This is a genomic window from Ruminococcus flavefaciens MA2007 (assembly GCF_000621845.1).
Lineage (GTDB): Bacteria > Bacillota > Clostridia > Oscillospirales > Ruminococcaceae > Ruminococcus > Ruminococcus flavefaciens_E.
Window position 1 is genome coordinate 1 of sequence record NZ_KK211354.1, and the last position, 57,671, is coordinate 57,671.

Sequence of the window (57,671 nt, forward strand, 5' to 3'; positions counted from 1 at the left end):
CATACTTGGAGGTTATTTTTAAGCTTTTGCTAAAGCATTTTTATTCCCCCAGTAGAACTGGGGGTTTAGTTTCGCTAAAGCGCCAACAAAAAGGGCGCGATAAATTCTTATCGCGCCTGTTTTTTATCTGTGTTTTTCTGTTCCGAAGAATACTTTATCGAAAAACTCCTTGGTTTTCTCCTCACCGAGCTGTTTTTTGAACACGTTGGTAGAAACTCCGCCCTTTTCAACGAGATCGTCGGAATATTTCTGAGTGATCTCAAGCTTTACAGCCTTTTCCTCGTCGGAAAGCTCATTAAGCTCGTTAGCCTTTTCCATGTAGCAGCTTATAGCGTCGCAGAACATTTCCTCTATCTTTTCGTCGTCAGCACGCTTGCCTGCCTTGTGGAGCGCAACTGTCATCAGTTCGTCGTACCATACAGGATCGGTGGCTATGTCCTCAAAGCTGCTGTACTTGTTTTCAAATTCCTTTATTGCGCTTAAAACGTCATCGTATTCGGCGGAATCCTTTTCGGAGACAAGGTCGTAGAATTCCACGTAGGATTTGCGGTTTCCGAGGATATACATGAAATCCATTGACATAAGCGGCATATTCTTGTCATAAGGCGTGATAACGTAGGATACCATCTGCATAAAGCCCATATTTACGGTCATTACGGAGAGATTTCCGATATCCTTGACGTCATACTGTGAAACGTTGAACTTCATTAGCCCATACATCTTTATCTGCGAAAACTCGCCTGCGTCAACAGGTGTGACTTCGGCGTGTTCCGAGAGAGTTTTCATACCCGAATCGAGAGTTCTGTTCATTACTTCCATGTTTTTTGAAGCATTGAACGCGATAAAGCCAACGAGAGCTCCGATAAGCAGAACGATCACCAGCAGCACCTTTGGCAGTTTCTTTTTCTTCTTGACACTTTGTTCCTTCATTTGATTTCTCCTTTTTGTCTTGTGAAATGTCCATATATCAGGCTTTTATTATATCATTGAAATGACGGAATGTCAAGGAAAACCATTTGTTTATATGAAAAACTGACCTACAGCATTGTTTTTTCAAAAGAGTAATAAGAGCAATAATAGATTAGACAAAATGTCATCTGAATGGTATAATTAACAGGTAAAACAGCTTTATTTTAGTAAAGGAGAGAAAATATGCTGAAAAACATTCTTAAAAAGCTTTCCGCAGTTACGGCTATGGTATGCATGATGAGTTTCACGGCGGCTTGCAGCGACAGCAGCAAGCCCGAGGCTGACAGCTCCGCCGCACCGAGCGCCGAGCCGCAGGTGTTTACCGAGAATATCACGGGTACTGCCGACGGCTATGACTATGAGCTGTGGAAGGACGAGGGAGACACCACATTTACTGTTGACGCAAAGGGCGGTACATTCTCCTGCGAGTGGAGCAACATCAACAATGCTCTTTTCCGCCGCGGAAAGAAGTACGACTGCACACAGACCTACGACCAGCTTGGTAATATCTCCGTTGATTACGGCGTGGAATACGAGCCTGTAGGCAACTCCTATATGTGCGTTTACGGCTGGACAAGAGATCCTCTTATCGAGTTCTACATCGTTGAATCATGGGGCTCATGGAGACCGCCCGGAGCTCCCGTATCGCTGGGTACAGTGACAGTTGACGGCGGCACATACGATATCTACAAGACCACCAGATACGAACAGCCCTCTATCGACGGCACACAGACCTTCGACCAGTACTGGAGCGTAAGACAGTCCAAGCCACAGGGCGAGGGCAAGAAGATAGAAGGTACTATCTCAGTGTCCAAGCACTTCGATGCGTGGAAAAAGTGCGGTCTGGAGCTTGGTAAAATGTATGAAGTAGCTCTTACTATCGAGGGCTATCAGTCCAGCGGCAAGGCGACAGTCTACAAGAATGAACTCAATGCAGGCGGCACTTACGCCGAGGCTACAGACATAGAGGTAACTGTTGACAACGACGCTATAAAAAAGCTTGAGGGAGCTGTTGAAACAGGAACTCCCGAGGCAGTGGGCTTCTTCGATATCAGCTTCGAGGAGGGCGCACAGGGCTGGATACCCAGAGGCGGCTCGCTTGTCACTGTTGACAAGGAGAACGCTTCCGACGGTGCACAGAGCCTTTTCGTCAGTGGCAGAACGGACAACTGGAACGGCGCGGCGATAATGCTCAGCAGCGATACCTACAAGGCAGGGGAGGCATACAGCTTCAAGGCTAAGGTAATGCAGAAGAGCGGCAGCGACGTCACCATGAAGATGACCATGCAGTACAATCTTGACGGCGAGAAATACGACGAGGTAGCTCTTGCAACTGCTAAAAACGGCGAATGGCTGACTCTTGAAAATCCTGCATACACTATCCCCGAGGGTGCTGAAAAACTCCAGCTTTATCTGGAGTCCCCCGACAGCCTGACGGATTTCTACATTGACGAGGTGTCGGGCGCTGAAAAAAGTGCTTGACAAATCGTAAAATACCATGTATAATATGCTCATATCAACTGAAAGGAAGGTGAACTCAATGAAAAACACAATATTTACATCAAATCACAACAAGATAACACTAAGCATGGAGTTTGCCTGCACAGCCGTATAACAGCTTTCTGAGCATATATTAACGGTAGATATTCTGCGCTCCTGCGTTCTGCGGGAGCGCTTTTTTGTTGCAGGCTTTAGACGGATATTATCTGTCGGAAAGGGATAACATGAGCAAAAAAATCTTATTTATAGGCGGTTCACCGTGCAGCGGAAAGAGTACTGCTGCTGAGCTTATCTCAAAAGAATACGGCGCATATTACTTCAAGGTCGACGATCATCTTGGGGAGCTTATCGCAGCGGCGGCAGCGCAGGGAAAGGCTGCCTGTGCAGGTATCAGCGGCTTATCGGCAGACGGCAACTGGCTGAGAGAGCCCCATATCCAGTGCGAGGAGGAGTTCAGGATATACGGCGAGACAGCTCCCTTTGTCTTTGACAAAATAGATCAGATATCCGCAGAGCTTATCATTACTGAGGGAGCTGCATATACTCCGCAGGTCATGAAAGCATACGGAGCAGAAAACTATATCGCCATTATACCCTCGCCCGAGTTTCAGATATCACATTACAGGCAGAGGGAATGGGTAAAGTATGTGCTGGCGGAATGTTCCGACAAGGAGAAAGCCTTTGATAACTGGATGCAAAGGGATATACTCTTTGCGCAGCATGTCAAAGCCGAATGTGAAAAAACGGGTATACCCTGTATGGTAAACGACGGAACAAAAACGATAGAGGAGCTTTACCAATGGGTAAAAACGGCATTCGGACTGTAAAACGTACATGGAACGGCGTTCCAAAAGGAGAAAAATGGAAATAATAACACTTACAAGTACATACGAAAAATGGGATACAGTTGCGGCATTTGCCGAAAACTGCTCATGGAGAGCAGGAAAAGAGCTTGCAAGGCTCATGGGTGAAAACGAGTTCAGGGACTGGGAGCGTGTTTTCGCAGCCTTTGAGGGCGGTGAGCCTGTGGGCTTCTGCACACTTACGGAAAAGGACGGGCTGCACCCGAAATATCCTTATACTCCGCTGATAGGCTTTGTTTTTGTGGACGAAGCTCACAGAGGAAAGAGAATTTCGGAGAAAATGATAGGAAAAGCCCTTGAATACGCAAAAAGTATCGGATACGCCAAGGTATATATCATGAGCGGCGAAAGTGGACTGTACGAGAAGTATGGCTTCGTCTGTATGGGCGATTTTGAGTCAGTATACGGCGGCACCGAGCAGCTGTTCGTGATATCGGTATGAACGGAGGGATATTATGGATAAATTCGTGCCTTATGATAAAATGAGCAAAAAGGAGCAGAAGAAGATAGACTCCGCAAAGCGCGGCAGCTGGAATGGCGTCGATCCTGCCACAAAGGTGGTGGAAAGCGACAAAAAGCGCTATAAGCGCAAGCCAAAGCACAAGAATGAAGAGTGGGAATAATGAGAAAGGCTGTATAACAGTGAGTTATGCAGCCTTGATTATTATCTGAAGTTTTCTTTCATATTCTCTAAAGCAGTTATAACCTTGTCGCACCAAATATCAAACTCCTCGTCGTCGTTCTGGTATTCGGGGTGGGCGAGAATATGCTCCACAGTGCGGCGTATGCCCTCCCTTGCGGAGACCTCCGCCTTGAAATCGGGCACAAGGGACTTGACCTTGGAATTGTCGAACACTACGGAATTAGCCTTGTCGCCGATTAGACTTCCGAGAAAGTCGTAATCGCTCATATCCGCAAGAGTCTGTGACGAAACATAATACGGCTTCAGCTCAACGCCGAGAGCGTCTGCGATAGCCTTGTATATCTCGTTCCAGCTGACGCTTTCGTCGGAGGTTATGTGGAAAGTTTCGCCGATAGCCTTGGAATTGCCGATAAGTCCCACGTAAGCCTTTGCGAAGTCGCTGTTGTGGGTGATAGTCCAAAGGGAACTTCCGTCGCCGTGGATAATGACGGGCTTGCCCTCCTTTATACGCTTTACCACCTGCCAGCTTCCGCCTTTGCCGTGAACTCCTAAAGGTACGCTTCGCTCGTCGTAGGTATGACTGGGACGGACGATAGTCACAGGAAAGCCGTCCTCTTTATATCGCTCCATGAGGTATTCCTCGCAGGCTTTTTTGTTCCGTGAGTATTCCCAGTAGGGATTCTCAAGGGGAGTCTCCTCTGTGATAACATAGCCTTTAGGCGGCTTCTGATATGCAGAAGCGGAGCTGATATATATGAACTGCTTTGTCTTATCCTTGAATAATCGGTAGTCGCGCTCCAGCTGTGAGGGAACGAAGCCGATGAACTCGCCAACGCAGTCAAAGGACATACCTTCCAGCTTTTTTGCAGTATCCTCCTCGTCGGAGATATCCGCTATGATAGTTTTTACATTATCCGGCAGGTGTTCGTTCCTGTTTCCGCGGTTAAGCAGATAAAGCTCATGTCCCTGTTTGGCAAGAAGCCTTGTTATCGCCATGCTGATAGTGCCTGTGCCGCCTATGAACAGTATCTTCATAGTATTCACCTCAGAGGCTTGCCTTTGCGGCTATTTTGTATATTTCAGTGATATCATCTGCGGAAAGTGCCACAAAACCGCCTGTTCTGCGTCTGCCGATACCGAACTTCTCCACAAGAGCAGGGATATCCTCTTCCTTAGCGCCCAGCTCTGCGAAGTTTATAGGCATACCTATACTGTGGAGGAAGCTTCTGAAACGGCGTATGCCCTCAAGAGCGGTAGACTCGGGGTTCTCGAAATTCATCTGACAGCCGAAAACTCTTGTTGCCATCTGGCAGAAGCGCATAACGTTGTGCTTGTAAACGAACTCCATCCATGATGGCATGATAACTGCCAGTCCTGCACCGTGAGCGCAGTCGTAGAGCGCCGAAAGCTCATGCTCTATGCCGTGGCTGTTCCAGTCCTGAGAGCGTCCCACGCCTACTAAGCCATTGTGAGCCACCATTCCTGCCCACATGATATTGGCTCTTGCATCGTAATTGTCAGGATCTGCGATAACACGGGGAGTTTCCTTGACCATTGTTATGAGTACAGCCTCGCAGAGACGGTCTGTTATCTCGACCTCTGTAGTATTTGTGAAGTATCTTTCAAAAACGTGAGCCATGATATCGGTAGCTCCGCAGGCTGTCTGATATGCAGGCAGAGTCTGTGTGAGAGCAGGGTTCAGTATAGAGAATTTTGACCTGAGCACGTCTGAGCCTGCCCCTCTTTTCAGCATACCGTCCTCCTTTGTGATAACGGAGTCGCCCGAGCCCTCGCTGCCTGCGGCTGCGATAGTGAGAACAACGCCGATAGGCAGAGCCTTTTCGATGCTCTTGCCGCTGTAGAAGTCCCAGAAATCACCGTCGTAGGGGACGCCTGCGGCGATAGCCTTTGCGGAGTCGATAGACGAGCCGCCGCCTACAGCAAGTATGAAGTCCACGCCCTCGCTGCGGCATAGGTCAATGCCCTTGTATACCAGAGTATCTCTTGGATTCGGCTTAACGCCGCCCAGTTCAACGAAGCTTATGCCGTTTTTGTTCAGTGATTCTCTTACTCTGCCGAGAAGTCCCGACCTTTCGGCAGAACCGCCGCCGTAGTGGATAAGCACCTTGCTTCCGCCGTATTTCTTAACGTATTCACCGCATTCTGATTCTCTGTCCTTTCCGAAAACGAACTCGGTAGGACTGTAAAAGTTAAAGTTGTCCATTGTTTACCTCCCTGATAGATGATTAGTTAATAGAATTATTAAGAAACGATTTGATGTCGTTATAATTGTATCATAAATAGGAACCATATACAAGTATAAAATTGCTGAAATATATGTCCTTTTTATGAAAAAAGGCGTGACAGTGGAAAGCTGTCACGCCGTATCCTATCTTCTTTTTCCCGACTTTATGTAATACTGTTCTTTTTCAGCATACAGCATTTTGTCGGCTTTCTGATACAGCTCGTCTATGGAGCAGTTATCAGTTTTCATTGCGTAGCCTATGGAGCAGGAATACTCCGTCTTTGCCACATTTTCCCTCATGCGTGTTATAAGCTCATTTACCTCTTTTTCGGGAGTGCTCATGCAGATGATAACGTACTCGTCACCGCCGATACGGTATACGCGCTGTTCATGCTTAGCGGCTTTATGGAAGCAGTCCGCAAGAGTTTTCAGAGCCGTATCGCCTGCCACATGACCGTGGGTGTCGTTGACTTCTTTGAGACCGTCCATATCCATAGCCACAACTGCGGATATCTCGTTCATATACTTCTCGATATCCGAATAATAGCTCTGTCGGTTCAGCAGTTTTGTCAGGGGATCGCGCTTGGTGAACTGCTGTAGGAGAAATACATAGTACAGAAGCACATCAGTCGCAATGGTGATATTGAACCAGTGGCTGGAGTTCTCGACGAATAACGGCATTACCAGACACAGCACCGACGTTATGGAGAGGAATACCATAAGGTTGTAATCCTCTTTCTCGGCTCTTGTGCTTCTGAAAAGGCTGTATATGAGGTACAGCATATACAGAGCCGCAATGAAGTATGAAAGATATCCCAGAGTTCCGCGTCCGAAGTGGTTATCCTTTGATATGGTGAAAACTATACCCGTAGGGATAGATATGAAGCACAGCACGGCGTTTAGAAACGCAGGAAAAAGGAGATACCTCTTCTGCGTTGGATACATTATCATTATGGCGCTTACAAGTATAAATACGATAAGACTGTAATTTACAGCGCACAGTATCGGTCTTAATATGGAATATTCGGTTTGATTTCCAAGGTATGTTTCCACATAGCAAGTGACCGAATACAGGAAAATCAGAGCATTGGTAAAGGCTATTTTACAGATTATCCTGCGTTCCAGATGAACGTCCGAATGTATTGTTATGGCAATTCCGATGAGAATAATTATAAGTCCCCAGTGTTCTGATAAATAACCTGAAATAGTCATAGTGCTGACCACCTCTTTTCGGTGTGTGATTTGAGTTTTTTGCCGCAGAAGGCAACAATATGTAATAAAGTTAAATTACTTGTAAAAGAATCATATGCTTTATATAATTATATCACATTAATGCTTTGGTTTCAATAGCTTTTTTATTAAAAACAGATATAGCAGTAAGGCGAAGAGTTTGACTGTGCTTATTGCTATTTTCTGAAAACTGTGCTATAATCAATGTTAATGATATCATGCTGCGTACAAAAAAAGAAAGGAGAGACCAATGTCCGAGCAGAATACAAACGAGCTGAGAGAGTTCAGCCTGCTTGCTCCCCATAAGGACGGCAGCTATTCAAGACTCAGCAGCGATACGGAAAACGACCTGTCTGTGGACTTCCTCGTTGAGAGCATTTCCAGAAACTCCGGCGAGCGGAAGGTAATAAAGGATATACTGCTTGATATGCCCATTGATGAGAAGATAATCAGCTACCGCAGGGCAGTCTACACGGAGCTGCGAGAGTCTCCCGAGCTCTGCGAGAAGCTCTACGATATATTCGATGGTATGCGCTTTTTTACCAAGGACGGTCAGAAGCGCATAGAAAAGGGCTCTACTATCTGGGAACTGCTCTCAAAGCTGAAATATCTCGAAAACTACATAAGCTCCGTTATCGAGCTCAATAATGCCATAGAGGGGCGTGAGTTCGTATCGGAGGGCATGAAGCGTTTTGCTGCATATATAAAGGATATCTGCGGCAACAGCGGCTTCGGCGAGCTTTTAAAGGATATAGAAATAATCAGCGATGACATTCGTTACGTCAGGAGCATAACTATCGGCGTAAATCTTGATGAGAACTTCTATCCTATGGAGACAGGCATAATCGCTCTTAACAAATTCTGGTTCGAGGAGCAGAGTATGCTGAAGCGCTTTTTGAAGTATCACAGGAAAGACCAGCTCAATGACGAGGACCTTATGGCTTTTTCAATGGAAATACCCGATGACAATATGGCTGAAAGTCTCAATAAATATGAGAGGAAATACCGCGGCGTCGCAAGGCAGCCCTCCGCCAATCCTCTTATGAACAATCTCAATAGCATCATAGAGCGTATGCTGCCCTCGACTACCGCAAAGCTAAGGCGTGTTCTTCACAAGTATGTTGATGTGAGCGGATACGTCCTTGCAGACCTTGCGGACGAGCTGCTGTTCTATCTCCGCTTTATCGAGCTTGAAAAGCAGCTTACAGCCTCGGGAGTGCCCTGCTGTATTGGCGAGTCCTCCGACGGCGACACGGTGTTCAGGGATTTCTACAATGTAAAGCTGGCTATATGTCATGGAAAGGGCACTGTTGAAGAGGAGATAGTCTGCAACGACCTTGAATTTACCCGTGAGAAGACGGTGAATATACTTACAGGTCCAAACCGCGGCGGAAAGACCATATTCACTCAGGGCGTTGGACTGGCGTTCCTGCTGTATCAGAGCGGAGTTTTCGTGCCTGCTTCTTCTGCGCGGGTTCGGCTGTGCGACGGCATATACACTCATTTCCCCGTTGAGGAGGAGCGCACTGTGTCTCTTGGACGTCTCGGCGAGGAGGCGGAGCGCTTCAACGAGATATGCAAAAAGGCAACAGGCAGCAGCCTGCTGCTGTTCAACGAGTCCTTTGCCACTACCAGTCATACCGAGTCGGTGTATATCGCCGAGGACGTTCTGCGGTATCTTTGCTGCATAGGAGCGAGGACATTCTTCAATACTCATATGCATGAGCTTGCTGAGGATACGGATAAATTCAACAAGGCTGAGGGCGCGATGTGCAAGGCGGTCAGCGTAGTCATGGAAAACGAGGGCGGCAAGCGTTCCTACAAGATAAGCTATAAGGCTCCCGACGGAAAGAGCTACGCCCATGAGATAGCCTATAAATACGGCATTACCTTTGAACAGCTCATGGAACAGAGATGAAAAAAAGGAATACAGAAGCTTTGCTTCTGTATTCCTTTTTTAGTTTAGAGTTTAGAGTGGAGAGTTGAGAGTTTATGTGTTCGCTTCGCTCATGATTTCAAAATAATGCCGCTACAGGAAGCGTTATAACTCTTAACTCAAAATTCTCAACTCTAAACTTGCGCTAATGCGCAGCTTATTCTCTTATCTTGTCCATAAACAGGTCGTATGCGCTTTTGCCCTCGTCCTTTGAGTCAAGGTCAACGTCCTTGGCACTGCTTTTCCAGTCGGAGCTGTCAGGCAGCAGGTAATATGCCTGATTGTGATTTTTCCACTCATACGCCATATCCTCGGCAGTCCGCCAGCCTGCCATATCTGCGCTGTGAACGGGGTTCACTGCGATAAGTGCCTGACATATGATGACAAGGTCGGCTTCGTCATCAATAAGGTACGAATCTGTGATATGCCAGTTATCAGGCTCATAGAGCGCCGAGAAGCTCCTGCCGTCATAGGTGAACTCATAATTCTGTCCATTTCCGTCCACATCGCGGAGAGCTATATCCTCGGGAGCTTTCAGCAGAGACTTCGAGACGGTAGTGGGCTCTGTGACCGCTTCTGTTGTGGTAGCTGCTGTGGTTTCGGCAGTTGTTGTAACAACAGTTGTCACAATTGTTGTTGCCTCGGCAGGTATGACCTCGGAGCTGTTATTGTCCGAGCAGCCCGAAACTACAGCCGCAAGAAGCGCTGCCGTTAATAATATGCCTGTTTTCATTTGCTGTTCTTAAAGCAGGCAGAGCAGTCACCGCAGCAGCCTCCGCAGCCCTTGCCCTGCTTCTTGTTTCGTATGCACACAGCCACAGCAGCGATAAAAGCGGCTGCTATAGCTGCAATAAGGATAATATCGATAGTATTCATCAAACCACTCCTAACGCCATGCAGATAAGTCTGACTATCAGTGCGGCAGCCCATGCCACAACGCACTGCCATACGACTACTGTTACTGCCCATTTCTTGCCAAGCTCTCTCTTGACTGCTGCAATTGCCGCCACACAGGGAGTATACAGCAGTGAGAATACCAGCAGGGAAGCTGCCGACAGTGACGACATTGAAGCTGATACGCCGCTGCTGTAGAGTATCTCAAGAGTTGACACAACGCTTTCCTTAGCCATGAAGCCGCTTACCAGCGAAACGATAATGCGCCAGTCGCCAAGACCTACAGGCTTCATAACAGGGGCAAACAGGCTTGCTATCTTAGCGAGTATGCTGTTCTCGGCGTCGCTGACGATGTTCAGCTTCAGGTCGAAGTTTTGCAGGAACCATACACAGATAGTTGCGATAAGTATCACCGTAAAGGCTCTCTGTAGGAAGTCCTTAGCCTTTTCCCACAGGAGCTGAGCCACGTTTCTTGCTCCGGGGAGACGGTAATTGGGGAGCTCCATAACAAAGGGGACTGCCTCGCCTCTGAACAGGAACGTCTTGTAGAAATAGGCTGCAAGTATGCCGATGATTATACCGAGGAGGTACAGTCCAACCATGATGAGACCGCCTTTTTTCGGGAAGAATGCGTTTACGAAGAATGCATATATAGGCAGCTTTGCAGTACAGCTCATAAAGGGTGTGAGCAGTATGGTCATCTTTCTGTCTCTCTCGCTGGGGAGAGTTCTTGTAGCCATTACCGCAGGAACAGAACAGCCGAAGCCTATGAGCATAGGCACTATGCTTCGTCCCGAAAGACCTATCTTACGCAGGAGCTTGTCCATGAAGAACGCCACTCTTGCGATGTAGCCGCTGTCCTCCAGCATTGACAGGAAGAAGAACAGGGTAACGATTATGGGCAGGAAGCTGAGAACGCTTCCCACACCTGCGAATATGCCGTCTATGATAAGGCTGTGGATAGTGTCGTTTACGTGGGCGTGTATCAGAGCTTTGTCCGTTATCTCGGTGAGCTTGTCTATGCCCGTTTCCATGAGCCCCTGCATCCATGCGCCGATGACGTTGAAGGTCAGCCAGAAAACCAGAGCCATGATACCAACAAAAGCAGGTATGGCCGTGTATTTTCCCGTGAGAACACTGTCTATCCTGCGGCTGCGGATATGTTCCTTACTTTCCGTAGGCTTTGTGACGGCTTCTTCGACAAGCTTCTGTATGAACGAGAACCTCATATCGGCAATAGCTGCGCTTCTGTCCAGTCCGCGCTCCTTTTCGAGCTGCATAACGATGTGGTCTATCATTTCCTCCTCGTTCTTGTCCAGAGCAAGCTGAGAAATGATAAGGCTGTCGTTTTCGATGACCTTGCAGGCAGCAAAGCGTATAGGCAGTCCTGCGGTCTCAACGTGGTCCTCGATAAGGTGACATATGCCGTGGATACAGCGGTGAACTGCGCCGCCGTTTTTGCTCTTGCCGCAGAAGTCTGTCTCCAATGGGCGCTCCTGATACTTTGCAACATGAACGGCGTGTTCCACAAGCTCCTCGATACCTTCGTTTTTAGCGGCTGATATAGGAACAACAGGCACACCGAGGAGGTGCTCCATGCGGTTTACGTCGATACCGCCGCCGTTTGAGGAGAGCTCGTCCATCATGTTAAGTGCAACGACCATAGGGATATTCATTTCTATGAGCTGCATGGTGAGGTAGAGGTTTCGCTCGATATTTGTAACATCAACGATATTGATTATGGCGTGGGGCTTTTCTTCGAGGACGAAATTTCTCGAAACTATCTCCTCGCTGGTGTAGGGCGACATGGAGTAGATACCAGGCAGGTCGGTTATTACGGTGTCAGGGTGCTCCTTTATGGCGCCGTCCTTTCTGTCCACGGTAACTCCGGGGAAGTTTCCGACGTGCTGTTTTGAGCCTGTGAGCCTGTTGAACAGGGTGGTCTTTCCGCAGTTCTGATTGCCTACCAGAGCGAATTTCAGCTTCGTGTCCTCTGGCAGGGGATCACCGTCGCCCTTGGCATGGAACTTTCCGCCCTCACCCAGTCCGGGGTGGGCTATCTTTTTCTTTTCGCTTTTCTTGGAGCTGATATCGTTTTTGTTGTCCACGGGAGTTACCTCTATCTGCTCTGCGTCGGCAAGGCGCAGGGTAAGCTCATAGCCGTGGAGCCTCAGCTCCACAGGATCGCCCATAGGAGCGTATTTCACAAGGGTTATCTCTGTTTCGGGGATAATACCCATATCCAGAAAGTGCTGACGGAGAGCGCCGTCGCCTCCCAGCTTTACGACCTTGACGGTCTGACCTATCTTAGCATCTTTTAATGTTGACATTATCTCACCTTTATCCGTGATGTTAGTTTATCCAAATCAATTCTATCATATCCTTGAATGGACTGTCAATAATAATGCCGAGAAAAAGCTAAGTTCTGCATTTTGAACAAAAAAAGCTCCGTATAGGCGGAGCTTTTAAAGGTTATTTTTTGATGTTTGTCTCGCACTTGCTCTTGGGGTACTTTGTCTCCATAGCCTTGTTGAGGTCGTCGAGAGTCTCAAAGCCCTCGAAGAGAACGTTGCCTTTAACGAATGCGTCGCCTGAAACTCCGAAGAAGTTTATGTATTCGGGCTTCTGAACGTTGCTTGCAGGGTACTCCTTATCCTTGTTTGTGTCAGGAGTGAGAACGTTTACGAACGATGTGAAGTAGTAATATGTGTAGCTGTCCTTGTCAGACTTCTTGTCGTCCTTTTTATCGTCAGCCTTGGCTGTAGTTGTAGTAGTTTCTGACTTTTTGTCGTCCTTTGCGGTAGTAGTTGTTGTCTTTTCGTCCTCAGCCTTGGTTGCTTCCTCAGCCTTAGCTGTAGTTGTTTCAGCCTCGGTCTTAGCCTCAGTTGCTGCCTCTGTAGGAGCCTCGGTTGTCTTTTCCTCTTCCTTGTCGTCCTTGAAGCCCTCGGGCTTGTTTGTAGTTACCTTATATACGAAGCACAGAGCATTCTTGCCCCAGTAAGCGGTTTCGTCCTTTGGAGTGTATAAATTAACGCCGATAAGCTCGATGTCCTTGAGCTTTTTCTTCTCCCATGAATCAGCAAGCTTGTCGAATTCCTTGCGAGCGTACTTATCCATTCTGTCGTAAGAAGCCTTTTCTACCTCGTCTATCTTCTTGACATAGGACTGAACGCCCTCTACCTTGAATTCCTTTTCAAATAAAGTCGGCAGATAGCCCTGTCTGAAGCAGTCCTCCTTGATGTATTCCTCGTCGCTCTTGCTGCTGCCGAAAGTAACAGTTACCTTGTCTCCGTTGCTGAGACCTGATGAAGGAGTTACCTTGAAGTAATCATAGCTTACAGGCAGGTTGCTGTCTACCTTTACCTTAGCGTATGCGTCGGGACCAACGCCTGTATATTCAAGGGTTATGTAGTCGAATGGGTTGAATTCCTTTGCTTCTTCGAGGTCAGTGACCTTTATTTCCTTGTCGGTGACCTTGAGCTTTATCTTGTACTTCTTTTCAAGCTTCTCGACCTTGTCATCGTCCCACTCAAAGATGATAGTATCGCCGTTTGAGAGCTGAGATGTCTTGTCCAGCTCACCGCCGAGGTACTTTTTGAGCTTTGAAACAGCTCTGTCGATATCGTGGTCGTCGTCCTCGTCCTTGATGCCGAATGCCTTGAGATTGTCCATGACCATCTGCTTATAGTCAACAGTTGCGTTTGCTCTTGCGACTGTGTCGAGACCGTCGTACTTGACTTCGAGATAGTCGTTAGGATCGATAGCGGCTCTTCCGCAGCTTACAAGAACAGCAGCAAGGGGAAGAACAGTCAGTGCTTTCAGAAAATTAGTCTTCATTTCTCATACCTCCATAACACGGATAGAACATCCGAAATTCCAAATATCATTATATCAAATTATAATATGTTCGTCAATCGTCAATATATATTAATTTTTCGACATTATCCCATGATTTATTGAGAAGCTGTTTTGACTGCTGAGCTGACAGTTCTGACCGTAAATGTAAAAATTCTGTTAATATAAGAGCCTGTATAGCTGATAAATGTGCCGATATAGCTGATTTGCCCGAAAAATTTGCCGATTTTTCAGAGAATACTCAAGAGTGTATAATGAATAAATTATATTGACAGAAGCTTGATAAATATGTTATAATATAACAGAAGATTTGGCAAAGGGGGATATTGTTTTGGATTTTGAAGCATTATTGAAGGACTATAAGGCTAAGAGCTGTATCATTTCTGTTGAAAAGCTATCGGATTCGACCTATGGCAATATCCGTATAGTTGCAGGAAACAAGGCGCACTGCGACGAAGTAAGGCTTATAACACATCACGACTTTGTGCCTGATACTCCCTATGAGATGTGTTTCCCGAAGGATATGAACTTTGAGGATTTCTGCTACAGGTGCGCTGTCAAGGGCGAGCCTCTGCACACTTATGTAAGTCTTTATCAGATGGGTTTGTGGCTGAATATGTTTCTTCTGCCGCTCAGCTCCGACAAGGAGAACGTGGGCTACTGCATATACACATACGAAGCTGCTCCTCTTGTAAACGCAGACAAAATGTCAGATGTTTCGGCTGAAAACGCCGCAAACGTGCTGAAGACCTGTATAAAGCTCAGAAGCTCAGCGAATATAAAGGATACCTTTAAGGACGTCATCAAGGATATCGGCGAGATATGCGGCTCTGACCACTGCTGTATCCTGCTGACCGACAGCGAAAAGCGCAGCTGCTCGGTACTCTGCGAAAACATAAGAGAGGGCAGCGGAATGCTTCCTATGGAGCACTACCTTGACAACAGCTTTTATGGCATAACCGAAACATGGCAGAAAACTCTCAGCGGAAGCACCTGCATAATCGTAAAGGACGAGCGTGACATGGAATGGCTCAAAGGCGTGAATCCTGTCTGGCATGATTCCCTCAAAGGAGCAGGCGCAAAAAGCGTCGTGCTGTTCCCATTAAGTCACGGCGGCGAGCTGCTGGGCTATATGTGGGCGATAAACTTCAAGGTCGAGGACACTGTAAAAATAAAGGAAACTCTTGAGCTTACCACATTTTTCGTAGCGGCTGAGATATCCAACTTCCAGCTTGTAAATAAGCTTGAAGTTCTCAGCTCCATAGATATGCTTACGGGCATAAAGAACCGCAATACCATGAATAACCGTATTGACCGAATAGTCGCAGGCAAGGAGACGCTGAAAGCTCCTTTTGCCGTGGTATTTGCCGACCTTAACGGTCTGAAGCGCGTAAACGACGAACAGGGACACAGCGAGGGAGACAATCTCCTGAGAGCGGCAGCAGCCATGTTAAAGGGAGTTTTCTTCGACAGCGAGGTCTACCGCGCAGGCGGCGACGAGTTCATGGTGATAGTATCGGGTACCGCCGAGGAGGAGGTAAACAGCCGTATCGAAAAGCTCCGTCAGCAGTCGGCGTCGGTCAAAGATCTGCACTTTGCCATAGGCGTCAGCTTCGGCAGTACAGGCGAGGATATACTGAAAGCCATGAGGCTTGCCGACGAGGGAATGTACAGCAATAAGAAGCAGTATTATGATACGAATCCCGAGCTAAAATACAGATAAAATGTTACATCAGCCGAAAGCAGAGCAGTCTGCTTTCGGCTTTTTGCATGATATGAGATACTTAGCCTAAGGACTGCCGCCCATATTTGCATAAAATGTTATATAACAAGTGCAAAATGTTATTGCATACTTTGATATGTTCTGATAAAATATAGTTGTAAAAACCTAAACACTTAGCCGAATCGCATAGTATCGCATTGAATGATGTTCCGACAGCGGCATATGAATGCCGTATCTGCACTGTGAGGGTATTTATTCTGAGCACATTATGTTATTCGGCGCCAACACAAAATGAGAGGGAATCATATCATGAAGAAAAATTCTATCAAGCGCTGTGCAGCTGTTCTTGCAGCCTGCACCCTAATGGCAGCATCAGCACCTGCTGTCAGCGCACCTGTAATGGCTGCGAAGAATCTTATCAGCAACTCCACATTCGAGTCGGGCGTTTCAGGCTGGGGAACCTACAAGGAGAGCGGCGGAAAGTGCTCTCTCGGCACAAAGGACGGACAGCTTGCCCTTACAGTATCAAATGTGGGCGAGGTAAACTATGCTGTACAGGTGTTCTATGACATCGTACCCCTGTACAAGAACGGCGTTTACCGTCTGAAGTACGATATCTCAAGCTCTGTTGACCGCTATGTAGAGGGAATGATCCAGATGAACGGCGGCGACTACAGAGCCTACACATGGAAGGGACTTCAGCTCACCTCCAAGCCCCAGACCATTGATTACGAGTTCACCATGGAAGACGAAACAGATATCATGGCTAAGCTGGTATTCAACTGCGGTATCCAGAAGAAGCACGAGGGCGAGCTCCCCGAGCATACTATCTACATCGACAACGTATCATTGGAGCTTGTTGACGACAGTCAGGTTGACTACGCTTCAAGCCGTCCCTATGCTCCGTCAATCAATCTCAATCAGGTAGGCTACAGACCTGACAGCCGCAAGGTCGCAGTATTCCGCGACGTTACTAACCAGACCGAATTCAAGGTAGTTAACGCCGACACAAAGCAGGCTGTTTTCACAGGCAAGCTCGAAAACAAGACTGCAAACTCCAGCGCAGACGAGACAAACTGGACAGGCGATTTCAGCTCCGTAAAGGAAGCAGGCAAGTACTACATCACCTGCGAGGGACTTGATAATTCATACACATTCGAGATAGGCGACAAGGTCTACTCAAATCTTATAGACGACAGCGTAAGAATGCTCTATTTACAGCGCTGCGGCGTCAAGGTAGAGGACAAGGACTTCGGTCACGAGCCCTGCCACACCTCAATGGCTACAGTTTACGGCACAAGCAATAAGATAGACGTAAGCGGCGGCTGGCACGACGCAGGCGACTACGGCAGATATGTAGTTCCTGCTGCAAAGGCTGTTGCAGACCTTATCTACGCATATGACACAGCTCCCGAGCTCTACGGCGACAACATCGGTATCCCCGAGAGCGGAAACGGAACTCCCGATATCCTTGACGAGGCTCGTTTCGAGCTTGAGTGGATGATGAAGATGCAGGCTCCAGACGGCGGCGCATACCACAAGGTATCCTGCAAGACCTTCCCGGGATATGTAGCTCCTACAAAGGAGACAGGCGAGTTATTCGTAACTCCCGTAAGCTCAACAGCTACAGCTGATTTCTGTGCTTCAATGGCACTTGCAGCCGAGTTCTATGAGAAGTTCGACAAGGACTTCGCAAAGAAGTGCATGGACGCTGCCGAGAAGTCATGGGCATGGCTCGAAAAGAACAAGGGCTATGTTCTCGTAAATCCCGAGGACATCGTTACAGGCGACTATGCTGACTTTACCAAGGACGATTCCGACGAGCGCTACTGGGCAGCTGCTCAGATGTACCGCGCTACAGGCAATGAGAAGTACCTCAGCGCTATGGGCACAGTAAAGACAGGTCTTGACTGGTCTGTTGTAGGTGACTACGGCAATATCGCTATCCTCACCATGAAGAACGCAGACAAGAGCTCCTCTGCATATCAGAAGGCTGCTGACGCTGTAACATCACAGGCTAAGTCACTTCTCAGCACATCTAAGTCCTCACCATACGGCGTGGCTATCACAAAGTACGACTGGGGCAGCAATATGACTATCGCTAACAAGGGCATTATCCTTGCACTTGCAAGTCAGCTCTCAGGCGAAAAGAGCTACACAGACGCTGCAAACGCACAGCTGGACTACCTCCTCGGTACAAACCCTGTTGCTACCTGCTTCTTCACAGGCTATGGCACAGTATCTCCCGAGCATCCTCACCACCGTCCTTCAATGGCGGCAGGCAAGGCTATGAAGGGTATGCTGGTCGGCGGTGTTGACCAGAGCTTAGAGGACAGCGCTGCCAAGGCTTACTGTCAGGACCAGCCTAACGCAAAGCGTTACGTTGACAACTCCGAGAGCTATTCCACAAACGAGATCACTATCTACTGGAATTCACCTCTTACATATCTGCTTTCTATCACAGACAAGACAGAGAGCACACAGCCCGATGTAACAACTACAACTACAACTACAACAACCTCCACGACCACAACTACTTCAACAACCACAACAACAAGTACAACAACTACTTCTTCAACAACAACTACTTCTTCAACATTAACTACTTCCGAGACTACAACGACTTCAACAGTCAAGCCTGATACAAAGGTAAATCTTGAGGGCGACGCAAACTGCGACGGCGCAGTTGATATGTCTGACGTAGTTCTCATCATGCAGGCTCTTGCGAACCCCAACAAGTTCGATATCAACGGCTCTGACGAGCACCACCTTACAGAGCAGGGCGCTGTAAACGCAGATGTAAGCGAAAGAGGCAACGGCATGACAACAGCAGACGCTCTTGAGATACAGAGATATCTGCTCCACATCATCAGCAAGCTTTCCTAATTTATCATAAAAGATCCCTTGAAGGACAGACAGCTCAATGGCTGTCTGTTTTTCATTTCAGTGACAAATGTCATTGAAAAAGTGATAAATGTCATCTTGAAATTAGCCGGAAAATGTCATATAATAGTATCAAGGAAAAAATTTAGGGGAGTGATATGCATGCTGGTACATTTTTTTGAGGTGAGAAACTGCACATTTGAAAGCTATAAAGGTGAACCCGTGCTCTTTGCGCCTTACGACATTGACGACGATACCCTTATGAAGCGCGGCTTCAGAAGAAGCAAGGAGGAACGCTGGTACCGTCCTGTAAATATGAAGGAGTACAGCTACATAGTGTATTGGGCGCAGTACGGAGATGTAGATATAAACGACGCTGCTTCGCAGAATATCAACAATTTCAATATGCCCATGCCCTATGTTCAGCGTCAGCAGAATGACAATACCGCCAATATCCTGTGTTATGTCTCCGTGGGACTCATGGCGCTGGGATTCCCTATGTCCATTTTGGGAACGATACTTGTAGGCGGACTGTTCTTCATAGCCGCACTGGTGCTTATGATAATCGTCAGGGTAAAATATCCCCAGAATCAGTTCGGCAAGGTACTCTGCATAGTTTATATAGTCCTTGCGGCGATAGCTATTATCCTTACCATAGCGGCGATGATAATAATTGCCATAGTCTGCAATCAGTTCATACAGGACTGCGAATCCTGCTGTCACAATATACCCGGCTGATATAAGGAGCTGAAAAGCCATGACAATACACATTGATACGACCTATAAGCTGATACCGCCCTATGTGGTCATGATAGTTCTTGCCTGCGCTATTGGGATAGCAATGCAGTACATCATGAACAGAAAGCGCGGCATAGACAAGAAAATAGCAGGCTTTGTGGCGCTTTTATCGCCGTTTATGAGCTTTTTCTTCGGATTTTTGCTGACTTATGTCTCATCGGGCGGAAAGTCCTTCGGCTTATCCTCTATCGGCGGACTTGTCGGTATGTACGGCAGTGTCCTGACGCTTGCACTTATAGTCGGCGACAAAGAGCAGTCAAGGGTAATGTTTGAAAACTGCACCCTTGCTCTTCCTCTGATGTACAGCGTGTCGAAGTTAGGCTGCCTCTTTGCAGGCTGCTGTCACGGCAGACCTTACAGCGGACCTTTTTCTATCGAGTACACAGGCAAGGTAACGGAAACAGGCAGAGTATTTCCCGTACAGCTTTCCGAAACAGTGGTGTTCTTCCTGATATTTGCGGCAGGTGTTATAATGTTCGCAAAGGGCAGCAGAGCGGTAGTCTATATGGTTTTCATAGCTTCTGCGGCAGCAAAGGGGCTTCTTGATTTCACAAGAGAGTCCCATATCGGCAAGGTAGTGTCGCTGAACCAGATACTTTGCTTTATAATGATGATAGTCTGCATAGTGTATCTCGTGATAAAAAGCAAAAAGTATGCATATACAGGCATAAGAAAAGCGGAGCGATAAGCTCCGCTTTTTTCTATATTCAAGCCTCTACATCGTAGTCGCCGCTTTTAAGCCGCTTTTCAAAGTCTGCAAGGGGCAGGGGCTTGTCGAACAGGAATCCCTGAGCATACAGACAGTTATTGTCCCTGAGTATCTTGACCTGATTCTGCGTTTCAACGCCCTCTGCGATACATTCAAGACCGAGCTCCTTTGCCATAGCCACAACATACTTGAACATGACAGTTCTGCTGCTGGTGCTGTCGTCGCTGTCTACGGGCAGGAAGCACCTGTCAACTTTAAGCACGTTCCACGGTATCTCGCGGAGAAGGTTAAGGGACGAATAGCCCATACCGAAGTCATCAACAGAAGTATAGATACCCTGCTGCTGAAGTCCGCTAACGACGCGCTTGAGGTCGCGAAACTCAACGTCTGTGGTAGTCTCGGTAAGCTCTATCTCGATGTATTCATGGGGAACATTGTGCTTGTCCACGATATTCATTATGTGCTCCAATAAGTCAACGTCCATCATGTGCTTACGGGAGAGATTTACCGATATGCGGACCACATTGCCGCCCTCGTCAAGCCAGCGGCGGATATCAGCGCATACGCTGTCCAGCATATAGAAGTCAAGCTGGCATATGTCCGTATTCTGCTCTAGAACAGGTATGAACTCCATAGGCGGAACTATCCTGCCGTCTCTTATCCAGCGGCAGAGAGCCTCTGCGCCTACAAGCTTTCCTGTTGTTATGTCTATTTTCGGCTGATAGAATACCTTGAACTCTTTGTTTTCCAGTGCCTTGGGGAACAGCTTCTGTATCTCCATACGCTTTTCTCTGCTGACTTCCATGGAGTTGTCGTAGAATACAATGTTGTCCTTGCCGCCCATTTTTGCAGCCTGCAATGCGGGAAGGATCCTGTCCATAACGTCGCCTGGAGCGTCAAAGGTAAAGTCCTGAGTCATGCGGAAAACGCCTGTATTTGCTGAGAGCATTATACGCTTGCCGCTGTTGGGCTCGTAGATAACAGGAGTTCCGTTGAGCATGCCGAGAACGTCATTGAGGAGGGAATCGTCGAAAACTCCCACGAAATTATCTCCGCCTACTCTGCAAAGGATACCCTTTTCGCCGATAATATCCTTTATCATATTGAAATAGTTGTGTATAGCGATATCTGCTGCGCCTCTGCCGATATCGCGGTTGATAAGGGTGAGGTGGCGCAGATTGAAATACACCGCAGTACAGCCTGCAAGAGCGTTTTCCTTTTTGAGTATTTCAAGATAGCGCAGGAACGAGCGGACATTCGGATAGCCCGTATCGTCGAAGAAAACGAATTTCTCGACTACGCCCTCGAGTCTGTGACGGCTTATAAAGCTGAGAACAGAGTTCATGGCGATATTGAGCTTGTCCTTTTCTACATCGTCCATAGGCACCTCGTCGGGAGCCCTGTAGGCATTGCATTTTACCACAGCCATTGACTTTGTGACAACGCGCTTACTCATGAACAGCTCGCCGTGCTTTCCGTTGTCATAGCCGACCTTTATTTCGCCCCTGCCTGCTTTTTCGTCAGCGACAGTGCGATAAAACTCAGAGGTAGCCTTTGTGAGCCTGAAAAAAACTGCAAGCTTTTCGACGTTTGCAAGTATTTCGGCCTCGTCGTAGGTGCTTCCCCGAGTCATAGAGCGTATAAGCTCTTCAAACAATTTATAGAATTCAAAAGTTCTCTCATTAGTCATAACTATCTCTCCATTTACGATATGGATACCCCTATTATTAAATACATTATAACATATTTTTTTACATACTTCAAGAAGATTTTGAAGTTTTGCACAGAAAAGAATGAAAATTCTTTATATATTGAAGCATATATTTAACGAGAAGTGCGGTTTGAGGAAACTTAATATTTATACATTGATTTCTGATGTGTTATATGATAAAATATTAAGATACAACAGGAAAAGAGGTACAATATGATACAGGATATCGGAGAAAACATATTCAGAAACGAATTTGCCCTGCACAGAGCTCCAGCGGCTTCTGACCGCGTTATAGTCTACAGAGCAGGCGAAATGGCTTGTGCAGCTGAAAATAATACCATTGCATTTCCGCAGGTCTGTGAGCTGTCCGAGAAATACGCAGACAAGCTCATATACCTGTTTGAAGTGGAGGGAGAGGGCTTCTTCCTGCTGCTTACAGGCGAGGAAACTGCCCCTGAGCTCCCCGAAAAGTACAGCTTTGGCAGTATAAGAAAGATACGCAGCACCGATCCTGTGCCGCAGAAGTATCTTTTCGCAGGCTTCACGGCTCATCACCTTGCCGAGTGGTATCTGAGCAGCCGATTCTGCGGACACTGCGGCGGTGAGAATGTTCGGGACGAAAACGAGAGAGCCATGCTGTGCCCGAAATGCGGCAAAAAGGTCTACCCGAGGATAGATCCTGCGGTGATAGTTGGCGTGGTCAGCGGTGATAAGCTCCTCATAACCCGCTACAGGACGGGATTTGCCCACAATGCCCTTGTGGCAGGCTTTACGGAGATAGGTGAGTCCCTTGAAGCTACTGTTTCCCGTGAGGTAATGGAGGAGACAGGCATAAAGGTGAAGAGTATCCGCTATTACAAGTCTCAGCCGTGGGGCATAGCGGCAAATATCCTTGCAGGCTTTTTCTGCGAGGCAGAGGGCGAGAGCGCCATACATATGGACGAAAACGAGCTGAAATACGCGGAATGGCTGGGCAGGGAAGAGATAGTTCTCCAGCCCTATGACCATAGTCTCACCAATGAGATGATGAAGCTTTTCAAGAATATCGGCAGGGGAGTGCTGGACAGATAAGATTCTACATTATTAACATATTATTCACTGGACATTTGATAAAATATGTGATATAATATGAAATATAAGAGAAATACTATCCTCAGCATTGGAGGCGCTCATATGAATTATCAGGAAATAGTTGATGGTTTTGTACTTACTACCTGTATATTGTCCATTGAAAAGCTGCCCGACGGCGGCTACGGAAATATACGCATAGTTGCAGGAAACAAGCCTTATATAGACTCTATCGAAAACCCTGCAAACGGAGCTTCGGCTCATATGCTCAACAATAAATTCATACCTGATTCACCCTATGAAAAATATATCCCAAAGGATCTTAATTTCGAGCAGGCGGTGTACAAGAGCGCTATTTTAAAGACTCCTATACACACCTATTTAAAGCCTGAGAGGTTCTTCTGCTGGCTGAATCAGTATATCCTGCCTATTGAGTCCGACGATCCCAATAAGGGCTACTGCTCATACTCCATGCAGATAACCATGGAGGCAAATTCCGAGATGATGTCCAATGTTTCGGCTTCGGCTTCGTCGGCAGTTCTTGAGACCTGCATAAAGCTCCGCGGAAGCACGGATTTCAAAAAGACTCTCCATGAGATAATATGTGATATCTGCGAGCTTTGCGGCGCAAACAGGTGCAGTCTCCTGCAAACGGATTTCAAGGCTAAGAGCTGTTCATTGCTTGCCAAGGTGGTAATTGACAAATCAAAGGATACCGCTGTAGTTTCTGAGGAGACTAAGCCTGATTTCGAGCTTGTAAGCACATGGAACGAGACTATTGCAGGCAGCAATTGCCTGATACTGGAGAACGAAAAGGACATGGAGGTGCTCAGAGAGCGGAATCCGCGCTGGTATGACTCACTGAAGGCTGCCAATTTGCAGAGCCTTGTGCTGTTCCCGCTGAATTATAATAACGAGACGCTGGGCTATATATGGGCTGTGAACTTCAATACCGAGAACACTCTCCGTATCAAGGAGACTCTTTCCCTTACCACCTATTTCATAGCCTCTGAGCTGTCAAACTATCAGCTTCTTAACCGCCTTGAGGTAATGAGCTCCGTAGACCTGCTTACGGGCATATATAACCGCAATGCCATGAATAACCGCATTGACCGCTATATTTCGGGAGCAGAGCCTACTCCTGAGAACTACGGCATAGTTTTTGCCGACCTTAACGGACTTAAACAGGTAAACGACAGCGGCGGACATATCGCAGGCGATAAGCTGCTTAAAAACGCAGCCGCAGTTCTGAGAGAGCTTTTCTACGACAGTGACATATACCGCGCAGGCGGCGACGAATACATGATAATCGCCGTGAACGTTCCCGAGGAGGAGCTTGAAAAGCGCATGGAAAAGCTCCGCAAAGACTCTGAGGATACAAATAATATCAGCTTTGCCGTAGGCGGCTATTACGAGGCAAATGGCGGAGATATCCGCTATGCAATGCGAACTGCCGACGAGAGAATGTACGCCGACAAGGACAGATATTACAGGAAATTCCCCGAACGCAAGAGAAAATAATATACAAAAGAGCTCCGCACAGTCGGAGCTCTTGACGTTATTCACATAAATTTAACTGGACATATAAAAAAATATGTGATATAATATTAATTGAAGATAAAACCGCCTTTTCAGGCTGAAAGGAGAAATTATGGATTTTCAGGAATTTGTTAATAACATCGAACCGATGACGTGTGTTATATCCGTGGAAAAATTCTCTGACGGCAGCTATGGCAATATCCGCCTTGTTGCAGGAAATAAGGCGTATGTGGATTCTATAGAAAATCCTGAGAATGTTTCTTCAAATCAGATGCTCAAAAATAAGTTCATTCCCGATTCGCCCTATGAGAATTATATCCCGAAGGACTTGAATTTTGAGGCTGCCTGTTATCAGTGCGCCATAATGAAGAAGCCCTTCCATACCTACATACACCCCGAGAGATACAGCTTCTGGATAGATATGTATATGATGCCCCTTGCTTCATCTGAGCCCAATAAGGACTACTGCACCTATACTCAGGAGTTCACACTGGAAAAGAACAGCGAGAGAATGTCCAATCTTTCGGCGGATATCTCGTCAGCGGTGCTTAAAACCAGCTTCAAGCTCAAGGGCACAAAGGACTTCAAGAAGTCTATGGACGAGGTGCTTGCCGATATACGTGAGATATGCAAGGCTGACCGCTGCTGTATCCTGCTGACGGACTATAAGGAGCGAAAATGCGAGGTGCTTTGTCAGAGTATAGTGCCTGACCTTGATATTATTCCTATGGAGGCACATATCAAAAATGATTTTGATGATTTCTTTGATGTTGTCGATACATGGCAGAGCTCCATTGCAGGAAGCACCTGTCTTATCATAAAGAATGAAAGCGACATGGAGGTGCTCAAAGCACGTAATCCGCTGTGGCACGCTTCTCTCATGAAGGCTGCTGTCGACAGTCTTGTGCTGTTCCCGCTGGAGTATAACGACGAGATACTCGGATATATCTGGGCGGTCAATTTTGATACGGATAACGCCATGAGAATAAAGGAGGTACTGGAGCTCACCACACATCTCATAGCCTCTGAGATAGCCAACTATCAGCTCATGAATCAGCTGAGGATAATGGGTACGGTGGATATGCTTACAGGCGTAATGAACCGCAATGCCATGAATCACAGGGTTGACTGGTTCATCAGGAGCAGCGACAAAAAGCCCGAGACCTTCGGCGTTATCTTTGCCGACCTTAACGGCTTGAAGCAGAAAAACGACAAGGAAGGTCACGGCGCAGGGGACAGGCTTCTTAAAGGCGCCGCGGAGATACTTAACGATGTGTTCTACGACGGCGAGATATACCGTGCAGGCGGCGACGAGTTCATGATAATCGACTGTGAGATAGATGAAGCCGAGCTGAAAAAACGTGTCGAGAAGCTTCGCAGGGATTCAGAGGATCCTAAGAATATCAGCTTTGCGCTGGGATACTATTTCGACGGCGGAGAGGGCGATATACGCAAGGCAATGAGAACTGCCGACGAGCGGATGTACGAGGACAAGGAACGCTATTACGCATTGTATCCCGAGAGAAAACGAAAATAATAAAAAGGCGCGAGGAGGGGAGCCCCCTCGGGCAGTTTCGTGGGCTACCGAATACGTAACGCAAGATTACGGCTCGGCAGCCCGCTTTTTCCATTAAGGGAAGCGCACAGATTGCGCCTTTTTTGTTTCTGTAGTGGCGGATATTATCTGCCCGTGACAAAGCGGCATATATCCTTACTTTCCTTTGTGCAAAACAGCCAAGAGAATATGTCGAAATTCGGTATATTTACGGCTTGAACCATGGGCTTACTTGTGATAAAATTAAATTAGCGTTAATTTTGAAAAATATTTTCAGTAAAGGAGGGATACCTATGTCAGCTACCTTTATAGTCGCTCTCATCGCAGTTTGTATTGTTATCACAGCACTTGTTTTTGTTATTACGAAGAAGAAAAAAGAGTCCGACGAAGTTTATTACAGCGAGCAGATAAGACGCTCAGAGGAGAGACAGGCTCAGCTTGCCGAGCAGGAGCGACAGAGACGCATGATGCAGCGTGAACGCGCAAGCCGCAGCTAATCAGCTTTCAGAACTAAGAATCAAGACCTAAGCAGGGAACGCCGTCCTCGGCGTTCCTTTTTGTCTGTAAATGCGAAAAAGGCGCTCGATGAGCGCCTTTACTGCTTTTTTATACACAAACGGCTGTCATTGCGGCTTTGAGCACACAACAGTCACCTTCATAAGACCGCCGTCAATTTGCGCGAAGATATCGCCGCCCATGCCGTTCATAAGCTGTCGGCAGATGTAAAGACCAAGACCGCTGCCCGGCTGAGAGCCCGTATTTGAGCCGCGCCAGAAGCTGTCAAAGATGTGGTTCAGCTCAGTATCCGCAAGGGTGCAGCCGCTGTTGGAAACAGTGATAAGGCGGCAGTTTTCCTCGTCGGAGAAGTCAATGTAGATATTTCCGCCGTCGCCGTACTTTATGGCATTTTCGATGATGTTCTGTAGCACCTCCTCCAGACGGTCGGGATCTCCAGAAATAAGGCAGTTCCCGAACTCTGCAACGGTGAAGTCTATCTTCAGCACCGACAGCTTGTCCCTGTAGTAGTCGGATATCCTGCTGATAACGTCTGCAAGGTAGAACTCGGTATTGTTGAAGTCAAAGGTGAGAACATCGCTGTTGAGCTCGCCTATCATCTCGGCAACATAGCCCTCTATCTCGTCAGCCTTGGAGTTTATGCTCTCGGCGGCTTCACGCTGTTTTTCGGCGTCGGGATAGAGCCCCTTTGACAGCGCCTTTGAGTAGAGCTTTACTGCGGAAAGGGGAGTTTTTATATCGTGGGAAAGGGAAAGAAGTAAGGTCTTTTCCTTTTTTGCACGGTCAAGGTCACGCTGTCTGGACTGTTCAAGCTCCTGACGAAGCATATCAAGTCCCCATGTGAGCTTTCCGAAATATTTGCCCTTGTTTTCCTTTATGGGAGTAGTTAACGTACCCTTTGCCAGTTCATAGGGCAGGTCGCTGACCTTTCCGAAGGGCTTGACGATATTCTTGCGGATATACAGGAGAACTGCCAGCATGAAAAGGCAAAGCCCGCCCATGCAGGAGTTTACTGTAACAGGCAGAGTGGAGTTTTTTACCACAGCCTTGTCCGTGTATTCTATACGGTATGTATTGCCATTGACGCTGCGTATAACGTATTCGTTATCGCTGCTGTAGAAGTCCTCGCTGCCGTCATATTCATATATGCCGATGATATTGGGGTAGCTGTCAGCAGTGACGGTCTGACCGTTTTTCAGTTCCTGCTCTATGCGGTTCAGCTCGACCTTATAAAGGGGCTGGGTATGCTGCGGAGCTTTCAGCATTATGATGTTCACAGCGGCAATGGCAGCAGCCATTATCACTATTATCCCGATGATAAGCTTGTCGAATCTCTGCATATCAGCTCTCCCAGCGGTAGCCCTTGCCCCATACGGTCATTATTCTTACAGGAGCCTTGGGATCGTCCTCTATTTTCTGTCTCAGCCATTTGATATGCACGGTGAGAGTCTGCTGTTCTGATTCGCTGTCAGAGCCCCATATCCTGTTGAAAATGAAGTCCTTGCCCAGCGTCTGTCCCTTGTTTTCGATGAGCAGACGGAGAAGCTCGAACTCCTTGGCTGTCATAGCCAAAGGCTCGCCGTTCTTTAGAACGGTCTGGTCAGCTGTATTCAGTGTGATATCGCCCTCTGTGATAACGTCAAGAGCCAGCCTGCGCCTGAATATGCCCTTTATTTTGGCAATAAGGATATCAATGTCATAGGGCTTTTCGATGTAGTCGTCAGCGCCGAGGAGTATGCCGTTGAGCTTGTCTTCCTTGTCAACTCTTGCGGTGAGGATAATGATAGGGATATTATCCTGCTCGCGTATCTTTTTGCACACCGCAAATCCGTCAAGTCCCGGTAAGTTTATATCAAGCAGGACAAGCCTTGCCCCGTATTTTTCATACAGGGACAAGGCTTTTTCCGCAGTTTCGGCAGTGCTTACGGTATAATTCTCAGCTCGGAGAAAATCGCAGAGGAGTCCGCAGAGCTCAGCGTTATCCTCAACGATAAGTATATCAGTCATATTACCAACCCATTTCCAGAAGCCAGTTATTCAGTCCGCGCTCACGGTCACGGAGGGGAAGCTTTCTGTTAATATTATACTCTCCATTTATGTTTCCGTCAACTATAAAGAGCACACGGGAGCACTTTGCGGCTACTTTTGCATCATGAGTTACCAGCATAACTGTTGTGCCCTCATTGTTGAGCTTTGTGAGCTCCTCCATTACCTCGTCTGAGGAGTTGCGGTTGAGAGCTCCTGTGGGCTCGTCGGCAAATATCATACGGGGCTTGTTTATCATGCTTCTGCAAATGCAGGCACGCTGGAGCTGTCCGCCGGATACCTCGTTGATGTCGTTGTCGGAGATGTCGATGATGCCAAGCTTGCGCATGAGGTCCTGTCCGCGCTTCATGGTCTCACTGCGTGACTCCTTTACCTTGTCGGACTTTACCGCAGGGAGTATGATATTGTCCAGTACGGACAGATTCTTCATCATGTACATCTGCTGGAATATGAAGCCCATATCGTCAAGACGCATTTTCGCAAGGTCGTTTTCCTTGAGCTTTGAGAGCTCCCTGCCGCAGAACTTCACATCGCCTGCGGTCATCTTGTCCATTCCCGAAACGGTGTACAGCAGAGTGGACTTGCCTGAGCCCGAAGGTCCCATGATTGCTACCATTTCGCCCTCGTTGACCTTGAAATTCACGTTGCGGAGAACGTTGTTCTGTCTTTTGTTTATGATGTATGTCTTACAGAGGTCTTTTACCTCAAGTATCGCTGTATTATTCATAACTCATATCTCCTTTTATATATCGGCTGTATCCGAAGCCTTTATTGATCTCATGTAGAGCGCTGTGAAGTAAGCGCCTGCAACTGCCACTGCAATGATTATTGCAGGGTAGATAACGCATACCTCAACAGGTCTTATGTTATAGTCTACGCCGTTTATAGCTCCCATAATGCCGAATATGGGGTTTATGCAGAGCTTTGTGACAGGTGAGCACAGTGCGATTGATATCACAGAAGACACTGCCGCAACTATTGCAAAGCGCAGGGTGTGCTGTGCCACTACGGAGCGTGACTTGAAGCCCATAGCCTTCATGAGTGCTATCTCGGGCTTTTCCTTTGAGATAAAGGAGCGCTCCATAAGCACGGATATCAGTATAATGATTATGGCTGTGATAATTATCACCATGAGCTTTACGCCGTTAATGGTATCCTTTACGTTCTTGCCTATGACGGTCATTACGAAGCCGTCTGTGTCGTCGATGTATTTTGTGCCGAAGATGTCCTTCATCTTTTCTATGCGGCTTTCTACTGTTTTTTGGTCGGGTGAATCGTCAAAGTCTATCTGGAAGCCCAGTACCTGACTGATCAATTCGTCTGGCAACTCAAAGCTTTCGTGAAAACGACCTGTTTCGCCCATCTGCACCATGCTCTGGAAAAGGGCTGAGACGATGTAGTCATCGGTCTTGCCGTTGAATGTGATCTTTACCTTGTCGCCTATGCCTACGTCAAGCTTTTCCGCTACCTGTGTGGTAAGGGCTATCTCGTTTGCGTATTTGGGAGCATAGCCATCTGAATAGGTGTAATTGGAAGCCTTTGTATTCTTGTTGTACATGAATATTGGCGAAGCCTTTTTCCCGTTTGCTTCAAGGGACGGGGTGAACAGAGCCTCAGATGATACCTTGCCGGGAATACCGTTGTCCGCAAGCTTCTTTTCTATATCTTCGCATACTTCCTTGTAGGCTTTTTCGCCTGTCATTACCTTTGCTAAAATGTCGGTATCGGTGATGTAGGCGTCGCTTTCCTGTGTACACATAAGTGGCAGGAGCTTTCCGCTTGAAAGGGTATTGGCTGTATTGGCAAGGCTCATTATCAGAAGCAGGCATACTGTGAAAATAACTGTCATTACGCAGAACTGCTTAGGACTGCTGAATATGTCATTGAATGCAAGGAAACCTGTAGCGCCCAGCTTGCTCTTTCCAAGGTGCATGAGTCCCTTTTTCTTGAAGCGTTCGCCTGTCTGACCGCTTCTTACAGCGTCGATAGGGGAGAGCTTCTTTATCCTGCGGGTACATCTCCAGCAGAAAAGCATGATGATGAGAACTACAAAGATACTGCAAGCTATGCTTATCAGTACGGTATGGTCGTTTCCAAGCACCATATAGTCGCTTACAGACCTGATAAGAGCATTTCCGAAGGGAATGCTGAGAAGAAGTCCGATAAATGCGCCTATTATTGAGATACCGAAGTATTTCACAAGGTAAAGACCGCGGACTGAGCTGTTTTTCAGTCCCAGAGCCTTCATAACGCCTATCTCGCAGAATTCCTCGTTGACGGTAAAGCTGATAGTGAATCTCAGCACTACAAATGATACAAGTATGAGACATACGCCGACTATGAGAAGAAGTCCTGCTACGATGATATACATTATGTAGCTTGTTCTTACAATGGATATGCCCTTGCTGAAGGTGACATTCTGGATATCCGAAAGGTCTGATTCGAGAGTTTTTGAGTTATATCCGCTTACGTAGAAAATGCTGCTTCTGTTGTTTTCTCTTACCTTTTCGTCGGCTATGAGGGTATCGTAGTCCGCATTATTGACTATAAGACGGGGACTATTGAACATTTCCGAGCCCATGAATGCGTCCTTTGCAAGTCCTGCATATTTCAGGGTTATCTCGGTATCGCCGAGATTGAGCTGGAATTTCTCGCCGTATTCAAGGTTTGCATTTTTGACCAGGCTGCCAGTAAAGTAAGCGTAGCCCTCGGGGACTTTTTTCAATATCTCGTTGTCCTTGTCGAAGTAATTGAGCTTTCCGTTATCAATGGGAAGAAGCAGAGCGGTGCTTCCGATGTCTGCAAGTTTTTTACCGTTCTTTGTAAGAGCGGTATCGTTGAAGAAAAGCTGGTCCTCACGGCGGAAGTCCTTGACATTTTGAACTCCCGAAAGGAAATCCTCTATCTCGTCGCCGTTATCAGCCAGAGTTATGATGAAATGGTCGCTTAGATCTGCTTTCTCGAAGTAATAATCGAGACCGTTCAGCACGGTGGTGATGTTGTTTACGCTGCTTGCCGCGAACATGGTGGCAAGTATCACGAACAACAGGAGTATGATATTCATGGCCTTTTTACGTTTCAGGTCTTTTTTAAGTATTCTGAAATACATAACTTATCCCTCGCTTTCTGTGATTCTATAATAGCACGGGAATTATTAAATAATCCTTAAATGGGTTCAAAGTATAGTATATCGCTGAATACGGCTTTTGTCAAGGCACAGGAAAGCCGCCCTCCGAGGGGAGGGCGGCAGGTGAGTTATTCACTTAATATTTTTTCAATCTCGCTGTATGCGTTTTCGTCATCGCAGACGTAAAGCCTGTTCAGGCAGTCAAATATGCTCTTGGTCTGCTTATCTGCGGCTAATCTTCCTTCATTGTATTCATATTGAACATTTGCAAAGCATATCATCGTCTTTTCGTCCCAATCCTTGCCAATACGAAGTTCTGTTATGCTGTCCTCATTGCCGTCTGTTGTGCCTGTTATGCCTATATCGAATCCGAAGTAGCTGAAATTATCTGTCATTTTCCATTCGTATCTGCCGAGGCATTCTTTCAGCTTCTGCATTTTATCATTTGTGATGTCAAACTGCTTGGTATCGATGCTTGAACACAGCCAGTTAATGCGGTCAATGACAGAAAGGTCAAGAGGAACTTCTCTGTTTGCGTAGGCAAGGTATTCCTTTATTCTGTTTACTATATCGGTATCCTTGCAGGTGTAAGTAAATATTTCCTCTGTATAACTGTTTTCATTGATATTACTTAAACAGGTGTGATATTTTGCAACTGTTTTGTCGGCTTGCACTTCAAGGCTGATTATATAGTTGTATCCATACATACTGCCATTGAGAACTGCGTAATTGCTGCTTTCCGGAGGCGGAGTATTCCTGAACAGTTCTCTTTCTTCTTCTTCGGAGATCTTTTTGTTGTCTTGGGATTCAAGTTCCCAGCTGTAATTTACAAGTATATCGTAAACAGCCTGTGTACCCCCGTCTGTAAGAGACTTGGGCTCACTGCTTTCGTCAGTTCCAATGCTCCATTCCTTACCGAAAAAGCCCCATTTGTCAAGCTCAGGCTTGCGGAAGTCATCGCCGAGTATCTCTTTTATATTGTTTTTGATGAAGTCATAGTCTATCTTGTAGCACTTTGTAATTTCATTGATGTCTATAGTGTCATCGACAGCAACGTATTGTATCATTCTGTTCATAGCAAAAGTATCTGACGGATCATAGTTTTCGTCTGTGTTATCGCTTTCAAGCCTTATCTTGCAGCTTGTAAGCGTCATAGTACTCTGGTCGTCGTCAAAATTAAGTATAATGAAATCATCGTCAGATAAGCTGTAGAAACAGAATCGTTCATAGGTATTCAGGAACTCGGGGCGCCTGTTATGTACATCGGTTTCTTCCCATTCTAAGCTGTTGAAGAAGTCGGCAAGCTCCTGACGCTTTTCAAGGGGGATAACATTGCCGCCCTGTAAGCTGAATCCCGTTCTGCCGTCGCCGCCTTCTTCTTCAGATTTGCCAAAGTTGACAAAGATAGCTGTTTTGCTGTCGGGATCAGGTCTGCTGAATTCATGAGCCGCAAAATCGAACGGACAGCTGTTGTTAAGCGGCTCAGTGGTCGGCTGTTCCGTGGTTGTCTGCTCGGTAGTAGGCTCCTCTGTAATATTCTCCTTATCGGATATAGTGGGCGTATTTGCGAAATGCTTATATGCCTTGAATCCGCCTGCTGCGCCGCCTATGAGTATAGCTGCGGCAGCCGCCATGCTCAGGCACTTTTTCCACAGGGGACGCTTGCGGACGACCTCAACGCCGCTGACGGTCTGTTCGTCGGTCTCCGTGAATTTTGATGTATTGTTTGCTTTATTGAATTTTTCCTGACTCATTCTGAACACCTTCTCTTTTTCTTCTGCGTCATCGGGCGGAAATTCCTCAGAAAGCCTGTCAATGACGCTCTGCTCGGTGTTTTCGAGAATATCAAATATGTTTTTCTCTTCCATGACATCACCTTCCCTCGCCGATATCCGTAAGTATCCTTCTCAGCTTATCCATTGCACGGCTGAGCCTTTTCCTTACTGCTTCGGGCTTCAGGCCTACTTTATCGGCGATATCTGCGGAATTCCTTCCGTAATAGTATTTCTGCATTATTATGGAGCTGTCGGGCTCTCCGAGAGCCTTTACCGCGTCAAGGAGAGCGCGGCAGGTCTCGGCTTTCTCGGCAAGCTCGTCAACTTTATCGGCAGAGGGCAGCTGCAAGGCTTCCTCGCCGTCAACAGGGACTGTATTCACCGACCTTACACGAAGCTTACGGAACATATCAACAGACCTGTTACGTGCTATAGCCGCTATAAATCCCTTGATATCGCCGCTGTAGCCGTTATCTGTGCTGTAGTGCAGGAATACGTCGCTGAAAACATCGCTGACGCATTCGTCAATATCCTCCCGTGAAGCATAGCTTCTCAGGCGATTGAAAACTATTGTGTAGACGTAGTTGTAGTATTCGTCGAAAATAAGCCTGTGAGCTTTTTGCGGAGAGCTTTTCAGAAGCTCCCTTGCCTGCTGGTCGGTCATTTTATCCCTCCGTAGTATAAGCTTTCAAATGCATTTGTCACGCTCTGTAATGTATACTCGCAGAAGAAAAGCAAACTGTGACTATGATATCATATTTTTACGGAAAACGCAATTCTGTGTTTCTGTATTGTTAATATTGACCAATGTCTAAATACACAAAACAACTTCATTTTGTACACCTGCAAGGTCAAAAAATGATGAAGTTGATTTTGAAAATGCCGTTTTTATGAATAAAAAATGTCATTCTCGATATTTTATATCAAAATAGTGCAAAAAATGTTCTAAAAATGCTTGTAAATTCCAAAAAGCTGTGATATAATGTAGAAAAGGTAACCAAATTAGAGGGTTACAGGAGGATATTAAAATGAAAATTGGATTTATAGGTGCAGGGAAAGTAGGTTTTTCCCTCGGCAGGTACTTTGCTGAGAACGGTATCTTTATCACGGGATACTACAGCAAAGCGCTTCAGTCTGCAACTGAAGCATCAAGATTTACCAAGAGCCGCGCATATGACAATATGGCGGAACTTGTGGGCGACAGCGACGTGATTTTTTTAACTGTCCCCGACAGCGCTATCAAAGAAGTGTACGATCAGGTCAAGGCTGTGGGTATCGGCGGTAAGCAGATTTGCCACTGCAGCGGAGCTATGTCCGTAGCTGAGGCGTTCCCCGATATCGCAAGATTCGGTGCAAGCGGCTTCTCTATACACCCGCTTTTCCCGATTACCAGCAAGTATGACTCATTCAAGGAGCTGGGCAAGGCGTTTTTCTGTATCGAGGGCAGTGACGAGTTCATCGGCGTTTGGGACGAGCTTCTGCGCAAAATGGGCAACGGCACCAAGGTCATCTCCAGCGAGAATAAGGCTCAGTACAACGCAGCCTGCTCGATTTCGAGCAATCTGGTCTGCGCACTTGCGGCAGAGAGTCTCGCTCTTATGGAGAAGTGCGGCTTCTCGCAGACAGAGGCGCTGAAGGCTTTTCAGCCTCTTATCATGAACAATATCAAGCGTATCCTTGCGTTAGGTCCTGTAGAGGCTCTCTCAGGTCCCGTGGAGCGCAACGACATCGGTATGGTTAGAAAGCACCTTGAATGTATGGAAAACGATACCGACAGGAGTATGTACAAGGCTGTTTCCATGAAGCTTGTTGACGTGGCTCAGCAGAAGAACAATGAGGCGGATTTTTCCGAACTCAGAAGAATACTCAGATAATATGCACAGACGAGAAAAGCTCCGCAATTGCGGAGCTTTTTTTAGTTTATTATATCAGGCGAAGCATAAACGATGTCGCTTTCCTTTATTTCTCCTTTGGTTTTGAGCCATATCCGAACCCATACGGTGTCCGGCGGCTCTTTGAGATCGGAATTGTATATGGTCTTGTCAGCCGCTATTTCTTTGACCTTGGTGTAATAATTCCCCACCCAGTTGCTCCATGCCAGCTTGTACACCACCGCAGGAGTGTCCTCGGTATAGCTGTGTACGCTTTCCTTGTCGGTGTCAATATAGACCGTATCGCCGACCTTTACGCTGTCCTTGTTTATGAGCATTACTGTTATCCTGTAGCCGAAAAGCGTTTTTTTGCACTCCGAGATTATCTGCCAGAGGGAATAGCGTATTTCTTCCAGCCGCATTATCAGTTCATTATATAGCCTGATCGGGAACTATGATAGCTCCGTTGAGGCTTAGATTGCGCAGGAATATAAGACGAGCCTTGTCGATGCATTCGGGCTTTACCATGTAGTAGAGGTAGTGCTCCATAAGATTGAACATATCAAAGGTGCGTCCCTCTATCTTGAACTGATTGAAGCCCATAGGCACGTACTTGTTCCAGATATCGTCGGGCGTGATGTGGTTGCTGAGTCCCTTTACGTCGAAAAGGCTCCTGTGCTCGCAGTTGCACTCGAATATAGCCTTTGCCTCGGGGTGAGAAGCGGCAAACTTCGCAGAATCAAAGGGTACGTTGGGGTACTTCCTTACGTGATTTGCGTAGGCTATCTGTTCAAGTCCTATCATCTCATAGTGGAGAGAGCGGTTTGCACAGCCCGGATTACAGCAGGCATTCACCAGTATCTCGCACTTGCTCTTATCGGGTATCTTTTCGAGAATATCAAATTTGTTATTGAGGTCATAGTCAAGAACTACGATGTGATAGTCCTTACAGACCTCGCTGTAGAGAGCTTCGGGCTCGGTGATACGCTTGCAGGTAGAGCTTGTCAGCTTGTAGTTGGGATAGGTCTTTCTTATGTAGTCCTCAAGGATAGGGGACATGACTATGCACTCGTTCATGCCGTTGTCTGCGATATGCATTACCATGTTGCAGAATTCGTCGCTGAGGTGCTTTTTCTCTATCATGGGATTGGTGAAGGTAAAGCGGAGCGGTATGCCTTTCTTGTTGAAGTAGTTGGTAACGCCCTTAACGAAGTCCTTCTGGCACATACCGTGTACTACACGTCCTCCGTTCCATAATGAGGGCGGGAACACGCCGTATATCGAAGCTATCTCGACGCCCTCGCGGAAGAGCTCGGGGCTGTTTTCGAGCATAGTGAGAAATACAACATTGAATTTGAACATTCTTGCGAAATCGGGCAGGTGAAATCTTACCTTCATGGTTATCCTCCTAAATGCGTCATACGCGGAAATTATACTGTTATTATAGCATACAATCCTATGAATATCAAGATTCGCGGAGAAAAATTCCCGTATTATCATTTTTATGCCGCGAAAACAGGCGTGCAGCCTCTGCGCTTATAGCATATTTCGTGCAGGAAATCAATAATAGAGGAAAAAAACAGCAAGATATGGCAAAAAAAGAGCGCCGCAAAAATGTGCTTTGCGGCGCTTTCTTTACATCTTGGTTATCCGCACTTTTACCGAGCGTGCAGATACAAGGGTAAAAGAGGATAAAGGGGATTGGGATTGGATCGAAGTGACCTGTCTTTTTGGGGAATACCTTTTCAGGCAAAGACAAGTTAAGTTTTATGCTGAACAGTCAGTAAATACTGATTATTCCTCAGTTGCAGCTGCCTCTGTAGCAGCCTCTGTTGTTGCCTCAACTGCAGCAGCTTCAGCAGCCTTGAGAGCTTCTCTCTCCTTAGGACCAAGGTGCTCGTGCTTAGGAGCAACCGGTGGCTTAGGAGGCTCTGGCTTTTCAAGCTCTGCAGGAGGTGTTGGAGGTGTAGGAGGAACTGGCTTCTCGCCGTCCTCAACAGGCTTAGGAGGCTCTGGCTTCTCAGCGTTCTCGTCGATTACTGGAGGTGCCGGTGGCTCTGGCTTCTCAGCGTTCTCATCGATTACCGGAGCAACAGGAGCTGCTGGAGCTTCTGGCTTATCGTGCTTGAAGTGAACGTCAGCGTGAACGTCCTTAGCATTCATGATCTTCTCCTTAACATCGTCCTCGATGAAGTCGATCTTGCTTATATCAATAGAATCCTTGAACTGCATGAAGAGATCTGTGAGCTCGAGGTGAACAGGTCTGAGTGGCTTTGCAGGCTTCTTAGCGTCTTCCTCAGCAGCCTCAGCCTCTGTTACAGCCTCAGGAGCCTCAGGAGCTTCGCCTTCAACTACAGGAGCAGTGGGCTTCTCGTTCTCATGGAAGTGTACGTCAACCTTCTCGATGAGGTCCCAGTTCTCGATGATCGTATCGTTGAGGATCTCAATGTTGTTTGCTTCGATGAATGAGCGGATCTGCTCGATAAGATCAGTTACGTCAACGATTACAGGAGGTGCCGGTGGCTCTGGCTTCTCGCCGTCCTCAAGCTCAGCGGGAGCTACAGGAGGCTCTGGCTTTTCGCCGTCTTCGAGTACAGGAGCCTCAGGCTTCTCAGCCTCAGCTGCTTCTGTTACTTCCTCAGTTGCTGCTGCAACTGTTGTTACTGCTTCTTCTGTTGTTTCTGCTGCGAAAGCGTTGAAGCTTCCTGCTGATGCCATCATTGACATTGCAGCGAGTGCAGCAAAGATCTTTTTGCTTCTCATTGTAATTACTCCTTTTTTACGGACAGATAAGTCCATTTATTTTACTCCCGTGGGAGCATTTGACTTAGTGCGAATTTTTTATTTATTCGCCTTATGTTAATAGCTTACGGAGCATGAAATAAAAAAGCGGGGTATTCTGAAAAAATTTCCAAAAAAATTTTTTGTGTTTGTTTTTTATTGGATATATGGCAAAAAAACGGGATAAAAAAAGAACACTGCCGTGCTTGGCAGTGCTCTTTTTCCCGTCTGATCGACCGATAAAGAGGAATGTGAGGTCGGACGGTTTTATGAAGGATCTCATGTTTCCTATTTTTAGGTTAGGGAAGGGGAAGCGGAAGTGGAGGGGTTATAATTTTTTCTGCTTCGGGCAGTGCTTCCCGGGCAGGTCCTGTATTCTTATCCGTCTCGGGAGTCGGAGCTTCAGGAGCTGGTGCTTCGTGAGAAGGAGCTTGCGGAGCAGGCGGCTCGGGGAGCGGAGTAAGAGCTATGTATGGATTTATCTCCGAAAGTCTGATAGTGTCTAATACTTCCTTTTCAAGCTGTATTCTTATCTCAGGTGCCGCTGGTGCAGGAGGACCTGCGCCCTCATCGGGCTTTGGCGGCTCTGCCTTATCGTCCGGCTTAGGAGCTGTATTCTTATCAGCAGGCTTCGGAGGCTCCGGAGCTTCAGGTGAAACAGGAGGTGCAGGTGGTGCATCGGGCTGTTTTACCTGCGGAGCTGTATTATTGCTGCTGCTGTTATTATTGTTTGCCGCAGGTGGAGCTGCCGGTGTCGGCGGAGTTACTTCCGCAGGCTTTGGCGGCTCTGCCTTGTCATCAGGCTTAGGAGCTGTATTCTTATCAGCAGGCTTCGGCGGATCTGGCTTTTTGTTATCCTTTGCAGGATCAGCCTTAGGCGGCTCGGGAGGAGTCTTTTCGTGAGGCTTATTGCCGTCAAGCTCCCGTACCTTTACCTTAACGTCGGGGATACCTGTGATAAGGTCGGATTTGTATGAATTATATTCGGAAGGAGTCTCGGCTTTGATATAGATATCGACGGTATCGCCGCTCTCTATGATGCCCTTGTCCTTTTCGATATCAATGATATCGTTTGCGGCGTCGAGCATATCCTTGCCCTTGCCGTCGTAATTCTTGATTATCTCGTCACTGTCTGCATTCTCAGTGCTGATATTGAGCACCTTGCCCTTTTTGTTGAGCTCCATGCGCACATTAGCCTCAGATGAGATGAGTACAGTGGAGTGAGTCTTGTAGTTGCTTGAGTAGTAGAAGGCTCCTGCGGAGACTGCTATTGTCAGGCAGGCTGCGGCTGCAACAAATTTAGAAATATGCATACTGATCCTGCCGCGGTTAAGCTCCTCGGCGTTCATCAGAACGGGATCGGTGACAGTCTGTCCTACTTTATAGCGGAGATTTGCCGCCTGTACGAAGCGTGATTCCTCGTCCATGAGAACTGCATAGCTCTCGTGACATTCCATTACCATATATTTCATTTGTTTTCACCACCTTTGAGTACCTGCATTATGTGACCTCGCATTATCTCATAGCCGTTGGTGCAAATGAGAAGCACTGCCACAAGATAACGTCTGTGTCTTTCAAGGGACTTTCTCTCTACCTTTGCGCCCTCTGCCAGCTTAGCCAGCGGAACTCGCTTAGTTCTGAGGAAGTCCTCCAGTATTTCGGGATTATTTCTTGCGTACTGAACAGCCTTCTGGCATATTTCAAGAGTACGGCGCTGTCTCGGAGAATTCTCCGCAACGTCGGTCATTGAAACGCCGAAGTCCTGCATCTGAGCTGAAAGCTCTGCTATTTCCTGCTGTGTTGCTTCTCTTAGTTCGTTTTCTTGGTACTTATCGTGTTCGTCGCGTATTGTATCTTTCAGGTCCTGTTTGTCATCGTCGGAAACGTCCAGCGATATTTGTCCCTTGTTTCGTTTTTCTTTTCTATAGTTATCTATCAGGCGGTTCTTTATTTGCAGGGCTGCAAATTTAAGGAATGAACCGCGGAGCTTTGAGTAGTTTCGGATAGATTCGTAAAAAGCGAACATGGCTATACTAAGCTCATCGTCGCTTTTGTCGGGCGGACGGTTTAGAAATTTGGCTGTTTCGGACTTGATAAATGGCATATAAGCTTCGATGAGCTCATCTGCCGCGTGGCTGTCTTTTTTAGCCTTATAGACCTGGGATATGATTTGATGCGCATCAGAATTCATATGTGCCACCCCCAATGTAATAATAGTTTACGCACAGTATTTTATAAAAGCGGGGTAATTGCAAAAAATTATTAAGCCTGCGTAATATTTTTTCAGTTATTAGCTGTTAGTGATCAGTACATAGCTGCGGCAGCAGACAGTAACTGATCACTTTTTATCCAGAAACAGCCATAAAGTCGCGACTTTATGGCTGATGTAGGTTTCTGATTTACTTTGCTGAGTTTTCCTCGTCCTGATGACGGATCTGTGCACGCTTTATCTTGCCGCCCAGTGTCTTAGGCAGTTCCTTTACGTACTCGATAACACGAGGATACTTATATGGAGCAGTCTCATGCTTAACGTGGTCCTGAAGCTCCTTTGTGAGCTCGGGTGACGGAGTATAGCCCTCTGCCAGAACGACTGTAGCCTTTACTACCTGACCTCTGATAGGATCGGGAGCGCCTGTGATAGCGGACTCGACTACGGCAGGGTGGGTGAGAAGTGCGCTCTCTACCTCGAATGGTCCGATACGGTAGCCCGAGCACTTGATAACGTCGTCGTTTCTTCCCACGAACCAGTAATATCCCTTGGAATCGCGCCATGCAACGTCGCCTGTGTCGTAGTTCTCACCGCCGAGAACAGCCTCGGTGAGCTCAGGGTTCTTGTAGTATCCGCAGAACAGACCTGTAGGACGTTCCTTGTCTATGCCGCATACCATGATGCTGCCCTCTTCACCGTCGTCGCACTCTGTACCGTCGGGACGTAGCAGGTGGATATTGTAGAGCGGTGAAGGCTTTCCTGTTGAGCCTGGCTTAGGATCTATCCACGGGAAGTTTGCGATAAGAACGGTGCCCTCTGTCTGACCGAAGCCCTCGCGCATCTTCTTGCCTGTGAGCTCGTAAATACGGTTGAATACCTCGGGATTGAGGGGCTCGCCTGCGTTGCAGAAGTTCTGAATGGAGGAGAGGTCGTACTTTGTCATATCCTCCTGAAGCATGAATCTGTACATTGTAGGCGGTGCACAGAATGTTGTCAGCTTGTAGTGGCTGATAACTTCCAGTATATCCTTTGCGTTGAATCTGCCTGTGAAGTCGTATGCGAACTGTATAGCACCGCATATCCACTGTCCGTATATCTTGCCCCAGCCGAACTTAGCCCAGCCTGAGTCAGATATTGACATATGGAGCTTGTTCTCCTGTACCTGATGCCAGTATTTAGCGGTAACGATGTGACCAAGCGGATGTGCAAAGTTGTGACATACCATTTTAGGCATACCTGTTGAGCCTGATGTGAAGTATATCAGCATGGTATCTGTAGCCTTTGTAGCCTCGGCGCCTGTAGGACGCTCAAAGGTATCGGGATACTTCTCTATCTCGTCCTCGAAGAAGTCCCAGCCCTCGCGTGGCTCTGCAACGGCTATCTTCTTGCGGAGAGTCTCTATCTGAGGAGCAGCTCCGTCTATCTGACCGCGTATGTATTCGTCATCGCAGGCGATGATAGCAGAGATACCTGCCATATTGCCGCGGTAAGCGATATCATGTGTAGTAAAGAGCAGGTTTCCTGGGATAAGGATAACGCCCATTTTGTGGAGAGCGGTAGCTATTACCCAGTACTCCCAGCGGCGGCGGAGTATAAGAAGTACTACATCGCCCTTTTTCAGTCCAAGGCTGCGGAAATAGTTGCAGGTCTTGTTTGAAAGCTTGGAAATATCGGTAAAAGTGAACGTCCTCTCCTGCTTATCGTGACTGAGCCATACAAGAGCCTTTTTCTCGGGCTCCTGCTTTGCCCATTCGTCAACGATGTCCCAGCCGAAGTTGAAGTCTTCGGGAACGTTTACACGGTAATTTTCCTTGAAATCCTCGTATGAATCAAATTCGATACGGGGGAGATATCGGTCTAAAAGCATGATTATAAGAACTCCTTTTTATTTGCCCAAAAGCGGCTTTTATTCAGCGATCATAGTGAGAAATCTTGCTTTGCTGTCGCCCACGCAGCGCTGTCCGTGGAGATAGGTCGGGTTGAAGTATATCGAATCGCCCTCGTGGAGGATGATCTCCTGATCCTCGAATACTACAGCGACAGTTCCCTTGAGAACAAGGTTGAACTCCTGTCCCGAGTGGCTTACGAGCTTTGCGGGCTCGTCCGACGGTTCAAGTGTAACAAGAAGCGGCTGCATAACCTTATCGGCATAGCGGAAAGCGAGATCCTTGAAGCGATAACCTGGGAAACGGCTTATGCTTCTGCCCTTGCCGCGGCGGACAACCTGATAAGTGTCGATACGGCTGGGTTCGCCTGTGACGAGCTCATTGAAATCGACTCCGAATTTGTTTGCAATCTCATAGATGACGCTGATAGGAAAGTCACCGTTCTGTTCATAGCCTGCGTACTGCTCGGCAGTAAGACCAAGCTCCTGTGCAAGCTTTTCCTGTGTGTAGTCGCACACCTCGCGCAGCTCACGGATACGTGCTGCGATCTCATTAATGGTTTCCATAGCGCAACCTCCTCTTTGATAATATACTGAAATACATTTAAACTGTATAAATTTAATGATAGCACATTTTGAAGTCTCTTGTCAAGACATGGGGGTATTTATGGTAAAGAAAAACACTTCCGCGCATAAAAGCAGAAGTGTTTTGTGCTTTTTGCTCATTCGAGCTTATAGGAAGCATTTTTGAGCTGGCAGTATGTATAATTATCCTCTTTATATGTTGTGAAAGTGCCTGTAACGGTGATAAGCGCATTTTCAAACGGATAATCGTCGGGATATTTATAGTCCTTTCCAAGGTCGAATTCAAGTCCCTGCTGACAGCAGGCTGTGGCGTCTGCGATAATAACGGAGAAGTATGTTTTATCCGTGTTTTCGTTGTGATAGGCGTTGAAATTGCCTGTTACCTTGATTTTTTTGCCCATATAGTCATCGGGAGTCGTTATCATGCTGTATACGGTGCTGTAGACCATAGTGCTGCTCATTTTTGTCAGGTCAAGGTCTATGCCGTCGGCAGAGGAGCTTTTTGCGTTATCCGCGGAGCTTTCCGCGCTTTTCTGAGTGTTGCCGCAGCCTGAGAAAAGGGCTGCACACAGGCATAAAACAACTGCAAGCTTTTTCATTTATTTTCCTCTCCTTAGTATGAATGATGTAAGACAGAATATGAAAAAAACGATGATATCTGCCGAAACTATGGTCGAGCCTACGGGAGTTCCTGCAAGTATTGAGATTATTATGCCGAAGAACGCGCAGAGCAGTGAGATTATAACCGAGCAGATTATAACGCTGCGGAAACTCTTGAACACGCGCATTGCCGACAGGGCGGGGAAGATTATCAGTGCCGATATCAGCAAAGAGCCTACGAAGTTCATAGCAATGACGATTATCATGGCTATGACAACTGCGATGAGCAGATTGTAAAGGTCTGAGCGTATACCCGTAGCCTTTGCGAAGCTCTCGTCAAAGGTGACGGCGAATATCTTATTGTAGAATATGAGGAACACGGCAATAACTATGACCGACATTCCCACGCATATCCATACATCGGCAATTGACAGTGTCAGTATAGCCGTTGAGCCGAACAGCGTACTGCACACATCGGCGGTAACGTTGCCCGATGTTCTGCCGCTGCCGCTCTGAGAGGCGATATTCATGAGCATATAGCCAAGAGCGAGGGCTCCCACGGATATCATGGCAATGGCGGCGTCGCCCTTTATCTTGGTATTGCTGCCCGTTCTCAGCAGGAGCACTGCCGAGCATACAGTGACGGGCATGATTATTAGCATATTGTTGGTGACACCCGTGATAGTAGCTACAGCCATAGCGCCGAATGCTACGTGGGAGAGTCCGTCGCCGATGAATGAAAAGCGCTTCATTACCAGTGTTACGCCTAAAAGCGAGGAGCAGAGCGCTATGAGGAGTCCTACTATAAGAGCATAGCGGACTGTGGGCATTTCAAAGTATCTGCCCAGCGTTGAAAACATCTCACTCATCGTCCTCACCTCCCATAACAGAAAGGAAAGCCTGTCCTATCTTGCTGTTCATGTAGTCCTCTTTGGTGCCGAAGAACAGCTGTTTGCCGCCGATATGCAGAATATGGGAAGCATATCTCACAGCGGCGTTCATATCGTGGGATACCATTATGACGGTTATGCTGTCCTTTTTGTTGAGACTGTCGATAAGCTCGTACATCTCGTTGGTAGCCTTTGGATCGAGACCTGTTACGGGCTCGTCAAGGAGTATCATCTTTCTTGCGGCGCAGAGGGCTCTTGCAAGGAGCACTCGCTGCTGCTGACCGCCCGACAGCTCTCTGTAGCAGCGCTTGGTGAGGGGCTCTATCTCAAGTCTCCTCATCATGTCGTGAGCCAGCTTTTTTTCCTCTTTGCTGTAAAACGGACGAAGTCCGCAGCGGTTCATACAGCCTGAGAGAACTATCTCACGCACTGAGGCGGGGAAGTCTCTCTGCACCATAGTCTGCTGCGGAAGATATCCTATCTCATTTTTGCCCATGCCGCCGCAGAGCTCGATATTGCCGCTGACGGGAGGCTTCAGTCCGAGAAGAGCCTTTATAAGCGTACTCTTTCCCGAGCCGTTCTCACCGACTATACAGAGGTAATCGCCGCTGCTGACGGTAAAGTTCAGATTTTTTGCGATAACGTCGCCCTCATAGCCGAGGGAAACGTTATTGCATTTAAGCAATGCGCTCATTAGTCAAGCACCCTCTTCAATGTTTCAAGATTTTCATTCATAAGGGAAATATAGCTTGCTCCGCCGTTTATGTCGTTCTTTGTTACGGACTGGAGCGAATTGAGCTTTTCAATAGCTATGTCCTTTTTCTTTGAGTTTGAGATTATGGACTTGGCAATGGAATCATCGGAGTTTTCGATGATGAATACGGTGTCGAGGTCAAGCTCGTCCACCTTTTCAGCAAGCTTGGCGATAGTCTCGAAGCTTGCGGCAGTTTCTGCTGAGCAGCCCACGAATGCTGCGTAGTAGTCGATATTGTAGTCGTCCACCAGATAGCGGAATGGGAATCTGTCGCCGAAAAGCACGGTCTTGGTCTTGGCGCTGTCAGCCATTTCTGTGAAGCCCTCGTCAAGCTTTTTAAGCTCTGTCTTGTAGGCTTCGAGGTTTGCACGGTACTTGTCCGCGTTATCGGCGTCCTTTTCGCAGATAGAATCGCATATGGCGTCGCAGATGACCTCTGCATTCTTTACAGACAGCCAAACGTGCTCGTCGTACTCGGGACCTTCCTCCTCTTCGCCCTCTTCTTCCTCTTCCTCGGGCTCCATGCCCTCCTTGAGCTCCTCTTCCTTTATGCTCTGTCCGAGGACGTCAAAAAGTCTGAGCACCTTCATATCCTTGTTTTTTGCGTCCTGAAGTGTATCTGTAACCCAGCCCTCTGACTCGCCGCCTACATACATGAGCAGGTCACAGTCTGAGATAGTGAGTATATCCTGTGCCGTGGGCTGATAGTTGTGGAGGTCAACGCCGCTGCCGAGAAGATAAGTCACCTCAGCGCTGTCAGTGTCGCCTATAATATTCTTAGTCCAGTCGTACTCCGAGAAGGTAGTGCAGACTATGCTGAGCTTGCCGTCTTTTTTGGCAGCGCTTGTGCTTGAACAGCCTGCGAATACGGAAGCAGCCAGAACTGCGGATACTGTAAGTGAAAGGGCTTTGCTGAACTTTAACATATGAATAACACCTCATATTTGAATTTGATAATCATTTTCAATTTATTATATACCATGTTTTCGGTTTTGTCAAGAGGGAATTTTCAAATTGATAAAAAAGCCGCGCTGTACTTGACAATTTCCGTACTTTAATGTATAATAAATTCGTAATATTGATAATAGGGGGGCGGTATTATGCCAAAAAACAACAAAGACAAAGAGCTTGACAAAATGTACAAGGAGCTCCTTGAGGCTCGTGACAGCGCCCGTGCTGCAAACAAGAGCGAGGGAAACAGGCTTTTGTCGTTCTTTGTAGGACTTCTTCTGCTGGGCGGCGGACTTTTCATGATATTCCAGAATATCGAGGTCACAAGCTCGTGGGGCTACAGCGGCTCGTTTTTCAGGATAGGCGGCTTCGGACTTCCCAACGGACTGATAATGCTGCCGATAATCATTGGAATTGGTATGCTGTTCCTTATGGAAAAGAAGATATTCGGCTGGGTAGTGCTTTCTCTCGGGATCATAATCGTTCTGCTCAGCGTGATGATGACCACACATCTCCACTGGATACGCTCCAGCGCTTTTACATTTATAGTAATGTTCGGCATGACAGCGGCAGGCGGAGCAATGGTGCTCAAAGAGGTTTTCAGAAAAGACTGAGAAAAAGGCGTAAAGGTAAAACCTTTACGCCTTTTAGTTTCAAGTGTATGGGACGATGCCTGCATCGCCACGTTAGTGATGTTTTATTGACGGGCTGATGTTGGCATCAGCCCCTACAATTTTATTAATTAAGGGCGTGACTTTCGTCACGCCCTCGCTGTTAATGTGTGATATAGGCCGCTATCGGCTCGATGAACTTCTTATCGGTATAATCGCCGGACTTTGAAATGTGCTCTGCCATTGCGATATCATCAGGAGTTTTCTCCTTTTTGCCGTTGAGCATTGCGGCAAAGGTCTTCATGAGCATTTTTGAACCGAGGGGCATTTTATCGTAATCCAGTCCGCCCTCGCAGTAGAATACCTTTACGTATTTTTTCTGCTCGTCGGTAAGTGACTTTTTGAGAAGACTGTCCACTCCCGAATATTTCGCAGGACTTGCTCCTACGCAGAACATAGCGAGCCTTTTGCTCTGCCATTTTTCTATCCTGCTGGTGAACCAGTCTGCCTTGTGTATCTTTTCAACAGCTACCCAGCCGCCGTAGATTATGGCGTCATAGCTGTCGAAATACTTATCGTCCTTTTTGCGGGCGTCCTTTATTGTCATTATCTCGGCGCCCAGCTTTTCTGCCAGCCATTCTGCGTATTTTTTAGTAAAGCCTGTCTGTGATGAATATACGATGATAGTTCTCATATTAATTACCTCTTTTCATGGCAAGTTGAATGTATTTTAGGGATAATTGCAAAGAATAGTGCTGAGATTAAGTGCTTAGTCGAGAGCTGCAAATGCCTGTCTGAGGTCGTCGAGGATATCCTCAACGTTTTCAAGTCCAACTGAGAGTCTTACAAGACCGCCGTTTATGCCTGCTGCAACGAGCTGCTCGTCAGTGAGCTGACGGTGAGTAGCGCTTGCAGGGTGGAGCACGCAGGTACGGATATCAGCAACGTGGACCTCGTTTGAAGCAAGCTTGAGGGAATCCATGAACTTGACAGCTTCGTTTCTGCCGCCCTTGATAATAAAGGAGATAACGCCGCTTGTACCGTCAGGGAGGTACTTCTTAGCCAGCTCGTGGTACTTATTGCTTGCGAGTCCGGGGTAGTTTACTGACTCAACGTGCTTGTTTGCTTCGAGGTATTCGGCTACCTTCATAGCGTTTATGCAGTATTCCTTCATACGGATATGGAGAGTCTCAAGACCGAGATTGAGGTAGAATGCAGACTGTGCCGAAGGATAGCAGCCGAAGTCTCTCATGAGCTGCATTCTTGCCTTGATGATGTATGCAGCCTTGCCGTAGGTCTTTGTATAGATAGTTCCGTGATAGCTCTCGTCAGGCTCTGTGAACTCAGGGAACTTGCCGTTTGTCCAGTCAAAGTTTCCCGAATCAACGATAACGCCGCCGCCCTGAACTGCATGACCGTCCATGTACTTTGTTGTGGAGTGGATAACGATATCAGCTCCGAACTCGATGGGTCTGCAAAGGATAGGTGTTGGGAAGGTGTTGTCGATGATGAGAGGAACGCCGTTTTCGTGAGCTATCTTGGCGAATTTCTCAATATCAAATACTGTGAGGGCAGGGTTTGCGAGAGTTTCGCCGAAAACTGCCTTTGTGTTGGGCTTGAATGCAGCTCTTATCTCAGATTCAGAAGCGTCTGCGTCAACGAAAATACATTCAATGCCAAGTTTTTTCAGTGTGTAAGCGAAAAGGTTTATAGTACCGCCGTAGATAGTAGCAGCTGAGATGAAGCTGTCGCCTGCCTTTAAGATGTTGAGCAGGGAGAGCAGTGAAGCTGCCTGACCGCTGGAGGTACACATTGCACCGATACCGCCCTCGAGAGCGGCTATCTTGTCCTCAACAGCCATAACTGTTGGGTTCTCAAAGCGCGAATAGATAAGGCTTTTGGTGGGATCATCGAATACTGCCGCAACGTCGTCTGTTGAATCGTAAACGTATGTAGTACTCTGTACTATAGGTACGACTCTGGGCTCAGTATTCTTTGGGGTGTAGCCTGCGTGCAGGCATTTGGTTTCGATCTTCATTGTAGGATACCTCCATTATATATATTACTGTGGTTTCCTGTGAACTATGCGCTGGACTTTTGGTACGCAGAATTCGAGGACGGCACAGTATTTGTCAATGATTGTTATGATATATGTTTCCTTGTATTTAGGCATTGGTCTGGTCACGGGCCACATATGCTTCTCTATCATATCACGTTCAAGCTTGGATATTTTTGTTATCTCTGCGGCGTTGGCGCAGGCGAGCATGGCGTGGTTCTCGCTGTGTGAAGCCTGACCTTTCGTCTTCTCCGAGTTGTACTGCTTTCTGTCATAATAGAAAAGGTCATGGAGAAGTCCTGCTCTTGCGGCTGAACGGGCGTTCAGATTGAATTTTCTGCATACCATGTAGGAATAGTACGAGACATTCACGCAGTGCTGGAAGCGAGTCGTTGATATATGGTGGGTGATAGACCTGAGCTCCTGTACCTGCTGACAGCCGATTATATCCTTTACGCAGTCGTAATAGCTGTTGGCGGTGAGCTCTTTTCGGGAACATATGGCTCTGAGCATATCGTTTCCCTCCTTGCTGTCTTTCTCTCTTTACATCGGAAAAATATCCAATATAGATATTATACAATAAAACGCATAAAAAATCAATATAAAAACAGCAAAATATAAAAAAATAAATCCTGCTTGCCGAAGCCTGTCGAAGCCTATGTAAACCATATCTTACAAAAAATACAGAGCGGAACTGTAGGCTTATACAAAAATATTGTAAGAAATCAATAAAAAAAGGTGAGCGTTTTGTGCAGTAGGGACAAAAACAAGAAAAAAATAAATTTCACCGCTTTAAGGTATTGCAAAATGCGGTTCAGAGTGCTATAATTATTCGTGAACTGCGTTAGTCGCAGAATTTTGAAAAGGAGGTTTTTTAACAATGGCGTTAAAAAATCAGTATCTTATCGATCTTTTAGAAACAGTTAAGAAGAGAAATCCAGGCGAGCCTGAGTTTATCCAGGCAGTTACAGAGGTTCTTGAGACTCTCCAGCCCGTTGCTGAGAAGAGACAGGACCTTATCGACGCAGGCGTTTTCGATAGAATCGTAGAGCCTGAGAGACAGATCATATTCCGTGTTCCTTGGGTTGACGACAACGGCAAGGTACAGGTAAACAGAGGCTTCAGAATCCAGTTCAACTCTGCTATCGGACCTTACAAGGGCGGTATCAGACTTCACCCATCAGTATACCTCGGAATCATCAAGTTCCTCGGCTTTGAGCAGGTATTCAAGAACAGCCTTACAACACTGCCTATGGGCGGCGGCAAGGGCGGTTCCGACTTCGATCCTAAGGGCAAGAGCGACGGAGAGATCATGCGTTTCTGCCAGAGCTTCATGACAGAGCTCTGCAAGCACATCGGCGCTGACTGCGACGTTCCTGCTGGTGATATCGGAACAGGCGCAAGAGAGATCGGCTTCATGTTCGGTCAGTACAAGAGAATCCGCAACGAGTTCGTTGGCGTTCTCACAGGTAAGGGCTTAACATACGGCGGTTCACTCGCAAGAACAGAGGCTACAGGCTACGGTCTCTGCTACTTCACAAACGAGATGCTCCAGGCTAACGGCAAGAGCTTCAAGGACCAGACAGTTGTTATCTCAGGTTCAGGCAACGTTGCTATCTATGCTACAGAGAAGGCTACACAGTACGGCGCTAAGGTAGTTACAGTTTCCGACTCTAACGGATATATCTACGATCCGGACGGAATCGAACTTGATCTCGTTAAGCAGATCAAGGAGGTTGAGCGCGGAAGAATCAAGGAGTATGTCGGCAGAACTTCACACAAGAATGCTGAGTACCACGAGGGCAGCGTTTGGACACTCAAGTGCAACGCTGGCGATATCAAGCTTGACATCGCTCTTCCTTGCGCTACACAGAACGAGATCAACGGTGACGGTGCTAAGGCAATCGTTGCTAACGGCGGCTACGCTATATCTGAGGGCGCTAATATGCCTTCAACTCCTGAGGCTATCGAGACATACCTCTCAAATGGTCTCCTCTATGGTCCTGCTAAGGCTGCAAACGCTGGCGGTGTTGCTACATCAGGTCTTGAGATGAGCCAGAACAGCGAGAGACTCAGCTGGACATTTGAAGAGGTTGACGAGAAGCTCCACGGCATCATGAAGTCTATCTTCAAGGCTTGCGATGAGGCTGCTAAGGAGTACGGCATGGCTGGCAACTACATGGCTGGCGCTAACATTGCAGGCTTCCTCAAGGTTGCTGAGGCAATGAAGGCTCAGGGCTGCGTTTGATTAAAGTCTGCACAGTTCAAGCAGTAAAGTAAACTTATTATCTCCCGTTGTGTCACGCGACGGGAGATTTTTTATCTAATAATATGCACAAATCAGGTGACGGCAAATTGTTGAAAACATAGAAATATCAGTTTTAGACAATAGTTATTGCTTGAATGCTTGAAATATGTGCAAAATGTGATATAATACTATTGTGCTTATTTTATCAAAGTTTCAATAATATTTTATCTATTTGGAGGTAACACCGATGAAAAAACCTATCATTACAATAGAACGACAGTACGGAAGCGGCGGAAGCGTCATCGGTAATCTTGTAGCTGAAAAGCTTGGTATCAACTGCTACAATCGTCAGATACTGAAAATGACAGCTGAAAGATGCGGTATTGCTGTTAAAAATCTCGAAAATGCTGAGGAAAATGTTCCCACAAGCTTCCTCTATTCGCTGCTTCTTTCGGCAAATCCCGCAAGGACTATGGAGGAAAACCTTCCTCTTTCAGATAAAGTCTTTATTATGGAGAGCCGTATCATAAACGAGATAGCGGAGCAGGAAAGCAGCTTCGTGCTGGTAGGCAGATGCGGAAATTATATCCTTGAGGATAAGGGCTGCTTCAGCGTTTATATCTACGCCGACACTGAGGCGCGCATAAAACGTGCCATACAGGATTACGGCGTTGAGGAGAAAAAAGCGGAGTCGGTGATGAAAAAGGCTGACAAGCGCCGCGAGACCTTCTACAATGTCAATACAGGCAAAACATGGCAGGACAAGGACCAGTATTCACTTTGCCTCAACAGCGCTCAGCTGGGGGACGAACTCTGCGCAGAGATAATCGTAAAGGCTTATGAGGAATACAACAAGCGATTTGCTGACTAAATAAAGAATAAACAGCTCCTTTTGCGGTACAATAGCTGCAAAGGAGCTGTTTTTATGTGCGTTATACTGATTCGTTCGGTTATCCTGTACGTACTTGTCATATTCGCCGTGAGACTTATGGGTAAGCGGCAGCTTGGGGAGCTCCAGCCCTCGGAGCTGGTCATCACTATCCTTGTTTCCAATATCGCAACACTGCCTATCGAGGACGTGAATATCCCCATAATCGTCGGAGTTACGCCTATTTTGTCGCTGGTGTGCTTTGAGGTCATGGTGTCGTGGATTAATCTCAGACTGCCTGAGCTTCGGCGACTTATCTCGGGAAGTCCTAAGATAATCATCAGGAATGGCTGTATTGAGCGCGATATCATGCGGGAGCTGCGCTTTTCCGTAGATGACCTGCTCATGGCGCTGAGAAGCAAGGATATCTTCGATATAGGCGAGGTCCAGTACGCTATCGTGGAGACTACAGGCAGCGTTTCCGTTATGAAGAAGCAGCCGCTGGATACTCCCACGAGAAAGGATATGAAGATAGCCGCGGAGTGCTCCGAGCCGCCTGTGCTGATAATTGCCGACGGGAAGTTCATACCGCAGGCTATGGAGTCCGTGAAGCTGAGCAAAGCTGCGGTGGAAATGCTGCTTTCCGCAAATAAAATGGTTGTAAATGACGTTTTTATCATGACTGCCGACAGCTCGGGGAGCTGCTTTATTGCGGATAAGCAGGGGACTCCGCCGATGATAGTGACCTTGGGGGAGAAAAAATGACAAGAGTTAAAATAAGCGGAGCGATCCTGCTGCTTCTCATCGGAGTCAGCATATTTTCGAGCTTGTGGGTGAACCGCCGCTGTGACGCCATGCTGTCACAGATAGACGTTATATGCGGACTTGAAGAAAACGGCGATATATCGGGAGCTGCTGAAAAAGCTCGGGAAATCAACGACGAGTGGGAGCATTTCCGTGAATGGGCTTCGGTACTGCTGAAATATGACAAGCTTGTGGAGATAGACCGACTGTGCTCGCGGATAGTTCACCTTGCCGAAAATGAAGAGGACGAGATGACGGCGGAGCTTGCAGAGCTCCGCGATATGCTTGAAATGCTGAAAAGCGGCGAAACGCCGCTCTGGAATAGTGTTTTTTAGTTGAGAATTGAGAGTTCAGAGTTGAGAGTTTAAGGTATCGCTGCGGCGATGTTATAAAAAGGAGAGCTGAGCGTATAAAAACTCTCAACTCTCCACTTTCAACTCTAAACTTACTTTTCCAGTGTTCCGTGTGAAAGAGACTTCAGATAAGCATTGATGAAGCCGTCGATATCACCGTCCATAACTGCCTGAATATTGCCGTTTTCAAAGCCTGTGCGGTGATCCTTTGCAAGGGTGTAGGGCATGAATACATATGAACGTATCTGTGAGCCCCATGCTATCTGGTTCTGAACTCCCTTGATATCCTCGATCTTTTCAAGGTGCTCACGCTCCTTTATCTCGATGAGCTTTGAACGGAGCATCTTCATAGCGTAGTCCTTGTTCTGGTACTGGCTTCGCTGAGTCTGACAGGAAACAACGATACCTGTGGGCTTATGGATAAGACGTACAGCGGAGCTGGTCTTGTTTACCTTCTGACCGCCTGCACCGCTGGAACGGTAAACCTCCATTTCGATGTCCTCGGGACGGATATCAACTTCGATAGAATCGTCGATCTCGGGCATAACTTCGAGAGCCGCAAAAGATGTGTGACGTCTCCCCGAAGCGTCAAATGGCGATATACGCACAAGTCTGTGAACGCCCGACTCGGACTTCATATAGCCGTAAGCATTTTCACCCTCAATAAGGATAGAAGCGGACTTCATACCTGCTTCGTCGCCGTCGAGGTAGTCGAGAAGTTCCACCTTGAAATCGTGGCGCTCAGCCCAGCGGTTGTACATACGGTAGAGCATTTCTGCCCAGTCCTGAGCCTCTGTTCCGCCTGCGCCTGCATGGAATGTGAGGATAGCGTTGGAGTTGTCATACTCGCCTGTGAGGAGAGTAGCCAGCTTTTCGTCCTCCAGCTTGGTTTTGAAGGCGTCGGACTCCTTCTTTATCTCGTCAATGTCGCTCTCGTCGTCAGCTTCGATAGAAAGCTCAATAAGAGTGATGATATCCTCGAGATTTTCGTTGAGCTTATTGTACTTTTCTATCTTCTTTTCAAGAGTTTTTTGCTCTTTCAGCACTTTCTGGGAGTTTTCGAGGTCGTCCCAGAAGCCCTCCTTTGCAGTTTCCTCGCCAAGCTCCGCAACGCGCTTCTTGGCGGCTTCTATATTCAGAACGTCGGCAAGCTCCGCCATTTCCTTGCGGTAGCCCGTCATTTCGACTCTGAGTTCGTCAAGTATTATCATAGTTTCAAATCCTTTCAAACATAGATACATATATTATATCACAGTTTTTGGCGGACTGCAAGGGGGAAAAGAGAAAATTTGCGTTTTTTTGTAGGGAACGTCGCTGAATTGAGAATGGAGAATGTAGGGGCTGCCTTTGGCGGTCCGCGCCTGACAAAACGACTTCAAATGACCGAATGTAGGGGCTGGCGTCCCCGACAGCCCGTCAGTTTCATTGCAATTGTGGGACACCGAGGACGTCGTCCCCTACAATATGTTATTTATATTTGTTGCGTAAAATGCGGACTGCCAAAGGCAGCCCCTACAAAATCTTAGTTCTTAGCTCTTAGTTCTAACAGCTAAAGTCTAACGGCTAAATCGGTCTTGACAAACGCAATATAATCGTGTATAATAGAAAAGTATTCAAAGGCGATGATGAAGAGGAGTACGTGAGATACCCGATTTTCAGAGAGCTGCCGCGCGGTGAAAGGCAGTATGAGGGGCTTGCGGAAGTAGCTTCGGAGCTTCGCATGCCAACGGCTTTGCTCAGTAGTATGCGGCGTGATCCTCACGTTACAGGGGAAGAAGCTGAGCGGCTTCGCAGAGAGCGGGAGATATTCCCGAATTCAGGTGGTAACACGGACTTAGTTCGCCCTGAACCTTAACGGTTCAGGGCGATTTTAATTCATAATGCATAATTATTAATGCATAATTTAAGAGGTCAGCTTCGTTGACGGATTTAAATTATACTGCCGTGAAACGTTTCAAATATATCGCCGTTAGGCGATACCGCTAATTATGAATTATGCATTATGAATTATGAATTGATCGAAAGGAAGATTTGAATGGCAAAGGAACTTGCAAAGGCTTACGATCCAAAGGATTTTGAGGACCGTATCTACGCCGCATGGAACGACAAGGGCTGTTTCCGTGCAGAGGCTGATCCCAAGAAAACGCCCTACACTATAGTTATCCCTCCTCCGAACATCACAGGACAGCTCCATATGGGACACGCCCTCGATGAAACATTACAGGATATCCTTATCCGCTGGAAGAGAATGAGCGGCTACAGTGCACTGTGGCTTCCCGGTACAGACCACGCTGCTATCGCTACAGAGGCTAAGATAGTTGAGGCTATGCGCAAGGAAGGCGTTACAAAGGAGGACCTCGGCAGAGAGGGCTTCATGAAGCGTGCATGGGAGTGGAAGAAGCAGTACGGCGGACGTATCGTTGAGCAGCTCAAGAAGCTGGGCTCCTCATGCGACTGGTCAAGAGAGCGCTTCACCATGGACGAGGGCTGCTCAAAGGCAGTTAAGGAAGTTTTCATCAAGTACTATGAAAAAGGTCTCATTTACAGAGGCGAGCGTATAATCAACTGGTGCCCCAAGTGCCGCACATCACTTTCCGACGCTGAGGTAACATATGAGGATCAGGCTGGTCATTTCTGGCACCTCCGCTATAAGATAAAGGACAGCGACGGCTATCTGGAGCTTGCTACCACACGTCCCGAGACTCTCCTCGGTGATACAGCTGTTGCAGTAAATCCAAAGGACGAGCGCTACACAGACCTCGTTGGCAAGACAGTTATACTGCCTATCGTTCACAGAGAGATACCTATCGTTGCTGACGATTATGTTGAAATGGACTTCGGTACAGGCGTAGTTAAGATAACTCCTGCTCACGATCCTAACGACTTCGAGGTAGGTCTCCGCCACAAGCTGCCCGTTATCAATGTAATGAACGACGACGCTACTATCGTTGACGATTATCCTGCATACGCAGGCATGGACCGCTACGAGGCAAGAAAGAAGATAGTTGAGGACCTCGAAAAGGAAGGCGCTCTCGTTAAGATAGAGGAGTACAGCCATAATGTAGGTACCTGCTACCGCTGCGGAACAACTGTTGAGCCAAAGGTATCAACTCAGTGGTTCGTTAAGATGAAGCCCCTTGCAGAGCCGGCTATAAAGGCTGTAAAGAACGGCGATACAAAGTTCGTTCCCGAGCGTTTTGACAAGATATACTTCCACTGGCTCGAAAACATCAAGGACTGGTGTATCTCCCGTCAGATATGGTGGGGACATCAGATACCTGCATTCTACTGCGACGAGTGCGGCGAAATGGTAGTTACAAAGGAGAGCAGTGCGGTTTGTCCTAAGTGCGGCAAGCCTATGAGACAGGATCCCGATACTCTCGATACATGGTTCAGCTCTGCGCTCTGGCCTTTCTCCACACTGGGCTGGCCCGAGAACACAGAGGACCTCAAGTACTTCTACCCAACAAATACTCTCGTAACAGGCTATGATATCATCTTCTTCTGGGTAATCAGAATGATGTTCAGCGGTCTGGAGAACATGGGCAAGGTACCTTTTGATACAGTTCTTATCCACGGTCTTGTACGTGACGCACAGGGACGCAAGATGTCCAAGTCGCTGGGCAACGGTATCGATCCTCTTGAAGTTATCAACGAGTACGGCGCTGACGCTCTCAGATTCATGCTTGCAACAGGCAACTCACCCGGAAACGATATGCGTTATATCGACGACAAGGTAAAGGCTGCCCGTAACTTCGCAAACAAGCTCTGGAACGCTTCACGTTTCATCATGATGAACCTCCCCGAGGACTTTGAGTTCAAGGGACTTCCAACAGAGCTTGAATTAGAGGACAAGTGGCTTGTAAACAAGTTCAATCAGCTTGCAAAGGAAGTAGGCGAGAACCTGGACAAGTACGAGCTTGGCGTTGCTTCACAGAAGATATACGACTTTATCTGGGACGTATTCTGCGACTGGTACATCGAGCTCACAAAGCCACGTATACAGGCAGGCGGCGAGACAATGGCAAAGGCTCAGGCAGTTCTTGTATGGGCTATGCAGGGGATGCTGAAGCTCCTCCACCCGTTCATGCCGTTCATCACCGAGGAGATATGGCAGGTCCTCAACAACGAGAAGTCCATGATAATCCTCGAAACTTACCCGACTTACGATGCTTCTATCGACTTTACAGCCGAGGAGAAGGCGTTCGAGAAGATAATCTCAGCTATCAAGGCTGTAAGAAATACACGTACAGAAATGAACGTACCGCCGTCGGTAAAGGCTAAGCTCTTCATCGAGACTGCCGACAAGGAGCTCTTCAACTCCTGTGCAGTATTCTTCGAGAAGCTTGCTTCCGCTTCCGCAGTTGAGACAGGCGACAAGTTCGATATCCCCGATTCTGCAAACGCAGTTACAGATTCAGCACGTATCTTTATTCCTATGGACGAGCTGGTTGACAAGGAGAAGGAGATAGCACGTCTCGAAAAGGAAAAGGCAAAGGTTCAGAAGGATATAGACTTCCTCAGCGGAAAGCTCAATAATCATGGCTTTATCGCAAAGGCTCCTGCTCAGCTCATTGACGCTGAAAAGGCTAAGCTTGCAAAGGCTGAGGAGAAAATGGC

General features: G+C 47.2%; 50 protein-coding genes and 1 other annotated feature (1 of these 51 running past the window's edge). Of the genes, 20 read left to right on the forward strand and 30 right to left on the reverse strand.

Annotated features, from left to right (window positions below; all coding sequences use genetic code 11):
- Positions 1–123: 123 nt before the first annotated feature.
- On the reverse strand, positions 124–930 hold the full coding sequence (locus T497_RS0111640; protein ID WP_028515759.1) for a hypothetical protein: 807 nt from the start codon (positions 928–930) through the stop codon (positions 124–126).
- Between the two features lie 222 nt (positions 931–1,152).
- Between T497_RS0111640 and T497_RS17660 the strand changes: the two genes are divergently transcribed.
- From T497_RS17660 to T497_RS18575, 4 genes are all read left to right on the forward strand, one after another.
- Positions 1,153–2,451, forward strand: a complete 1,299-nt coding sequence (locus T497_RS17660) for a glycoside hydrolase family 11 protein (protein ID WP_051530645.1) — start codon at positions 1,153–1,155, stop codon at positions 2,449–2,451.
- A gap of 242 nt (positions 2,452–2,693) precedes the next feature.
- Positions 2,694–3,296, forward strand: a complete 603-nt coding sequence (locus T497_RS0111650) for a hypothetical protein (RefSeq protein ID WP_028515760.1) — start codon at positions 2,694–2,696, stop codon at positions 3,294–3,296.
- 34 nt (positions 3,297–3,330) lie between these two features.
- Positions 3,331–3,774 carry a GNAT family N-acetyltransferase gene (locus T497_RS0111655; RefSeq protein WP_028515761.1) on the forward strand — a complete coding sequence of 148 codons (444 nt, stop codon included), beginning with the start codon at positions 3,331–3,333 and terminating at the stop codon, positions 3,772–3,774.
- Between the two features lie 13 nt (positions 3,775–3,787).
- Entirely contained in the window at positions 3,788–3,955 is a 168-nt protein-coding gene (locus T497_RS18575) for a hypothetical protein (protein WP_196243043.1), read from the forward strand.
- A gap of 41 nt (positions 3,956–3,996) precedes the next feature.
- Here the strand turns inward: T497_RS18575 and T497_RS0111665 are convergent, their stop codons facing one another.
- The 3 genes from T497_RS0111665 to T497_RS0111675 all read right to left on the reverse strand — a co-directional run bounded on the left by T497_RS0111665 (position 3,997) and on the right by T497_RS0111675 (position 7,432).
- The gene (locus T497_RS0111665; RefSeq protein ID WP_028515762.1) at positions 3,997–5,010 is read right to left on the reverse strand and encodes an SDR family oxidoreductase; all 1,014 of its coding nucleotides are present in this window, start codon (positions 5,008–5,010) and stop codon (positions 3,997–3,999) included.
- Positions 5,011–5,020: 10 nt separating this feature from the next.
- On the reverse strand, positions 5,021–6,199 hold the full coding sequence (locus tag T497_RS0111670) for an iron-containing alcohol dehydrogenase (protein WP_028515763.1): 1,179 nt from the start codon (positions 6,197–6,199) through the stop codon (positions 5,021–5,023).
- Positions 6,200–6,364: 165 nt separating this feature from the next.
- On the reverse strand, positions 6,365–7,432 hold the full coding sequence (locus T497_RS0111675; RefSeq protein ID WP_028515764.1) for a GGDEF domain-containing protein: 1,068 nt from the start codon (positions 7,430–7,432) through the stop codon (positions 6,365–6,367).
- A 268-nt stretch (positions 7,433–7,700) separates the two neighbouring features.
- Here T497_RS0111675 and T497_RS17665 point away from each other — a divergent pair, with 268 nt between their 5' ends.
- Entirely contained in the window at positions 7,701–9,368 is a 1,668-nt protein-coding gene (locus T497_RS17665) for a MutS-related protein (protein ID WP_051530646.1), read from the forward strand.
- 175 nt (positions 9,369–9,543) lie between these two features.
- On the opposite strand, the gene T497_RS0111685 is transcribed toward T497_RS17665, so the two are convergent.
- The 4 genes from T497_RS0111685 to T497_RS0111700 all read right to left on the reverse strand — a co-directional run bounded on the left by T497_RS0111685 (position 9,544) and on the right by T497_RS0111700 (position 14,117).
- On the reverse strand, positions 9,544–10,119 hold the full coding sequence (locus T497_RS0111685; protein WP_028515765.1) for a hypothetical protein: 576 nt from the start codon (positions 10,117–10,119) through the stop codon (positions 9,544–9,546).
- Positions 10,116–10,262 carry a FeoB-associated Cys-rich membrane protein gene (locus T497_RS18355; RefSeq protein ID WP_143186548.1) on the reverse strand — a complete coding sequence of 49 codons (147 nt, stop codon included), beginning with the start codon at positions 10,260–10,262 and terminating at the stop codon, positions 10,116–10,118. Before T497_RS18355 ends, T497_RS0111685 begins: the two co-directional genes overlap by 4 nt.
- Positions 10,262–12,610: a ferrous iron transport protein B gene (gene feoB, locus T497_RS0111695; protein WP_028515766.1), complete on the reverse strand. Its 2,349-nt coding sequence runs from the start codon at positions 12,608–12,610 to the stop codon at positions 10,262–10,264. Before feoB ends, T497_RS18355 begins: the two co-directional genes overlap by 1 nt.
- Positions 12,611–12,752: 142 nt before the next feature.
- Positions 12,753–14,117, reverse strand: coding sequence for a hypothetical protein (locus T497_RS0111700; protein ID WP_028515767.1), 1,365 nt, complete (start codon positions 14,115–14,117; stop codon positions 12,753–12,755).
- 349 nt (positions 14,118–14,466) lie between these two features.
- Here T497_RS0111700 and T497_RS0111705 point away from each other — a divergent pair, with 349 nt between their 5' ends.
- The 4 genes from T497_RS0111705 (at position 14,467) to T497_RS0111720 (ending at position 20,227) form a co-directional block, all read left to right on the forward strand.
- A complete protein-coding gene (locus tag T497_RS0111705; protein ID WP_028515768.1) occupies positions 14,467–15,858 on the forward strand; it encodes a sensor domain-containing diguanylate cyclase in 1,392 nt (463 codons plus the stop codon).
- A gap of 309 nt (positions 15,859–16,167) precedes the next feature.
- Positions 16,168–18,744: a glycoside hydrolase family 9 protein gene (locus tag T497_RS0111710; protein WP_028515769.1), complete on the forward strand. Its 2,577-nt coding sequence runs from the start codon at positions 16,168–16,170 to the stop codon at positions 18,742–18,744.
- A gap of 159 nt (positions 18,745–18,903) precedes the next feature.
- Positions 18,904–19,479 (forward strand): hypothetical protein, encoded by a 576-nt coding sequence (locus T497_RS0111715; RefSeq protein ID WP_028515770.1) that lies wholly within the window; start codon positions 18,904–18,906, stop codon positions 19,477–19,479.
- Positions 19,480–19,498: 19 nt separating this feature from the next.
- A complete protein-coding gene (locus T497_RS0111720; protein WP_028515771.1) occupies positions 19,499–20,227 on the forward strand; it encodes a prolipoprotein diacylglyceryl transferase family protein in 729 nt (242 codons plus the stop codon).
- A gap of 19 nt (positions 20,228–20,246) precedes the next feature.
- Here the strand turns inward: T497_RS0111720 and T497_RS16745 are convergent, their stop codons facing one another.
- Positions 20,247–21,938 carry a putative bifunctional diguanylate cyclase/phosphodiesterase gene (locus T497_RS16745; protein WP_051530647.1) on the reverse strand — a complete coding sequence of 564 codons (1,692 nt, stop codon included), beginning with the start codon at positions 21,936–21,938 and terminating at the stop codon, positions 20,247–20,249.
- Between the two features lie 234 nt (positions 21,939–22,172).
- Here T497_RS16745 and nudC point away from each other — a divergent pair, with 234 nt between their 5' ends.
- The 4 genes from nudC (at position 22,173) to T497_RS0111745 (ending at position 26,618) form a co-directional block, all read left to right on the forward strand.
- On the forward strand, positions 22,173–23,030 hold the full coding sequence (nudC, locus tag T497_RS0111730; RefSeq protein WP_028515772.1) for an NAD(+) diphosphatase: 858 nt from the start codon (positions 22,173–22,175) through the stop codon (positions 23,028–23,030).
- 102 nt (positions 23,031–23,132) lie between these two features.
- On the forward strand, positions 23,133–24,548 hold the full coding sequence (locus tag T497_RS0111735) for a sensor domain-containing diguanylate cyclase (protein WP_028515773.1): 1,416 nt from the start codon (positions 23,133–23,135) through the stop codon (positions 24,546–24,548).
- A 130-nt stretch (positions 24,549–24,678) separates the two neighbouring features.
- Complete coding sequence (locus tag T497_RS0111740) at positions 24,679–26,103, forward strand: sensor domain-containing diguanylate cyclase (protein ID WP_028515774.1); 1,425 nt, start codon at positions 24,679–24,681, stop codon at positions 26,101–26,103.
- 311 nt (positions 26,104–26,414) lie between these two features.
- Positions 26,415–26,618 (forward strand): hypothetical protein, encoded by a 204-nt coding sequence (locus tag T497_RS0111745; protein WP_028515775.1) that lies wholly within the window; start codon positions 26,415–26,417, stop codon positions 26,616–26,618.
- Positions 26,619–26,744: 126 nt separating this feature from the next.
- Here T497_RS0111745 and T497_RS0111750 read toward each other — a convergent pair whose 3' ends face one another.
- From T497_RS0111750 to T497_RS0111775, 6 genes are all read right to left on the reverse strand, one after another.
- On the reverse strand, positions 26,745–27,977 hold the full coding sequence (locus T497_RS0111750) for a sensor histidine kinase (RefSeq protein WP_028515776.1): 1,233 nt from the start codon (positions 27,975–27,977) through the stop codon (positions 26,745–26,747).
- A 1-nt stretch (position 27,978) separates the two neighbouring features.
- Positions 27,979–28,644 (reverse strand): response regulator transcription factor, encoded by a 666-nt coding sequence (locus T497_RS0111755; protein ID WP_028515777.1) that lies wholly within the window; start codon positions 28,642–28,644, stop codon positions 27,979–27,981.
- Position 28,645: 1 nt separating this feature from the next.
- Complete coding sequence (locus T497_RS0111760; RefSeq protein ID WP_028515778.1) at positions 28,646–29,410, reverse strand: ABC transporter ATP-binding protein; 765 nt, start codon at positions 29,408–29,410, stop codon at positions 28,646–28,648.
- 15 nt (positions 29,411–29,425) lie between these two features.
- Positions 29,426–31,792 carry an ABC transporter permease gene (locus T497_RS0111765; RefSeq protein ID WP_028515779.1) on the reverse strand — a complete coding sequence of 789 codons (2,367 nt, stop codon included), beginning with the start codon at positions 31,790–31,792 and terminating at the stop codon, positions 29,426–29,428.
- 146 nt (positions 31,793–31,938) lie between these two features.
- Entirely contained in the window at positions 31,939–33,678 is a 1,740-nt protein-coding gene (locus T497_RS0111770) for a hypothetical protein (RefSeq protein ID WP_028515780.1), read from the reverse strand.
- A gap of 4 nt (positions 33,679–33,682) precedes the next feature.
- Complete coding sequence (locus T497_RS0111775) at positions 33,683–34,249, reverse strand: RNA polymerase sigma factor (RefSeq protein WP_028515781.1); 567 nt, start codon at positions 34,247–34,249, stop codon at positions 33,683–33,685.
- Between the two features lie 364 nt (positions 34,250–34,613).
- Between T497_RS0111775 and T497_RS0111780 the strand changes: the two genes are divergently transcribed.
- The gene (locus T497_RS0111780; RefSeq protein ID WP_028515782.1) at positions 34,614–35,459 is read left to right on the forward strand and encodes a Rossmann-like and DUF2520 domain-containing protein; all 846 of its coding nucleotides are present in this window, start codon (positions 34,614–34,616) and stop codon (positions 35,457–35,459) included.
- Positions 35,460–35,500: 41 nt separating this feature from the next.
- Here T497_RS0111780 and T497_RS0111785 read toward each other — a convergent pair whose 3' ends face one another.
- From T497_RS0111785 to T497_RS0111835, 11 genes are all read right to left on the reverse strand, one after another.
- On the reverse strand, positions 35,501–35,878 hold the full coding sequence (locus T497_RS0111785; protein WP_028515783.1) for a hypothetical protein: 378 nt from the start codon (positions 35,876–35,878) through the stop codon (positions 35,501–35,503).
- A gap of 10 nt (positions 35,879–35,888) precedes the next feature.
- A complete protein-coding gene (locus tag T497_RS0111790; RefSeq protein WP_028515784.1) occupies positions 35,889–36,854 on the reverse strand; it encodes a hypothetical protein in 966 nt (321 codons plus the stop codon).
- Positions 36,855–37,250: 396 nt separating this feature from the next.
- Positions 37,251–38,219, reverse strand: coding sequence for a hypothetical protein (locus T497_RS0111795; RefSeq protein WP_028515785.1), 969 nt, complete (start codon positions 38,217–38,219; stop codon positions 37,251–37,253).
- Positions 38,220–38,536: 317 nt separating this feature from the next.
- Positions 38,537–39,709: an anti-sigma-I factor RsgI family protein gene (locus T497_RS0111800; RefSeq protein ID WP_028515786.1), complete on the reverse strand. Its 1,173-nt coding sequence runs from the start codon at positions 39,707–39,709 to the stop codon at positions 38,537–38,539.
- The gene (locus T497_RS0111805) at positions 39,706–40,428 is read right to left on the reverse strand and encodes a sigma-70 family RNA polymerase sigma factor (protein ID WP_028515787.1); all 723 of its coding nucleotides are present in this window, start codon (positions 40,426–40,428) and stop codon (positions 39,706–39,708) included. The genes T497_RS0111800 and T497_RS0111805 overlap by 4 nt, the downstream gene beginning before the upstream one ends.
- Positions 40,429–40,636: 208 nt before the next feature.
- A complete protein-coding gene (locus T497_RS0111810; protein ID WP_028515788.1) occupies positions 40,637–42,313 on the reverse strand; it encodes an AMP-binding protein in 1,677 nt (558 codons plus the stop codon).
- 39 nt (positions 42,314–42,352) lie between these two features.
- Entirely contained in the window at positions 42,353–42,898 is a 546-nt protein-coding gene (locus T497_RS0111815; RefSeq protein ID WP_028515789.1) for a helix-turn-helix domain-containing protein, read from the reverse strand.
- Positions 42,899–43,053: 155 nt separating this feature from the next.
- Entirely contained in the window at positions 43,054–43,515 is a 462-nt protein-coding gene (locus tag T497_RS16750; RefSeq protein ID WP_051530648.1) for a hypothetical protein, read from the reverse strand.
- Positions 43,516–44,385, reverse strand: a complete 870-nt coding sequence (locus tag T497_RS0111825; RefSeq protein WP_028515790.1) for a metal ABC transporter permease — start codon at positions 44,383–44,385, stop codon at positions 43,516–43,518.
- Entirely contained in the window at positions 44,378–45,100 is a 723-nt protein-coding gene (locus tag T497_RS0111830; protein WP_028515791.1) for a metal ABC transporter ATP-binding protein, read from the reverse strand. The genes T497_RS0111825 and T497_RS0111830 overlap by 8 nt, the downstream gene beginning before the upstream one ends.
- Positions 45,100–46,086, reverse strand: a complete 987-nt coding sequence (locus tag T497_RS0111835) for a metal ABC transporter substrate-binding protein (protein ID WP_028515792.1) — start codon at positions 46,084–46,086, stop codon at positions 45,100–45,102. The genes T497_RS0111830 and T497_RS0111835 overlap by 1 nt, the downstream gene beginning before the upstream one ends.
- 174 nt (positions 46,087–46,260) lie before the next feature.
- Between T497_RS0111835 and T497_RS17670 the strand changes: the two genes are divergently transcribed.
- Positions 46,261–46,725 (forward strand): hypothetical protein, encoded by a 465-nt coding sequence (locus tag T497_RS17670; protein WP_028515793.1) that lies wholly within the window; start codon positions 46,261–46,263, stop codon positions 46,723–46,725.
- Positions 46,726–46,885: 160 nt separating this feature from the next.
- Here the strand turns inward: T497_RS17670 and T497_RS0111845 are convergent, their stop codons facing one another.
- The 3 genes from T497_RS0111845 to T497_RS0111855 all read right to left on the reverse strand — a co-directional run bounded on the left by T497_RS0111845 (position 46,886) and on the right by T497_RS0111855 (position 49,291).
- A complete protein-coding gene (locus T497_RS0111845) occupies positions 46,886–47,416 on the reverse strand; it encodes a flavodoxin domain-containing protein (RefSeq protein ID WP_028515794.1) in 531 nt (176 codons plus the stop codon).
- A gap of 75 nt (positions 47,417–47,491) precedes the next feature.
- The gene (locus T497_RS0111850; protein ID WP_028515795.1) at positions 47,492–48,760 is read right to left on the reverse strand and encodes an O-acetylhomoserine aminocarboxypropyltransferase/cysteine synthase family protein; all 1,269 of its coding nucleotides are present in this window, start codon (positions 48,758–48,760) and stop codon (positions 47,492–47,494) included.
- Between the two features lie 24 nt (positions 48,761–48,784).
- Positions 48,785–49,291 (reverse strand): HD domain-containing protein, encoded by a 507-nt coding sequence (locus tag T497_RS0111855; protein ID WP_028515796.1) that lies wholly within the window; start codon positions 49,289–49,291, stop codon positions 48,785–48,787.
- Positions 49,292–49,658: 367 nt separating this feature from the next.
- Here T497_RS0111855 and gdhA point away from each other — a divergent pair, with 367 nt between their 5' ends.
- From gdhA to T497_RS0111875, 4 genes are all read left to right on the forward strand, one after another.
- Positions 49,659–51,026 carry an NADP-specific glutamate dehydrogenase gene (gdhA, locus tag T497_RS0111860; RefSeq protein WP_028515797.1) on the forward strand — a complete coding sequence of 456 codons (1,368 nt, stop codon included), beginning with the start codon at positions 49,659–49,661 and terminating at the stop codon, positions 51,024–51,026.
- 247 nt (positions 51,027–51,273) lie between these two features.
- Positions 51,274–51,897: an AAA family ATPase gene (locus tag T497_RS16760; RefSeq protein WP_037325043.1), complete on the forward strand. Its 624-nt coding sequence runs from the start codon at positions 51,274–51,276 to the stop codon at positions 51,895–51,897.
- Positions 51,898–51,951: 54 nt separating this feature from the next.
- Entirely contained in the window at positions 51,952–52,659 is a 708-nt protein-coding gene (locus tag T497_RS16765) for a DUF421 domain-containing protein (RefSeq protein WP_080693371.1), read from the forward strand.
- Complete coding sequence (locus T497_RS0111875; RefSeq protein WP_028515798.1) at positions 52,656–53,033, forward strand: DUF4363 family protein; 378 nt, start codon at positions 52,656–52,658, stop codon at positions 53,031–53,033. Before T497_RS16765 ends, T497_RS0111875 begins: the two co-directional genes overlap by 4 nt.
- A 110-nt stretch (positions 53,034–53,143) precedes the next feature.
- On the opposite strand, the gene prfB is transcribed toward T497_RS0111875, so the two are convergent.
- The gene (prfB, locus tag T497_RS0111880; protein WP_028515799.1) at positions 53,144–54,262 is read right to left on the reverse strand and encodes a peptide chain release factor 2; all 1,119 of its coding nucleotides are present in this window, start codon (positions 54,260–54,262) and stop codon (positions 53,144–53,146) included.
- A 402-nt stretch (positions 54,263–54,664) separates the two neighbouring features.
- Positions 54,665–54,901, forward strand: a binding site (T-box leader).
- A gap of 185 nt (positions 54,902–55,086) precedes the next feature.
- Between prfB and T497_RS0111885 the strand changes: the two genes are divergently transcribed.
- Positions 55,087–57,671: the 5' portion of a valine--tRNA ligase gene (locus T497_RS0111885; RefSeq protein WP_028515800.1), read on the forward strand. The gene runs 37 nt beyond the window's last position; 2,585 of the gene's 2,622 nt are visible here — the first part of the coding sequence; the start codon lies at positions 55,087–55,089; its stop codon lies off the right edge, out of view.

What these genes read in the sequence shown, in the direction of transcription:
- T497_RS0111735 (WP_028515773.1), top strand. Translation starts at nt 23,133, where the DNA reads ATGAATTATCAGGAAATAGTTGATGGTTTTGTACTTACTACCTGTATA.
- T497_RS0111780 (WP_028515782.1), top strand. Translation starts at nt 34,614, where the DNA reads ATGAAAATTGGATTTATAGGTGCAGGGAAAGTAGGTTTTTCCCTCGGC.
- T497_RS0111765 (WP_028515779.1), bottom strand. Translation starts at nt 31,792, where the DNA reads ATGTATTTCAGAATACTTAAAAAAGACCTGAAACGTAAAAAGGCCATG.
- T497_RS0111745 (WP_028515775.1), top strand. Translation starts at nt 26,415, where the DNA reads ATGTCAGCTACCTTTATAGTCGCTCTCATCGCAGTTTGTATTGTTATC.
- T497_RS0111710 (WP_028515769.1), top strand. Translation starts at nt 16,168, where the DNA reads ATGAAGAAAAATTCTATCAAGCGCTGTGCAGCTGTTCTTGCAGCCTGC.
- T497_RS18575 (WP_196243043.1), top strand. Translation starts at nt 3,788, where the DNA reads ATGGATAAATTCGTGCCTTATGATAAAATGAGCAAAAAGGAGCAGAAG.
- T497_RS0111675 (WP_028515764.1), bottom strand. Translation starts at nt 7,432, where the DNA reads ATGACTATTTCAGGTTATTTATCAGAACACTGGGGACTTATAATTATT.
- T497_RS0111720 (WP_028515771.1), top strand. Translation starts at nt 19,499, where the DNA reads ATGACAATACACATTGATACGACCTATAAGCTGATACCGCCCTATGTG.
- T497_RS0111790 (WP_028515784.1), bottom strand. Translation starts at nt 36,854, where the DNA reads ATGAAGGTAAGATTTCACCTGCCCGATTTCGCAAGAATGTTCAAATTC.
- T497_RS0111855 (WP_028515796.1), bottom strand. Translation starts at nt 49,291, where the DNA reads ATGCTCAGAGCCATATGTTCCCGAAAAGAGCTCACCGCCAACAGCTAT.
- T497_RS0111740 (WP_028515774.1), top strand. Translation starts at nt 24,679, where the DNA reads ATGGATTTTCAGGAATTTGTTAATAACATCGAACCGATGACGTGTGTT.
- T497_RS0111665 (WP_028515762.1), bottom strand. Translation starts at nt 5,010, where the DNA reads ATGAAGATACTGTTCATAGGCGGCACAGGCACTATCAGCATGGCGATA.
- feoB (WP_028515766.1), bottom strand. Translation starts at nt 12,610, where the DNA reads ATGTCAACATTAAAAGATGCTAAGATAGGTCAGACCGTCAAGGTCGTA.
- T497_RS17660 (WP_051530645.1), top strand. Translation starts at nt 1,153, where the DNA reads ATGCTGAAAAACATTCTTAAAAAGCTTTCCGCAGTTACGGCTATGGTA.
- T497_RS0111810 (WP_028515788.1), bottom strand. Translation starts at nt 42,313, where the DNA reads ATGCTTTTAGACCGATATCTCCCCCGTATCGAATTTGATTCATACGAG.
- T497_RS0111700 (WP_028515767.1), bottom strand. Translation starts at nt 14,117, where the DNA reads ATGAAGACTAATTTTCTGAAAGCACTGACTGTTCTTCCCCTTGCTGCT.
- T497_RS0111875 (WP_028515798.1), top strand. Translation starts at nt 52,656, where the DNA reads ATGACAAGAGTTAAAATAAGCGGAGCGATCCTGCTGCTTCTCATCGGA.
- T497_RS16745 (WP_051530647.1), bottom strand. Translation starts at nt 21,938, where the DNA reads ATGACTAATGAGAGAACTTTTGAATTCTATAAATTGTTTGAAGAGCTT.
- prfB (WP_028515799.1), bottom strand. Translation starts at nt 54,262, where the DNA reads ATGATAATACTTGACGAACTCAGAGTCGAAATGACGGGCTACCGCAAG.
- T497_RS16750 (WP_051530648.1), bottom strand. Translation starts at nt 43,515, where the DNA reads ATGAAAAAGCTTGCAGTTGTTTTATGCCTGTGTGCAGCCCTTTTCTCA.
- gdhA (WP_028515797.1), top strand. Translation starts at nt 49,659, where the DNA reads ATGGCGTTAAAAAATCAGTATCTTATCGATCTTTTAGAAACAGTTAAG.
- T497_RS0111640 (WP_028515759.1), bottom strand. Translation starts at nt 930, where the DNA reads ATGAAGGAACAAAGTGTCAAGAAGAAAAAGAAACTGCCAAAGGTGCTG.
- T497_RS0111670 (WP_028515763.1), bottom strand. Translation starts at nt 6,199, where the DNA reads ATGGACAACTTTAACTTTTACAGTCCTACCGAGTTCGTTTTCGGAAAG.
- T497_RS0111850 (WP_028515795.1), bottom strand. Translation starts at nt 48,760, where the DNA reads ATGAAGATCGAAACCAAATGCCTGCACGCAGGCTACACCCCAAAGAAT.
- T497_RS0111650 (WP_028515760.1), top strand. Translation starts at nt 2,694, where the DNA reads ATGAGCAAAAAAATCTTATTTATAGGCGGTTCACCGTGCAGCGGAAAG.
- T497_RS0111770 (WP_028515780.1), bottom strand. Translation starts at nt 33,678, where the DNA reads ATGGAAGAGAAAAACATATTTGATATTCTCGAAAACACCGAGCAGAGC.
- T497_RS0111830 (WP_028515791.1), bottom strand. Translation starts at nt 45,100, where the DNA reads ATGAGCGCATTGCTTAAATGCAATAACGTTTCCCTCGGCTATGAGGGC.
- T497_RS0111755 (WP_028515777.1), bottom strand. Translation starts at nt 28,644, where the DNA reads ATGACTGATATACTTATCGTTGAGGATAACGCTGAGCTCTGCGGACTC.
- nudC (WP_028515772.1), top strand. Translation starts at nt 22,173, where the DNA reads ATGATACAGGATATCGGAGAAAACATATTCAGAAACGAATTTGCCCTG.
- T497_RS0111800 (WP_028515786.1), bottom strand. Translation starts at nt 39,709, where the DNA reads ATGAAATATATGGTAATGGAATGTCACGAGAGCTATGCAGTTCTCATG.
- T497_RS0111775 (WP_028515781.1), bottom strand. Translation starts at nt 34,249, where the DNA reads ATGACCGACCAGCAGGCAAGGGAGCTTCTGAAAAGCTCTCCGCAAAAA.
- T497_RS0111805 (WP_028515787.1), bottom strand. Translation starts at nt 40,428, where the DNA reads ATGAATTCTGATGCGCATCAAATCATATCCCAGGTCTATAAGGCTAAA.
- T497_RS0111760 (WP_028515778.1), bottom strand. Translation starts at nt 29,410, where the DNA reads ATGAATAATACAGCGATACTTGAGGTAAAAGACCTCTGTAAGACATAC.
- T497_RS18355 (WP_143186548.1), bottom strand. Translation starts at nt 10,262, where the DNA reads ATGAATACTATCGATATTATCCTTATTGCAGCTATAGCAGCCGCTTTT.
- T497_RS16760 (WP_037325043.1), top strand. Translation starts at nt 51,274, where the DNA reads ATGAAAAAACCTATCATTACAATAGAACGACAGTACGGAAGCGGCGGA.
- T497_RS0111750 (WP_028515776.1), bottom strand. Translation starts at nt 27,977, where the DNA reads ATGCAGAGATTCGACAAGCTTATCATCGGGATAATAGTGATAATGGCT.
- T497_RS17665 (WP_051530646.1), top strand. Translation starts at nt 7,701, where the DNA reads ATGTCCGAGCAGAATACAAACGAGCTGAGAGAGTTCAGCCTGCTTGCT.
- T497_RS0111795 (WP_028515785.1), bottom strand. Translation starts at nt 38,219, where the DNA reads ATGAGAAGCAAAAAGATCTTTGCTGCACTCGCTGCAATGTCAATGATG.
- T497_RS0111655 (WP_028515761.1), top strand. Translation starts at nt 3,331, where the DNA reads ATGGAAATAATAACACTTACAAGTACATACGAAAAATGGGATACAGTT.
- T497_RS0111785 (WP_028515783.1), bottom strand. Translation starts at nt 35,878, where the DNA reads ATGCGGCTGGAAGAAATACGCTATTCCCTCTGGCAGATAATCTCGGAG.
- T497_RS17670 (WP_028515793.1), top strand. Translation starts at nt 46,261, where the DNA reads ATGCCAAAAAACAACAAAGACAAAGAGCTTGACAAAATGTACAAGGAG.
- T497_RS0111835 (WP_028515792.1), bottom strand. Translation starts at nt 46,086, where the DNA reads ATGTTAAAGTTCAGCAAAGCCCTTTCACTTACAGTATCCGCAGTTCTG.
- T497_RS0111815 (WP_028515789.1), bottom strand. Translation starts at nt 42,898, where the DNA reads ATGGAAACCATTAATGAGATCGCAGCACGTATCCGTGAGCTGCGCGAG.
- T497_RS0111825 (WP_028515790.1), bottom strand. Translation starts at nt 44,385, where the DNA reads ATGAGTGAGATGTTTTCAACGCTGGGCAGATACTTTGAAATGCCCACA.
- T497_RS0111715 (WP_028515770.1), top strand. Translation starts at nt 18,904, where the DNA reads ATGCTGGTACATTTTTTTGAGGTGAGAAACTGCACATTTGAAAGCTAT.
- T497_RS0111685 (WP_028515765.1), bottom strand. Translation starts at nt 10,119, where the DNA reads ATGAAAACAGGCATATTATTAACGGCAGCGCTTCTTGCGGCTGTAGTT.
- T497_RS0111845 (WP_028515794.1), bottom strand. Translation starts at nt 47,416, where the DNA reads ATGAGAACTATCATCGTATATTCATCACAGACAGGCTTTACTAAAAAA.
- T497_RS16765 (WP_080693371.1), top strand. Translation starts at nt 51,952, where the DNA reads ATGTGCGTTATACTGATTCGTTCGGTTATCCTGTACGTACTTGTCATA.